Origin of the sequence: Pararhodobacter marinus (assembly GCF_003122215.1) — a bacterium.
GTDB classification, from domain to species: Bacteria; Pseudomonadota; Alphaproteobacteria; order Rhodobacterales; family Rhodobacteraceae; genus Pararhodobacter; species Pararhodobacter marinus.
This window is the reverse complement of record NZ_QEYD01000015.1, coordinates 1-55,357: the sequence shown is the minus strand read 5'-3', so window position 1 is coordinate 55,357 and position 55,357 is coordinate 1. Positions and strand designations below refer to the sequence as shown.

General features: G+C 68.0%; 52 protein-coding genes (1 of these 52 cut by a window edge). 31 read left to right on the top strand and 21 right to left on the bottom strand.

Annotated features, from left to right (window positions below):
- Window positions 1-620, bottom strand: the 5' portion of a protein-coding gene (locus C4N9_RS19940; RefSeq protein ID WP_109535100.1) for an outer membrane protein. Its footprint begins 82 nt before the window's first position; only the first 620 of its 702 coding nucleotides appear in the window; the start codon lies at window positions 618-620; its stop codon lies off the left edge, out of view.
- Between the two features lie 320 nt (window positions 621-940).
- Here C4N9_RS19940 and C4N9_RS19935 point away from each other — a divergent pair, with 320 nt between their 5' ends.
- Entirely contained in the window at window positions 941-2,092 is a 1,152-nt protein-coding gene (locus C4N9_RS19935; protein ID WP_109535099.1) for a Ppx/GppA phosphatase family protein, read from the top strand.
- A 34-nt stretch (window positions 2,093-2,126) separates the two neighbouring features.
- A complete protein-coding gene (locus tag C4N9_RS19930) occupies window positions 2,127-2,915 on the top strand; it encodes an RlmE family RNA methyltransferase (protein WP_109535098.1) in 789 nt (262 codons plus the stop codon).
- A 256-nt stretch (window positions 2,916-3,171) separates the two neighbouring features.
- Here the strand turns inward: C4N9_RS19930 and C4N9_RS19925 are convergent, their stop codons facing one another.
- Window positions 3,172-3,894, bottom strand: coding sequence for a response regulator (locus C4N9_RS19925; RefSeq protein ID WP_109535097.1), 723 nt, complete (start codon window positions 3,892-3,894; stop codon window positions 3,172-3,174).
- A 142-nt stretch (window positions 3,895-4,036) separates the two neighbouring features.
- On the opposite strand from C4N9_RS19925, the gene mce reads away from it, so the two are divergent.
- The gene (mce, locus tag C4N9_RS19920) at window positions 4,037-4,441 is read left to right on the top strand and encodes a methylmalonyl-CoA epimerase (RefSeq protein WP_109535121.1); all 405 of its coding nucleotides are present in this window, start codon (window positions 4,037-4,039) and stop codon (window positions 4,439-4,441) included.
- Window positions 4,438-4,719 carry a DUF1467 family protein gene (locus C4N9_RS19915; RefSeq protein WP_342748832.1) on the top strand — a complete coding sequence of 94 codons (282 nt, stop codon included), beginning with the start codon at window positions 4,438-4,440 and terminating at the stop codon, window positions 4,717-4,719. The genes mce and C4N9_RS19915 overlap by 4 nt, the downstream gene beginning before the upstream one ends.
- 19 nt (window positions 4,720-4,738) lie before the next feature.
- On the opposite strand, the gene C4N9_RS19910 is transcribed toward C4N9_RS19915, so the two are convergent.
- Both C4N9_RS19910 and C4N9_RS19905 read right to left on the bottom strand, forming a co-directional pair.
- On the bottom strand, window positions 4,739-5,425 hold the full coding sequence (locus C4N9_RS19910) for an EI24 domain-containing protein (RefSeq protein WP_425440808.1): 687 nt from the start codon (window positions 5,423-5,425) through the stop codon (window positions 4,739-4,741).
- The gene (locus C4N9_RS19905) at window positions 5,425-6,000 is read right to left on the bottom strand and encodes a nitroreductase family protein (RefSeq protein WP_109535095.1); all 576 of its coding nucleotides are present in this window, start codon (window positions 5,998-6,000) and stop codon (window positions 5,425-5,427) included. Before C4N9_RS19905 ends, C4N9_RS19910 begins: the two co-directional genes overlap by 1 nt.
- A gap of 137 nt (window positions 6,001-6,137) precedes the next feature.
- Here C4N9_RS19905 and pcaD point away from each other — a divergent pair, with 137 nt between their 5' ends.
- From pcaD to C4N9_RS19870, 7 genes are all read left to right on the top strand, one after another.
- Entirely contained in the window at window positions 6,138-6,941 is an 804-nt protein-coding gene (gene pcaD, locus C4N9_RS19900; protein ID WP_109535094.1) for a 3-oxoadipate enol-lactonase, read from the top strand.
- A 70-nt stretch (window positions 6,942-7,011) separates the two neighbouring features.
- Window positions 7,012-8,214, top strand: a complete 1,203-nt coding sequence (locus tag C4N9_RS19895) for a TCR/Tet family MFS transporter (protein WP_109535093.1) — start codon at window positions 7,012-7,014, stop codon at window positions 8,212-8,214.
- Window positions 8,215-8,230: 16 nt separating this feature from the next.
- The gene (locus C4N9_RS19890; protein WP_109535092.1) at window positions 8,231-9,535 is read left to right on the top strand and encodes an NAD(P)H-dependent oxidoreductase; all 1,305 of its coding nucleotides are present in this window, start codon (window positions 8,231-8,233) and stop codon (window positions 9,533-9,535) included.
- A gap of 257 nt (window positions 9,536-9,792) precedes the next feature.
- On the top strand, window positions 9,793-10,881 hold the full coding sequence (locus tag C4N9_RS19885; protein WP_109535119.1) for a polyamine ABC transporter substrate-binding protein: 1,089 nt from the start codon (window positions 9,793-9,795) through the stop codon (window positions 10,879-10,881).
- 125 nt (window positions 10,882-11,006) lie between these two features.
- Window positions 11,007-12,143 (top strand): ABC transporter ATP-binding protein, encoded by a 1,137-nt coding sequence (locus C4N9_RS19880; protein ID WP_109535091.1) that lies wholly within the window; start codon window positions 11,007-11,009, stop codon window positions 12,141-12,143.
- A 221-nt stretch (window positions 12,144-12,364) separates the two neighbouring features.
- Window positions 12,365-13,210, top strand: coding sequence for an ABC transporter permease subunit (locus C4N9_RS19875; RefSeq protein WP_245902644.1), 846 nt, complete (start codon window positions 12,365-12,367; stop codon window positions 13,208-13,210).
- The gene (locus C4N9_RS19870; protein WP_109535090.1) at window positions 13,207-14,010 is read left to right on the top strand and encodes an ABC transporter permease subunit; all 804 of its coding nucleotides are present in this window, start codon (window positions 13,207-13,209) and stop codon (window positions 14,008-14,010) included. Before C4N9_RS19875 ends, C4N9_RS19870 begins: the two co-directional genes overlap by 4 nt.
- A gap of 252 nt (window positions 14,011-14,262) precedes the next feature.
- On the opposite strand, the gene mbfA is transcribed toward C4N9_RS19870, so the two are convergent.
- Together mbfA and C4N9_RS19860 are read right to left on the bottom strand one after the other, a co-directional pair.
- Entirely contained in the window at window positions 14,263-15,240 is a 978-nt protein-coding gene (gene mbfA, locus C4N9_RS19865) for an iron exporter MbfA (RefSeq protein ID WP_109535089.1), read from the bottom strand.
- A gap of 66 nt (window positions 15,241-15,306) precedes the next feature.
- Entirely contained in the window at window positions 15,307-16,032 is a 726-nt protein-coding gene (locus C4N9_RS19860; RefSeq protein ID WP_109535088.1) for an RDD family protein, read from the bottom strand.
- 187 nt (window positions 16,033-16,219) lie between these two features.
- Here C4N9_RS19860 and C4N9_RS19855 point away from each other — a divergent pair, with 187 nt between their 5' ends.
- Entirely contained in the window at window positions 16,220-17,248 is a 1,029-nt protein-coding gene (locus C4N9_RS19855; protein ID WP_168192299.1) for an alpha/beta hydrolase, read from the top strand.
- A 12-nt stretch (window positions 17,249-17,260) separates the two neighbouring features.
- Here C4N9_RS19855 and C4N9_RS19850 read toward each other — a convergent pair whose 3' ends face one another.
- Window positions 17,261-17,728, bottom strand: a complete 468-nt coding sequence (locus C4N9_RS19850) for a DUF2269 family protein (protein WP_109535086.1) — start codon at window positions 17,726-17,728, stop codon at window positions 17,261-17,263.
- Window positions 17,725-19,020, bottom strand: coding sequence for an SDR family oxidoreductase (locus tag C4N9_RS19845; protein ID WP_109535085.1), 1,296 nt, complete (start codon window positions 19,018-19,020; stop codon window positions 17,725-17,727). Before C4N9_RS19845 ends, C4N9_RS19850 begins: the two co-directional genes overlap by 4 nt.
- Before the next feature lie 170 nt (window positions 19,021-19,190).
- On the opposite strand from C4N9_RS19845, the gene guaB reads away from it, so the two are divergent.
- Window positions 19,191-20,642: an IMP dehydrogenase gene (guaB, locus tag C4N9_RS19840; protein WP_109535084.1), complete on the top strand. Its 1,452-nt coding sequence runs from the start codon at window positions 19,191-19,193 to the stop codon at window positions 20,640-20,642.
- 27 nt (window positions 20,643-20,669) lie between these two features.
- On the opposite strand, the gene C4N9_RS19835 is transcribed toward guaB, so the two are convergent.
- Window positions 20,670-20,873 (bottom strand): hypothetical protein, encoded by a 204-nt coding sequence (locus C4N9_RS19835; protein WP_109535083.1) that lies wholly within the window; start codon window positions 20,871-20,873, stop codon window positions 20,670-20,672.
- Window positions 20,874-20,987: 114 nt separating this feature from the next.
- On the opposite strand from C4N9_RS19835, the gene C4N9_RS19830 reads away from it, so the two are divergent.
- Window positions 20,988-21,302 (top strand): DUF4389 domain-containing protein, encoded by a 315-nt coding sequence (locus C4N9_RS19830; RefSeq protein WP_168192298.1) that lies wholly within the window; start codon window positions 20,988-20,990, stop codon window positions 21,300-21,302.
- Between the two features lie 339 nt (window positions 21,303-21,641).
- Here C4N9_RS19830 and ychF read toward each other — a convergent pair whose 3' ends face one another.
- Entirely contained in the window at window positions 21,642-22,739 is a 1,098-nt protein-coding gene (gene ychF / locus C4N9_RS19825) for a redox-regulated ATPase YchF (RefSeq protein WP_109535081.1), read from the bottom strand.
- Window positions 22,740-22,813: 74 nt separating this feature from the next.
- Window positions 22,814-23,224, bottom strand: coding sequence for a CopD family protein (locus C4N9_RS19820; RefSeq protein ID WP_109535080.1), 411 nt, complete (start codon window positions 23,222-23,224; stop codon window positions 22,814-22,816).
- Between the two features lie 113 nt (window positions 23,225-23,337).
- Here C4N9_RS19820 and trpA point away from each other — a divergent pair, with 113 nt between their 5' ends.
- The 3 genes from trpA to C4N9_RS19805 all read left to right on the top strand — a co-directional run bounded on the left by trpA (window position 23,338) and on the right by C4N9_RS19805 (window position 29,026).
- Window positions 23,338-24,129: a tryptophan synthase subunit alpha gene (trpA, locus tag C4N9_RS19815; protein WP_109535079.1), complete on the top strand. Its 792-nt coding sequence runs from the start codon at window positions 23,338-23,340 to the stop codon at window positions 24,127-24,129.
- Window positions 24,130-24,259: 130 nt separating this feature from the next.
- Window positions 24,260-26,329, top strand: a complete 2,070-nt coding sequence (locus C4N9_RS19810) for a methyl-accepting chemotaxis protein (RefSeq protein WP_109535078.1) — start codon at window positions 24,260-24,262, stop codon at window positions 26,327-26,329.
- Window positions 26,330-27,679: 1,350 nt separating this feature from the next.
- A complete protein-coding gene (locus C4N9_RS19805; protein WP_109535077.1) occupies window positions 27,680-29,026 on the top strand; it encodes a dicarboxylate/amino acid:cation symporter in 1,347 nt (448 codons plus the stop codon).
- 49 nt (window positions 29,027-29,075) lie between these two features.
- On the opposite strand, the gene C4N9_RS19800 is transcribed toward C4N9_RS19805, so the two are convergent.
- The gene (locus C4N9_RS19800; RefSeq protein ID WP_109535076.1) at window positions 29,076-30,506 is read right to left on the bottom strand and encodes a DUF2252 domain-containing protein; all 1,431 of its coding nucleotides are present in this window, start codon (window positions 30,504-30,506) and stop codon (window positions 29,076-29,078) included.
- Window positions 30,507-30,679: 173 nt separating this feature from the next.
- Here C4N9_RS19800 and C4N9_RS19795 point away from each other — a divergent pair, with 173 nt between their 5' ends.
- Complete coding sequence (locus C4N9_RS19795) at window positions 30,680-32,566, top strand: PhoX family protein (protein ID WP_109535075.1); 1,887 nt, start codon at window positions 30,680-30,682, stop codon at window positions 32,564-32,566.
- Between the two features lie 179 nt (window positions 32,567-32,745).
- Here the strand turns inward: C4N9_RS19795 and argC are convergent, their stop codons facing one another.
- Window positions 32,746-33,663 (bottom strand): N-acetyl-gamma-glutamyl-phosphate reductase, encoded by a 918-nt coding sequence (argC, locus tag C4N9_RS19790; protein WP_109535074.1) that lies wholly within the window; start codon window positions 33,661-33,663, stop codon window positions 32,746-32,748.
- A gap of 185 nt (window positions 33,664-33,848) precedes the next feature.
- Here argC and C4N9_RS19785 point away from each other — a divergent pair, with 185 nt between their 5' ends.
- Both C4N9_RS19785 and C4N9_RS19780 read left to right on the top strand, forming a co-directional pair.
- The gene (locus C4N9_RS19785; protein ID WP_109535073.1) at window positions 33,849-35,018 is read left to right on the top strand and encodes an alpha-hydroxy acid oxidase; all 1,170 of its coding nucleotides are present in this window, start codon (window positions 33,849-33,851) and stop codon (window positions 35,016-35,018) included.
- 225 nt (window positions 35,019-35,243) lie between these two features.
- On the top strand, window positions 35,244-35,672 hold the full coding sequence (locus C4N9_RS19780; RefSeq protein WP_109535072.1) for an FKBP-type peptidyl-prolyl cis-trans isomerase: 429 nt from the start codon (window positions 35,244-35,246) through the stop codon (window positions 35,670-35,672).
- A gap of 6 nt (window positions 35,673-35,678) precedes the next feature.
- Here C4N9_RS19780 and C4N9_RS19775 read toward each other — a convergent pair whose 3' ends face one another.
- Window positions 35,679-36,302: a LysE family translocator gene (locus tag C4N9_RS19775; protein WP_109535071.1), complete on the bottom strand. Its 624-nt coding sequence runs from the start codon at window positions 36,300-36,302 to the stop codon at window positions 35,679-35,681.
- A gap of 112 nt (window positions 36,303-36,414) precedes the next feature.
- Here C4N9_RS19775 and C4N9_RS19770 point away from each other — a divergent pair, with 112 nt between their 5' ends.
- Entirely contained in the window at window positions 36,415-36,993 is a 579-nt protein-coding gene (locus C4N9_RS19770) for a thymidine kinase (protein WP_109535070.1), read from the top strand.
- Window positions 36,994-37,115: 122 nt separating this feature from the next.
- Here C4N9_RS19770 and purS read toward each other — a convergent pair whose 3' ends face one another.
- Both purS and purC read right to left on the bottom strand, forming a co-directional pair.
- A complete protein-coding gene (gene purS / locus C4N9_RS19765; RefSeq protein ID WP_109535069.1) occupies window positions 37,116-37,355 on the bottom strand; it encodes a phosphoribosylformylglycinamidine synthase subunit PurS in 240 nt (79 codons plus the stop codon).
- Between the two features lie 12 nt (window positions 37,356-37,367).
- A complete protein-coding gene (gene purC, locus C4N9_RS19760; protein WP_109535068.1) occupies window positions 37,368-38,129 on the bottom strand; it encodes a phosphoribosylaminoimidazolesuccinocarboxamide synthase in 762 nt (253 codons plus the stop codon).
- 220 nt (window positions 38,130-38,349) lie between these two features.
- On the opposite strand from purC, the gene C4N9_RS19755 reads away from it, so the two are divergent.
- From C4N9_RS19755 to C4N9_RS19740, 4 genes are all read left to right on the top strand, one after another.
- A complete protein-coding gene (locus tag C4N9_RS19755) occupies window positions 38,350-38,664 on the top strand; it encodes a DUF1476 domain-containing protein (protein WP_109535067.1) in 315 nt (104 codons plus the stop codon).
- 176 nt (window positions 38,665-38,840) lie between these two features.
- A complete protein-coding gene (bmt, locus tag C4N9_RS19750; RefSeq protein WP_109535066.1) occupies window positions 38,841-39,887 on the top strand; it encodes a betaine--homocysteine S-methyltransferase in 1,047 nt (348 codons plus the stop codon).
- 130 nt (window positions 39,888-40,017) lie between these two features.
- Window positions 40,018-41,853, top strand: coding sequence for a M3 family oligoendopeptidase (locus C4N9_RS19745; RefSeq protein WP_109535065.1), 1,836 nt, complete (start codon window positions 40,018-40,020; stop codon window positions 41,851-41,853).
- A 9-nt stretch (window positions 41,854-41,862) separates the two neighbouring features.
- Window positions 41,863-42,600 carry a sulfotransferase gene (locus tag C4N9_RS19740; protein ID WP_109535064.1) on the top strand — a complete coding sequence of 246 codons (738 nt, stop codon included), beginning with the start codon at window positions 41,863-41,865 and terminating at the stop codon, window positions 42,598-42,600.
- Window positions 42,601-42,773: 173 nt separating this feature from the next.
- Here C4N9_RS19740 and C4N9_RS19735 read toward each other — a convergent pair whose 3' ends face one another.
- Window positions 42,774-44,150, bottom strand: coding sequence for an FAD-binding oxidoreductase (locus tag C4N9_RS19735; RefSeq protein ID WP_109535063.1), 1,377 nt, complete (start codon window positions 44,148-44,150; stop codon window positions 42,774-42,776).
- A 169-nt stretch (window positions 44,151-44,319) separates the two neighbouring features.
- Between C4N9_RS19735 and C4N9_RS19730 the strand changes: the two genes are divergently transcribed.
- On the top strand, window positions 44,320-45,984 hold the full coding sequence (locus C4N9_RS19730) for a chloride channel protein (protein WP_109535062.1): 1,665 nt from the start codon (window positions 44,320-44,322) through the stop codon (window positions 45,982-45,984).
- An 89-nt stretch (window positions 45,985-46,073) separates the two neighbouring features.
- Here C4N9_RS19730 and C4N9_RS19725 read toward each other — a convergent pair whose 3' ends face one another.
- The 3 genes from C4N9_RS19725 to C4N9_RS22010 are packed head-to-tail and all read right to left on the bottom strand — an operon-like array spanning window position 46,074 to window position 49,033.
- Entirely contained in the window at window positions 46,074-47,039 is a 966-nt protein-coding gene (locus C4N9_RS19725; protein ID WP_109535061.1) for a site-specific tyrosine recombinase XerD, read from the bottom strand.
- Window positions 47,039-48,862, bottom strand: coding sequence for a hypothetical protein (locus C4N9_RS19720; protein ID WP_109535060.1), 1,824 nt, complete (start codon window positions 48,860-48,862; stop codon window positions 47,039-47,041). Before C4N9_RS19720 ends, C4N9_RS19725 begins: the two co-directional genes overlap by 1 nt.
- A gap of 6 nt (window positions 48,863-48,868) precedes the next feature.
- The gene (locus C4N9_RS22010; protein ID WP_168192297.1) at window positions 48,869-49,033 is read right to left on the bottom strand and encodes a hypothetical protein; all 165 of its coding nucleotides are present in this window, start codon (window positions 49,031-49,033) and stop codon (window positions 48,869-48,871) included.
- A gap of 198 nt (window positions 49,034-49,231) precedes the next feature.
- Between C4N9_RS22010 and C4N9_RS19715 the strand changes: the two genes are divergently transcribed.
- The 5 genes from C4N9_RS19715 (at window position 49,232) to preA (ending at window position 54,321) form a co-directional block, all read left to right on the top strand.
- The gene (locus C4N9_RS19715) at window positions 49,232-49,807 is read left to right on the top strand and encodes a shikimate kinase (RefSeq protein WP_109535059.1); all 576 of its coding nucleotides are present in this window, start codon (window positions 49,232-49,234) and stop codon (window positions 49,805-49,807) included.
- Between the two features lie 10 nt (window positions 49,808-49,817).
- Window positions 49,818-50,954 (top strand): 3-dehydroquinate synthase, encoded by a 1,137-nt coding sequence (gene aroB / locus C4N9_RS19710; protein WP_109535058.1) that lies wholly within the window; start codon window positions 49,818-49,820, stop codon window positions 50,952-50,954.
- Between the two features lie 260 nt (window positions 50,955-51,214).
- Window positions 51,215-52,522: an NAD(P)-dependent oxidoreductase gene (locus C4N9_RS19705; RefSeq protein ID WP_370206136.1), complete on the top strand. Its 1,308-nt coding sequence runs from the start codon at window positions 51,215-51,217 to the stop codon at window positions 52,520-52,522.
- The gene (locus tag C4N9_RS19700) at window positions 52,519-53,013 is read left to right on the top strand and encodes a GFA family protein (protein WP_109535056.1); all 495 of its coding nucleotides are present in this window, start codon (window positions 52,519-52,521) and stop codon (window positions 53,011-53,013) included. The genes C4N9_RS19705 and C4N9_RS19700 overlap by 4 nt, the downstream gene beginning before the upstream one ends.
- A gap of 3 nt (window positions 53,014-53,016) precedes the next feature.
- Window positions 53,017-54,321, top strand: a complete 1,305-nt coding sequence (gene preA / locus C4N9_RS19695; protein ID WP_109535055.1) for an NAD-dependent dihydropyrimidine dehydrogenase subunit PreA — start codon at window positions 53,017-53,019, stop codon at window positions 54,319-54,321.
- 71 nt (window positions 54,322-54,392) lie between these two features.
- On the opposite strand, the gene C4N9_RS19690 is transcribed toward preA, so the two are convergent.
- On the bottom strand, window positions 54,393-54,860 hold the full coding sequence (locus tag C4N9_RS19690) for a hypothetical protein (protein WP_109535054.1): 468 nt from the start codon (window positions 54,858-54,860) through the stop codon (window positions 54,393-54,395).
- Between the last annotated feature and the right edge of the window lie 497 nt (window positions 54,861-55,357).

Below are 55,357 nucleotides of genomic sequence, written 5' to 3'. Positions count from 1 at the left end.
TCCAGCCGGCCCAGATCCGTATAGAGATATTCCAGATTGACCGAGAAATTGTCGCTCAGCGCGTGCTCGACGCCCAGACCCGCCGTCCAGCCGATCAGCCGGTCCGATCCGTTGGTCACGACGGCCTGCCCGCGCGCCTCGCCGCTGGCAAGACCTGCTGTGGCGTAGAACAGCGTCCGGTCCATCGCGACGCCAACGCGGCCTCGGATCGCCAACTGGTTGTCGACCCGCGTCTCGCAGGTGCCGCCGGCGCAGCCGAAGCCCGCATTGCCGGTCGAGCCCGCGATCAACTCGCCGCCGGTATAATCGATGGCCGCGCCATAGACCAAACCGCCGCTTTGCAGGTCATAGCCCGCGCTCAGGCCGAACGGCGTGCCGTCCCAGTCGCCCGGCGTGCTGGCCAGGCCGAGCCCGCGCTCACCCCAGAAATTCTCGCCAAAGGATGCCCCGACGCGCAACCCGATAGAGCCGCCGGACCAGTCATAGGCGCGGGCCATGGGCGGGCTGACGATCTCGGCGGGCGTTTCATAGACCGTGACCGGACCCGTCGCTTGCGCGGCCGTCAAAGGCAGCCCTGCGAACAGGGCCGTGGCGATCAGGGGAGCGATATGATGGCGCATGGGACCTCCGGCAAAGAGCGGATGACGAAGAAGCAGGCGAGGTGTGCCGCGCAGGGCCACGGCGTTTGACCTGAATATAGCGCGGTGCCGGGCCCCGACAAACAGCTGCCCGCGCACGCGCACGCGATTGTGCAATCCCAGCGTGTTTCCGGTCCTCGGTATCGCCTTTCCGAAGGCGTTGACGCCACGGAAAAAGCCGTCAGTTCCATGGGGATACAGGGCGATTCCGGGGGCATCCGGGGCGTCGTTGCGGATGCAAGCCGCTTGCGCCGGAGGGCTGTGCGCAATAAGGTCGGATCAACACGAAATGGAGGGCGGCCATGACGCCCGAGCGTCCCGCAGGCGCGGCGGCGCATCCGAGAACGTCGAGACCGCCAAAGCGTGCGCGGTTTCCGGGCGGACAAGAGCCGAAGCGCCAAACAGGGTCCGGCGAGAAGGGGTTGTACGCGGCCCTCGATCTGGGGACCAATTCCTGTCGCATGCTCATTGCGCGGCCCAAAGGCGCGCAATTCGAAGTGGTGGACAGTTTCTCGCGTGCGGTCGAGCTGGGCACGGGGCTGGAAAGCACCGGGCGGCTGGGTCACGGGCCGATGGCGCGCACCGTGCAGGCGCTCAGGATCTGCCGCCGCAAGCTCGACGATCATTCGGTGTCGAACATGCGGCTGGTGGCGACCGAAGCCTGCCGGCGGGCGCGCAACTCGGCCGAGTTCATCCGCAAGATCCAGCGCGAGACCGGCCTGAGGCTGGAAATCATCCCGGCCGAGGAAGAGGCGCGGCTCGCCGTCATCTCCTGCGCGCCGCTGGTCGCCTCGGAGACCGAGCAATTGCTGGTCATCGATATCGGCGGCGGCTCGACCGAGCTTGTGTGGATCGACCTCGCCGACGTGCCGCATGAAGACCGCCGCCGGGCGATCCTGGCGGTGAAGCTGGGCCTGCGGTCCGAGACCTTGAACCCGCGCGCCAAGGGCGCCGCGCGGGTCGTCGACTGGATCAGCGTGCCGCTGGGCGTGGCGACGCTGCGCGAGCAATTCACCGATGTCGAGGACGACGCCGCCCGCTTCGCGCTGATGTCCTGGCATTTCGAGGAACAGCTCCACGATTTTTCGCCCTATCAGAACCCCGCGCCGCGCGACGGGTTCCAGATCATCGGCACATCGGGGACGGTGACGACGGTGGCGGCCTCGTATCTGGGCCTGCGCCGCTATGACCGCAACAAGGTCGACGGGCTGCGGATGACCTCGGCGCAGATCGACAAGGTGATCCGCGATTACCTGGCGCTGGGCCCCGAAGGGCGGCGCAGCGATCCGCGCATCGGGCGCGAGCGTCACGGGCTGATCATGTCGGGCGCGGCCATTCTGCAGGCGCTGATGCGGGTCTGGCCCACCGATGTGATGTCGGTGGCCGATCGCGGGTTGCGCGAGGGGCTGCTCTACGCGCAGATGACGCGCGACGGCGTGCTGACGCGCCTGTGACACGGGACCCTCTGGGATCGGGAAAGGACGGGCCATGGCGAAACCCCCATCGAAGGGCGGCACGAAGAACACCTCGGGGCGCGGGCAGCGCGACCTGAAGGTCAAGGTGAAGACCGCCAAGGGACGGCGGCTCAGCTCGACCCGCTGGCTGGAGCGGCAGCTCAACGATCCCTATGTCGCCCGCGCGCGGCGCGAGGGCTATCGCGGCCGCGCGGCCTTCAAGCTTCTGGAACTCGACGACAAGTTCCGCTTCCTCGTCCCCGGCGCGCGGGTCGTCGATCTGGGCTGCGCGCCCGGCGGCTGGCTGCAGGTCGCGGTGGTGCGCGTCAACGCGCTGGGCGAGAAGAAGGGCAAGCGCGTGGGCACGGTGCTGGGCGTCGACCTGCAAGAGGTCGAGCCGCTCGCCGGGGCCGAGGCTTATGTGCTCGATTTCCTCGAGGATGGCGCGGACGACAAGGTGAAGGGCTGGCTTGCGGGGCAGGCGGACGTGGTGATGTCGGACATGGCGGCCTCGGCCTCGGGGCACAAGCAGACCGACCACCTGCGCATCATGGCGTTGTGCGAACACGCGGCGCATTTCGCCTTCGACGTGCTGTCCGAGGGCGGCACCTTCGTGGCCAAGGTGCTCGCCGGCGGGGCCGAGGGCGAGCTGCAGCAGCTTCTCAAGCAGAACTTCACCAAGGTGCACAACGTCAAACCGCCCGCCAGCCGTGCCGACAGCTCCGAGAAATACGTGGTCGCGCTGGGCTTCCGCGGCCGGCCGGACCAAGCGGACGACGATCCACGCAGCGACCCGCTGCCCGATCCGCAGGACGAGGAATAAAGGCGACGGGCAGGGGCGCCGAACCGGGGCGTGTCTGTCGGTCGGTGCCCGCGACTATCGCCTTTGGCTTTTTCCCGCCCGGTCCGCCGGTTCTGCAGGCGACCGAGCCGGGCCGTGACGCCATTGCACAGCGCCGCGCCCCCCGTTAGCGCGCCTGTCGGCGCATCGTCCGTCCCAGAAGATCCCGGAATATCCGCCTCGCGCCTCGGTCCCGTCTTTCCGGCGGGGACCCCGCGACGCCCCGCAGATCACCCCGTCAGAACGCGGCGCTCTCGCCTTCGGTCCGGGTCACCAGCGCGCGGATCCGCGCGCTGTCGCCGTCGCGCGATGCGGACAGGGCGGCGTGGGCCAGCCCGCGATCGGGCAATGCCTGCGCGACCGAGGCCAGGAATTGTCCCGCGTAACGCAGCCTCGCCGGATCCGCGCCCTCGGCCAGAAGGTCGCGCACCCGGCGCAGATCGTCGCGCAGCGCCAGCGGATCGGCGCCGGCATTGCGCGTGGGCAGGCCGTCCTCCTCGACCCCGTCCTGCGCCGCCAGCCGCGGCGCAAGCTCGCCGGTCATCGCCGCCAGATGCTGCGCCACGCTCACCGGCTTGAGCAGGAACGCATCCGCGCCCGCCGCCATGACCGGCCCTTCCATCGCCGCGTCCCCGCTGACACCGACCAGCCGCGAGGGCCGCATCCGCGCCGAGGCCAGCCGCGCGATCAGGTCCAGCCCCGACCCGTCGGGCAGGCCCGGATCGACCAGCACGATATCGGGCCGGTAGACGCGCAGATGCATCGCCGCGTGGGCCAGCGATTCGGCGCGGCGCAGGCGGATGCCGATGCGACGGCAGATCAGGCGCACCGCCTCGGCGGCGACGCGGCTGTCCTCGACCAGAAGCATCAGCCGAGGGGGGCAGGCAAACCCGGGCGCGGGGCGGGTCAGCCCGGTCAGCGGCGGCAAAGCGGGGGCATCGGGAAGGCGGGGTTCGGGCATCGGGCACCTGCTGTCTGTGGCTCCGTCATGCCCCCATTCTGCGCCTCTTTGGTTCACGAAGGCTTAAGCGCCTGCGGCCTCGCGTCGCTTGCTTTCTGCGCGCCGGGGGGCCATGAAACGCGCAAGCACCAAGGGGGAAGCCATGATCGGACGCCTGAACCACGTCGCCATCGCCGTGCCGGATCTTCAAGCCGCGGCGGCGCAATACGCCAACACGCTGGGCGCCGATGTCGGCGCGCCGCAGGACGAACCCGATCACGGCGTGACGGTCGTCTTCATCACCCTGCCCAATACCAAGATCGAATTGCTGTATCCGCTGGGCGAGAACAGCCCGATCCAGGGGTTTCTGGACAAGAACCCGGCGGGCGGCATTCACCATATCTGCTACGAGGTCGAGGATATCCTCGCCGCGCGCGACAAGCTGAAGGCCGAGGGCGCGCGCGTTCTGGGCACGGGCGAGCCGAAGATCGGCGCCCATGGCAAGCCGGTGCTGTTCCTGCACCCCAAGGATTTCAACGGCTGCCTCGTGGAACTGGAGCAGGTATGATGATCAACCCCGTCTCGGCCTTCGTTCTCTACGCCTTCATCTGGTTCCTGACGCTGCTGGTCGTCCTGCCGCTGCGGCTGAAAACACAGGGAGAGGCCGGCGCGGTGGTCGCAGGCACGCCCGAATCCGCGCCCGCCAACCTGAATATCGGTCGCAAGTTCCTGATGGCGACGATTTTCGGCTCGATCGTCTGGGTCGTCGTGGCCGGGATCATCGTCTCAGGCTGGATCACGATCGAGGATGTCGACGTGTTCCACCGCTGGATGATGGGCGTCTGACGTCCCTTGGATCGCCGTTTCACCGCATCGCGATGCGGTGAAACAGGTGGGTGAAGGCCGCCACGCCGAAGACCGGCACGAACAGGTTCAGGACCGGCACGCTCAGCGGGATCGCGAACAGTATCCCCGCGAGCCACAGCGTGCCGAAATTCGCCCGCCGCATCCGGTGCGCGTCCTCGGCCGACATCCGACGCAGGGCGACCATGGTGAAGTATTCGCGCGACAGCAGGAACCCGTTGATCGCCCAGAATACCAGGAAGCCCAGCCCCGCAGTGAAGATCACGATGATCAGACCGACGAGGTTCAGCGCGACCAACAGCCCGAAATAGCGCAGCGAATCCACAAGGGTCTCCCAGATCCCGGCCTCGCTGGCCGGGGGCAGGCCGGGATAGTGCCGCGCCTCGACCGCATCGGCCACGGTATCAAGAAAGATGCCGGTAAAGGCCGAGGCCACGGGCACCATCAGGAACACCGACAGGATCAGCATCAGCGGGACCGAGGCCAGCGACAGCACCGTGTCCACGCCGCCGATCTCGCCGATCCAGGGCAGGCTGAACGTGTCGGGCACGAAAAACTGGATCAGCGTTACCAGCGCGGCATAGAGCGCCACCAGTAATAGAAGGGTCAGGCCCAGCCCCAGGAGGACAACGCGGCGGAAGCGCGGGTCGTCGAACTGACCCAGCGCCTTGAAGATTGCCCCGAAAATCATGCGCCGACCCGCGAGACGATGGCCGACAGGTCGGGGCGCGGCCGTTCGGCGGGGGCCGTGTCGCAGGTGCCCAGATGCACGAATCCCGCGATCTGTTCGTGCGGTTCAAGCGCCAGCCCCTGTTCCACGAATACCCGGTCGAAGGCCGCCCAGCCGGTGATCCACGCGGCCCCCCAGCCCGAGGCGAGCGCGGCGTTCACAAGGCTCACGCAGACCGCGCCGGCCGACAGAAGCTGCTCGAGCTCCGGCGCCTTCTCGGACGGGACGGGCGAGGCCACGACGGCCACGATCAGCGGCGCGTTTTCCCAGCTTGCCGCCGATTTCTCGATCTTGGCGGGGTCGATGCCCAGGACCGGCCCGCGTTCACGGACCAGTGCCGCCAGCCGCAGGCGCGCGGGCGCTTCCAGGACCATCAGCCGCCACGGCACCAGCGCGCCGTGATCGGGCACGCGGGTCGCGGCGGTCAGCAACGTGTTGAGCGCCGGGCCTTCGGGCGCGGGGGCCTTCAGGGCGCCCGCGGGGCGCGAACGGCGGGTGAGCAGGAAATCCATCACCGGGTTGGAATGCGTCATCGGGGAACCTTCCGGGCTGTCATGTTGCGCTGAATGTGCGATTTCCGGGGCCGGATGCAACCCGTAACGGCAGGGTTTTCCGGCCCTTGCCGCGTCGCGCGAAAGCGTCGACACTGGCGCCGGACAGGGAGGTGCCGATGCTCATGGCCGATCTGGGCGATCTTCGCCTGCATTATCAGCTGGACGGTGACCCCGGGGGCGCGCCCGTGGTGCTGATCCACGCGCTGGGCACGGACCTGCGGCTTTGGGACGCTCTGGTGCCACTCTTGCCGAAGGGGCTGCGGATCCTGCGCTATTCGCTGCGGGGCCATGGCCTGTCGGATGCACCGCCCGCGCCTTATTCCATGGGAGCGCTCGTGCGCGACGCCGAGCGGCTTATGGCGCATGTGGGGATGCGCGACGCGCTGGTCGTGGGGCTCTCCATCGGCGGGCTGGTGGCGCAGGGGCTGGCGGTGAAGCGTCTGGATCTGGTGCGCGCGCTGGTCGTGTCGAACACCGCGGCCAAGATCGGCAACCCCGATGTCTGGGCGCAGCGCATCGCGCAATTGCACGAAACCGGGATCGAGGGGCTGGCCGATGCCACGCTGGAGCGCTGGTTCGCCAAGGCGTACCGGCAATCGGACGCTGCGCGGGGCTGGCGCAACATGGTGACGCGCACGCCCTTCGAGGGGTATCTCGGCTGCTGCCACGCGATTTCGGGGACGGATTTCTACACGCCCACATCGGGGCTGCGGCTGCCGCTGCTGGCCATCGCGGGATCCGAGGACGGATCGACGCCGCCCGACCTGGTCCGCGAGACCGCCGAGCTTGTGCCGGGGGCAAGGTTCGAACTGATCCGGGGCGCGGGGCATCTGCCCTGCGTGGATCAGCCCGACGCCTATGCCGCGCTTCTGTCCCGGTTCATCAAGGAAACCGGACATCTGGAGGTAAATGTTGAATAAGTGTCAGTATGAACGGAAGAAAGCGGCGGATTGCCCCTGTCTGACGTTTGATAACTTCTAAGTCAGACGAATGCGGCCCGCGCTGCCCGTCGTCTTCATCCTGATCACGCTGACGCTGGACGCGATTGGCTTCGGGTTGATCATGCCGGTGATGCCCGACCTCCTGCGCGAGGTCACGGGCGAGGACCTGGCCCATGCCGCGCTCTGGGGCGGGATGATGACCGGCGGTTTCGCGGTCATGCAATTCCTGTTCGGCCCGGTGCTGGGCAATCTCAGCGACCGTTTCGGGCGCAAGCCGGTGCTGTTGATTTCGCTTTCCATGCTGGCCGCCGATTACCTGGTGCTGGCGCTGGCAGGCACCATCTGGCTGTTGTTTTTCGCGCGGCTTTTCAATGGCATGACCTCGGCCACCTATTCCACGGCCACCGCCTTCATCGCCGATATCTCGACGCCGCAGCAAAAGGCGCAGCGCTTCGGGCTGGTCGGTGCGGCCTATGGCATGGGCTTCGTTCTGGGCCCGGCAATCGGCGGGATGCTGGCCGAATACGGCACCCGCGCGCCGTTCCTGGCCGCGGCGGCCGTGACGCTGGTCAATCTGGGCTTCGGCGCGCTGGTGATGCGCGAATCCCTGCGCCCCGAGCATCGCCGCCCCTTCGACTGGCGCCGCGCCAATCCATTCGGCACGTTCCGCGCGCTGGGCAAATTGCCCGGGTTGGGGCGCGATCTGGCGATCTACACCGCGTTCGAATTCGCCTTTATCGTCTACCCCGTCGTCTGGGCCTATTTCGTCACCGCCCGCTTCGGCTGGTCGCCCGGGATGACCGGCCTGTCGCTGGCCTATTACGGCGCCTGCGCCGTGCTGGTGCAGGGGGCGCTGATCCGCCCCGCCATCGCCCGGCTGGGTCGGACCCGGACCATGACACTGGGCATGGTCGCGGGTGCCGTGTCGTTCAGCGGGCTGGTGGTGATCGACAGCGGCGCGCTGACGCTGGCGCTGATCCCGGTCTCGGCGATGACCGGGCTGGTCATGCCCGCGCTCAGGGCCGAGATGTCGGACCGGGCCGAGGCCAGCCAGCAGGGCGAATTGCAGGGCGCGCTGTCTTCGCTCCATGCCGTGGGAATGATCGCCGGGCCGGTGATCTACACGCAGGTCTTCGCGCGCTTCGCCGGCGACGGGGCCATCCTGGACCTGCCGGGCATGGTCTTCGTGATCCCCGCCATGCTCAACCTGGCCGCGCTCTGGCTGTTGCACCGGCGCCCGGCGCGCGCCTGATCAGAAGGAGGAACGCATGAACCTGTCATCACGGGCCGCCGCGCGCGCCGATGCCGGAAAACCCGTCCGCGCCGGCCTGATCGGCGCGGGGAAATTCGGCTCGATGTTCCTGGCGCAGGTGCCGCATATCGCGGGGCTCAGCGTGACCCATATCGCCGATCTGGACCCCGACCGCGCCCGCGCTGCCTGCCGCACCGTGGGGTGGAGCGCCGAACGCATCGCCGCCACCGTTTTCACCGATGACGGGCTGGACCTTGTTCGCCAGCCGCTCGACGTGGTGATCGAGGCCACCGGCGCGCCCGAACCGGGCCTGAACCACGCCCGCGCCGCGCTCGATGCCGGGCGGCATGTGGTGATGGTCAATGTCGAGGCCGATGTGCTGGCCGGTCCCGTTCTGGCCGAACAGGCGCGCAAGGCGGGGCTCGTCTATTCCATGGCCTATGGCGATCAGCCCGCCTTGGTAAGCGAACTGGTCGACTGGGCGCGCGCCACGGGGTTCGAGGTCACGGCGGCGGGGAAGGGGACGAAATACCTGCCGCTTTACCACCATGTCACGCCCGACGATGTCTGGACGCATTACGGCCTCACCCCCGCCGAGGCCGCCGCGGCGGGGATGAACCCGCAGATGTTCAACAGCTTTCTCGACGGCACGAAATCCGCCATCGAAATGTCGGCCATCGCCAATGCCTGCTTGCTGGACGTACCGGCCGGGGGCCTGGCGTTCCCGCCCTGCGGCGTCGACGATCTGGCCCGCATCCTGCGTCCGCGCAGCGTCGGGGGGCAGCTGGAACGCGCGGGTCTGGCCGAGGTCGTGTCGTCGCTCGAACGCGACGGGCGGCCGGTGTTTCGGGACCTGCGCTGGGGCGTCTACGTGGTGATGAGGGCGCAGAACGATTACGCGGCCGCCTGTTTTCGCCAATACGGCCTGCCTACCGACGAGACGGGGCAATACGCGGCGATGTACAAGCCCTTCCACCTGATCGGCATGGAACTGTCGGTCAGCGTCCTGTCCGCCGCGCTGAGGGGCGAGGCCACGGGCCAGACCCGCGCGTGGCGTGGGGACGCGGTGGCCGTGGCCAAGCGCGACCTTAAGGCGGGCGAGATCCTGGACGGGGAAGGGGGCTACACTGTCTGGGGCCGCGCCTGTCCCGCCGAGGTCTCGGCGGCGCGGCAGCTTCTGCCCATCGGGCTGGCGCACCGGGTGCCGGTGACGCGCGACCTGGCGCGCGGAGAGGTGCTGGGCATGGCGGATGTCGCGCTGGACGAATCGATGACCGGCGTGCGGCTGCGGCGCCAGATGATCGCCGAACGCACGGGCTGAGACGGGCATCGCAGAACTGCCCGCCGATCAGGCAGGGCCGCCGCTGGCCCGCCTGCGGCAGCGGCGCCCGGGCTGCGTCTGGCATTCGGGCTTGAGTTTTGATCAAATCCCGTCAGGGTGATGGAAACACGCATCAACAGGCGCTCTGGACGCAACGCTCTGCCCGTGTCTAGACTGACCGAAACGGGGGGCGGTCTTGTGATCGTGGCGCCTCGTTCACAAGACGGCCCCAAATGGCCAAGAACAGGGAGACTATGATGAAACGCTCGATCCTCGCTGCGGCGGCACTCGGCATGACCGTTCCGGCGGTGGCCCAGGCCGAAGGCAGCCTGAACCTGTATATCTGGTCGGATTACATCACCGACGCGGCCATCGAACGCTTTGCCGAGGAATACGATGTCGACGTCACCGTCGATGTCTACGATTCGAACGAAACGCTGGAAGCCCGCCTGATGGCCGGTGCCACGGGGTACGATATCGTCGTGCCCACCGCCGATTTCATGGCCCGCCAGATCGCCGCAGGCGTCTATCAGCCGCTGAATTACGACCTGCTGCCCAACGCGTCCAACATGGATGCGGACCTGATGGCCGAAGCGGCCTCGTTCGATCCCGAGAACGAACATGCCGTGATCTACATGTGGGGCACCACCGGCATCGGCTACAATATCGACATGATCGCCGAGCGTCTGGGCGAGGATTACGAGGTCGACAGCTGGTCGCTGGTCTTCGATCCCGAAATCGCCGCGCAGGTCGCTGATTGCGGTATCAGCTTCCTCGACGCCCCGACCGAGATGTTCCCCGCCGCGCTGGCCTATCTGGGCCGCGACCCGCAATCGCGCGAGACCGAGGATCTGGAAGCCGCCGCCGAGTTGCTGGGCTCGGTGCGCGAATACGTCCGGTATTTCCACTCGTCGCAATACATCTCGGACCTCGCCAACGGTGAAACCTGCGTCTCGGTGGGCTGGTCGGGCGACGTGTTCCAGGCCGCTGACCGCGCGGCCGAGGCCGATCGCGGCGTGAACGTGTGGTACGCGATCCCGAAAGAGGGCGCGCTCGTCTGGTTCGACATGCTGGCCGTCCCCGAGGACGCGCCCAATGTCGAAAACGCCCATGCCTTCATCAACTACCTGATGGAGCCCGACGTCATCGCCGAGATCACCAACTATGTCTGGTACGCCAATGCCAACGAGGCGTCGGTGCCGATGGTGGACGAGGAGATCACTTCGGATCCCGCGATTTTCCCGACCGACGAAGTGATGGACCGCCTGTTCACCGCCGTGACCTATGGCTCGCGCGTGGACCGCGTGATCTCGCGGCTCTGGACCGGCGTGCGCACGGGCCAGTAAGGCCGCGGGCCGTTGCCGGAACCGGCCCCGTCCGCCAAGGCGGGCGGGGCGCTCCTCCGGATCTGCCGCCCGATCCTTCGACCGTCCCGTATTTTACCCTGTTTCCCTGCGCGGAGCCTCGTCCGATGACCAGCAATCCGGCGCTTGCCGTGAATACCCGCCCCTGGACCGACCCGGACGCCAAGCCGTTCATCTCGATCCGGAACATCACCAAGCGCTTCGGCGATTTCACCGCCGTCAACGATGTCAGTCTGGATATCTATCGATCCGAACTGTTCTGCCTGCTGGGCGGCTCGGGCTGCGGGAAATCGACGCTGCTGCGGATGCTGTCGGGGTTCGAGACACCGACCTCGGGCAAGATCCTGATCGACGGGCAGGACATGGCCGGCGTGCCCGCCGACCGCCGACCCACCAACATGATGTTCCAGTCCTACGCGCTGTTCCCGCATATGTCGGTCGAGAAGAACGTGGCCTATGGCCTTCTGCGCGAAGGAAAATCCAAGGCCGAGGCCGCCGAGCGCGCGGCCGAGATGCTGAAGCTCGTCAAGCTGGAAAGCTTCGCGCGCCGCAAGCCGCACCAATTGTCGGGCGGTCAGCGTCAGCGCGTGGCGCTGGCCCGCGCGCTGGCCAAGCAGCCCAAGGTGCTGCTGCTCGACGAGCCTCTGGGCGCGCTGGACAAGAAGCTGCGCGAAGAGACCCAGTTCGAGCTGATCAACATTCAGGAAACGCTGGGCGTGACCTTCATCGTCGTGACCCACGATCAGGACGAGGCGATGACGCTCGCCACCCGGATCGGCGTGATGACCGAAGGGGTCATCACCCAGGTGGGTGAGCCGCGCGAGATCTACGAGACGCCGAAATCGCGCTTCGTCGCCGATTTCATCGGCTCGGTGAACCTGTTCGAGGGCCGCGTCGGCCCTTCCGCGCCCGACCTCATGCGCGTCGAGACCGAGGATCTGGGTCCGGTCTCGGTCCCGCCGGTGCCGGGGCTCACGCAGGGCCAGACCGTGTGGCTGGCGATGCGGCCCGAACGCGTCTGGCTCACGCGCGAGCCGAAAGAGGGCGCCGTCAACACCGTGCCCGGTATCGTCCGCGACATGGGCTATGTCGGGCATATGTCGTCGTATTTGGTGCGGCTGGCCAATGGACGGCAGGTGCGCGTCACGCAGGCCAATGAATCGCGCCGCGACAACCCGATCAGCTGGGACGAAAGCGTGCATCTCAGCTTCGAGCCCGCCGATTTCCGGGTGCTGACGCAATGAGCGGGGCGTCCGCCACCCCTGGCCGCGGAAGGCTCGCCCTGCCGCCGGCCATGATCGCCGCCCCGCTGGTGGTGATCGCGCTGATGCTGGGCCGGCACTGGCTGTTCCTGCCCGAGGATCTGGTCCTGCTGATCGGCGCGGCCTTGCTCTTCGCGTTCGGCGGCTTCGTGCTGGGCCGGTTGGTCGGGCTGCCCGACCGCTGGATCGTCATCGCCGTGCCGATGCTGTGGCTCGTCGTTTTCTTCCTGGTGCCGTTCTTCGTGCTGGGCCGCATTTCGCTGGCCGAGACGATGATCGCCCGGCCGCCCTATTCCCCGCTTTGGGAGAGGGGCGACGACGGCGGGATCGAGATCATCGCGAGCCTCGAGAATTACCGCTTCCTTCTGTCGGATGCGCTTTACGTCAACGCCTATCTGTCCTCGCTGAAGATCGCCGCGATCTCGACGCTGTTTGCGCTGCTCATCGGCTATCCCATCGCCTATTACATCGCCCGCTCGCCCGAGCCGCGCCGCTCGATCCTGCTGCTTCTGGTGATCTTGCCGTTCTGGACCTCGTTCCTGCTGCGGGTCTATGCGTGGATCGGCTTCCTGCGGCGCGACGGGGTGATCAACAACCTGCTGACATGGGCCGGGATCATCGACGAGCCGCTGGTGATGATGCAGACCGATTTCGCGGTCTATATCGGCATCGTCTATACCTACCTGCCCTTCATGATCCTGCCGCTTTACGCCAATCTGGTGAAACTGGACGGCGCGCTTCTGGAAGCGGCGAGCGATCTGGGGGCCTCGCCCGTCACCACCTTCCTGACGGTGACGCTGCCCTTGTCCGTGCCGGGCATCGTCGCCGGCTCGATGCTGGTCTTCATCCCCGCCATCGGCGAATACGTGATCCCCGCGCTTCTGGGCGGGCCTGACACGCTGATGATCGGGCGGACGTTGTGGGACGAGTTCTTCTCGGCCCGCGACTGGCCGGTGGCCTCGGCGGTGGCGATTGTCATGCTGGTGCTGGTCGTGCTGCCGATCATGTGGCTGCAATCGGTGCAGAACCGGCAGGAGGCGCAGGAATGAGACGCGGCTGGTTCCTGCCCCTGTTCGCCACGCTGGGCTTCGGCTTTCTTTACGCGCCGATCGTCTCGCTCATCGTGTTCTCGTTCAACGAAAGCCGTCTGGTCACGGTCTGGGGCGGGTTTTCGACCCGCTGGTATGGCGAGTTGATCAGCGACGGGCAGCTTCTGGAGGCGGCCTGGGTCAGCCTGAAGATCGCCACGATCAGCGCCTCGCTGGCGGTGGTGATCGGCACGCTCGCGGCCTTCGTGCTCACACGGTTCGGCAAGTTCCACGGCAAGCTGATGCTCACGGGCATGGTCACCGCGCCGCTGGTGATGCCCGAGGTGATCATCGGCCTGTCGCTGCTGCTGTTGTTCGTGGCGATGGAGGGGATGCTGGGCTGGCCCGCCGGCCGCGGCATGACCACCGTCATCATCGCCCATTCGACCTTCTGCGCGGCCTATGTCGCGGTGATCGCGCAGTCGCGGCTGAGGGACATGGACGAGAGCCTCGAGGAAGCGGCGCGCGATCTGGGCGCGGGGCCGGTGCGCGTGTTCTTCGACATCACCTTGCCGGTGATCGCGCCGGCGCTGGTGTCGGGCTGGCTTCTGGCCTTCACGCTGTCGCTCGACGATCTCGTGATCGCGAGCTTCGTGTCGGGGCCGGGGGCCTCGACCCTGCCGATGGTGATCTTTTCCAAGGTCCGGCTGGGCGTGAGCCCGGATGTGAACGCGCTGGCCACGATCATCATCGGCATCGTCGCTCTGGCGGTGACGGTGGCAGGGGTGTTGCTGATGCGCCAGTCGAAGCGGGCGCGCTGAGGCGACGGTCCCAGAGGTTCGGCCCTGCCGCTTGTCGCAGGCCCGGGGGGGCTGCCGCGCGCCGTTTTTCACGAAGAACCGGGGGGCTGCCGCCCCGCCGTTTTTCAGGAAGAACCGGGGGGCTGCCGCCCCCCGGGGCCCCCCGGTTCAAGGAGGGTTTTCCACCCTCCTTGAAAATCCTCCCGCCCCCTTCAAGGAGGGTTTTCCACCCTCCTTGAAAATCCTCCCGAGAGTATTTTCGGCAAAGTGAAATCAGCCGCCGCCGATGATGGCGCCTGCCGCGAAGACCAGGGCGCCGCCCAGCACCACCTGGAACGTCGCGCGCAGGAACGGGGTCTGCATGTAGCGGTTCTGGATCCAGACGATGGCCCAGAGTTCCACGAAGACCACGATCATGGCGATGATCGTCGCGGTCCAGAAATGCGGGATGAGATAGGGCAGCGCATGGCCCAGCCCGCCCAGCGTGGTCATCACCCCGGCGGCGATGCCGCGCTTGAGCGGCGAGCCGCGCCCCGAGAGCTGGCCGTCATCCGAGGCGGCCTCGGTGAAACCCATCGAGATGCCCGCGCCGACCGAGGCGGCGAGGCCCACGAGGAAGGTCGTGTGCGTGTTCTGCGTGGCGAAGGCGGTGGCGAAGATCGGCGCGAGCGTCGAGACCGAGCCGTCCATCAGCCCCGCAAGCCCCGGCTGCACCCAGGTCAGCAGGAACTGGCGATGCGCGGTATCGTCCTCGGCGCTGCGGGCTTCGCCGCCCAGATGCTTGTCTTCAAGCGCATGGGCCGCGTTTTCATGCCCCATCTCGGCCGCCGCCAGATCGCCCAGAAGCCGGCGCGTTTCGGCGTCCTGCGTGCGCTGCGCGGCGAGCTGGTAGAAGCTGGCCGCCTGACGCTCCATCGCCTCGGCCTCGCCGCGGATCTGTTCGAGCGTCATCGTCTCCATCAGCCAGACGGGTTTGCGGGCATAGAAACCCGCCACATGCTCGCGCCGGATCAGCGGGATGACATCGCCGAAGCGGATCCGGTGCAGCGCGATCAGGCGCTGGCGGTGGCGGTCTTCTTCCTCGGCCATGCCGTCGAAGACCGCCGCCGAGGCCGGGTAATCGGCGCGCAGGCGCTCGGCATAGCTGCGATAGATGCGCGAATCGTCCTCTTCCGAGGAAATCGCGAGCGCGAGCACTTCCTGATCGCTGAGATCGCGAAACTGGCGGCGGCTGCCGAGTATGGAAAACATCACGGGCCCGTCTGATTGTTTAGAACGTTTCTAAACTGCGATGACGGCGACGGCAAGCCATCCGGCTCAGCCGGTGACGAAAAACCGCGCGTGCCGGTCGTGGCGGGACTGGCCCGACCAATGCGCGAAGGGCCACAGATAATACCAGATCAACAGGATCGCGCCCAGCGCCACCGCGGCGATCACGCCCAGAGGCCCGATCGCGGCGGCGGGCAGGCCGCCGGTGAGCGCGGGCAGGGCGGCGAGGATCACGAGCGGCCCCAACCGCAGGGTCTCGCGCCAGACGGGAAGGGCGCGCGCCCCGTTCGCCGGTACGATCCGCAGCCGCGCCAGGGCCTTGCCGGGACTGCGCCAGCCCAACCGGGTCGCCAGCGCGCTCAGCGCCATCAGGATCGCCAGGATCAGCACGCCGCCGGGATGGCGGGGATCGACCGGTTCCAGCGCGGCATTGACCGGGATGACCAGACGGCGGCTGGTGGTGTCGGGGGTCGCGGCGCCCAGCACCACGCGCAGCTCGTTGCCGTCGGGCAGGCCGTAGAGCCGGCGCTCGCAGAGCCTGAGCGAATAGGGGCCGGGGGCGCCCAGAAGCTCGGTCAGCCAGCCGGGCGCGGTCTCGACATCGCTGCAGTCGGTGCTGCGCATCGTCAGGGGGGCCGCGGGCAGGCGGAGACCGTCGCCTGTGAAGGGCACCATCGCCACGGTGACGAGCGCGAAGACCAGCGCCAGATCCACCGCGAGGGCGAGGAGGCGGCGCGCGAGGAAGGGGCGGGGCAGGGCGGAAGGCTGTGGCACGGGGGCTACGGAGCGGTCGTCAGGAAAGGGAGCCCCGGTGGTGGCACGGATGGAGGGCGCTGGCAATGCGGCGCGCGGTCCGTGCAGGACGGAGGGGCCTGTCGGCGGCGAAACCCTGCGTTCTGCCGGCGCCGCCCTCTTGATCCCGGCGCCGTTCTGGTGCCCTCTGGGGCAAAAGGGGAGTGGGATGAACAAATTCGCGATGCTGCTGAACCTGGCTGTGGCACGGGCGCCCGAATCCGTGGCGGCTCTGTGGTTCACCGGGCGGCGCAAGGTGGTGGACGGGCGGCGGATCGACGCCAAGGCGCAGGCGCTGGGCGAGCTCTTCAACGCGATCCGGGTTCCCGGCGTGATCCCCACCATCGCCGAGAGCCGCGCCTCGCTCAGGATCCTTGCCGACAAGTTCGACACGCCCTCACCCGCCTCGGTCACGAAGCGCGACGTGACGATCGCGGGCGGCGAGGGCGAGCGGCCCGCGCGGATCTACGACACACGGCCCGACGACACATCGCGCCCGACGCTGGTCTATATCCATGGCGGCGGCTGGGTACAGGGCGGGCTTGATACGCATGACGGGTTGTGCGGGCAGATCGCGCTGGAGGCGGGGATCCGCGTCATCGCGCTGGATTACCGGCTGGCGCCCGAGCATGTCTGGCCCGCAGGACCCGACGATGTACTGGCGGCGTGGCTGGCGCTGATGGCGGCGCCCGACGCCTGGGGCATCGATCCGGCGCGGATGGCGGTGGGGGGCGACAGTGCGGGCGGCAACCTGACCGCCGTGCTGATGCATGATTTGCAGGTGCGGGGCGTGGTGCTGCCGAAGCTGCAGGTGTTGATCTACCCGGCGGTGGACAGCCGGGGCGAGACGCGCTCGATGGAGGTTCTGAAGAACGCCTATGTGCTGCCGCGCGACCGGATCGACTGGTACATGGACCAATACGTTCCCGCGGGCATCGACCGGCGGGATCCGCGGATCTCGCCGATTTTCTCACCGCACCTGGCGGGCCAGCCCGAGGCGCTGATCCTGAATGCGGGGCATGATCCGCTCTGGGATGACGGCAACAATTACCACGCAGCGCTGCGCGAGGCGGGCGTGGCGTCGCGGCTGCATTCCTTCCCCGGGCAGGTCCATGCCTTCGTCTCGGCGCGCCGCGCGATCCCGCAAGGGGCCGAGGCGACCTCGGTCGTCAGCGCGTGGCTGCGCGAGAAGCTCTGACGCCGGGCGGTCTCAGCCCAAGGCGGGTGTCGTGAGCATCAGCCAGATGATCGCCAGCATCGCCGCGAAAGCGGGGAAGCCGAAGGCGAACCACAGCCGGTAGAGCCGGTGATAGGCCGGGGGCAGGGGAGTACCCTCGCGCGCGGCCTGTCGCGCGAGGTCGCGCAGGCGGATCTGCATCCAGACGACCGGCAGCCAGAACGCGCCCACGACGAGATAGAGCGCGACGGAGAGCAGGATCCACGGCTCGGACAGCGGCCAGCCGCGATCCAGCGCCAGGAGAATGCCGGTCACCGGCTGCGCCAGCGCGGCGGTGGCGGTGAAGAGCGTGTCGGCGATGACGACGATCCCGGCGGTATGGGCGATCAGCGCGGGGTCCCGGCTGCGCTGAGCCATGACCATGAAAAAGGCGATACCCGCGCCCGTGCCCATCAGCACCATGGCGCCAAGCACATGGAGATAGAGCAAGAGGGCGCTCATCGCGGTTCGATCAGGCTGGCCACGATCAGCGCGAGCGGCAGCGTGGGCAGGACCTTGACCATCGGGCCCATCGGGTCCAGCCACAGATCGGGCGTGAAGGCGAGACTGCCGAACAGGTAGCTGCCCGCCACCGCGATCATGCCCAGCGCCGCCGCGCGCGCCCAGCGGCGCCACAGGATGGCGAGACCCAGCGCGACATCGGCGACCCCGCCCGCCAGCGCGATGGCCATGGCGAGGCCGGGCGCGGTGCCGCGCAGGATCAGCACGTCGGCGGAGCGCTGCGGCTGGGCCAGCGCGATCAGGCCCGACGCCGTCCAGAACAGCGCCAGCACGCCGATGGCGAGCGGAAGCAGCAGGTACATCCGCGCGAACCAGCGGTCCTGCGGCGTTGCGGGCATGGCGCTCAGCGTCTCGTCCAGCGCACGGCAGGGCGCGCCGCCCGCCGTCTCCCAGGCCGAGGGATCGCCGGTGATGCCCGCCTGCAGGCTGACCAGCGCGTTGGTTCTGAGCGGCGAGCGCCAGCCCAGCCGTCCCAGCCCGTCGGCGATCCGCCCGGTCAGGCGCGGCAGAGGCCGGGGCAGGGTCAGCGACAGGCGCCAGTCCGGCAGGCCCAGCCACGCCCGCATCCGCGTGGTGGTGGCGGCGAAAGAGCGGGACCCGGCTTCCGTGAGGTCATAGACCCGGCGTCGGGGGATCCCGCCCCGTGCTGCCGTCACGACCGCCTGCGCCAGGTCGGACAGCGCCACGGTCTGCACGGGGGCGTCGGGGAAGACCTGCAGATGCACGAGCGGCGTGGCCGCCTGTGCGCGCAGGAGCGCGGTGCCGCCATAGGCCGCCGGCGCCAGCACCAGTGTCGGCCGCAGGATCACCCAGTCGAGCGCCGAGGCCATCAGCCGCGCATCGCCCCGGGCTTTCGAGCGGAAGAACTCGGTCGGGGCGTCGGGCGAGACCCCGGCGGCCGAGATCTGCACGACGCGCGTCGCGCTTCCGTCCAGCGCGTCGATCAGCGCCGCCAGCGCGCGGTCATGCACCCCGTCGAGATCGTCGCGCGGCCCGTCCTGCAGCGCACCCGCCGCGTTGACCACGACATCCGCGCCCGCCAGATCCGCGCGCCATGTCGCGGCGTCGGTCTGCACCAGATCGCGATATAGCCAGTCGACCGCGAGCCCGCTTTGCGCCGCCGCCGCTCGCGATCGTCCCACCGCCGTCACGTCGAAACCCGCGCACGCAAGCGCCCGGCAGCATTCCGCGCCGATCAACCCGTAGCCGCCCAGAACGAATGCGCGGGGCATCGCCGTCTCCTGCTTCTGGCCCTTGTTCCGGACAGGGTTCCACGCGCGGGGCGGCTTGGCAACCGCGCAGGCTATCGCAGGCTGCGCAGCGGGCCGTCGGGCCTTTCCTTTCCCCCGATCCCGTGCAATAGGGCGGTGCCAAGCGATGCCATCCCCCACAGGAGCACCCCATGCAGATTCGCGAGGCCCTCACCTTCGACGACGTCCTTCTGGTTCCCGCAGCCTCTTCGGTGCTGCCCTCGACCGCCGATGTCTCGACCCATGTGACCAAGTCCATCCGGCTGAACATCCCGCTCCTGTCCTCGGCCATGGATACCGTGACCGAGGCGCGCATGGCGATCGCCATGGCGCAGGCGGGCGGCATGGGGGTGATCCACCGCAACCTGGACCTGGAGAAACAGGCCGACGAGGTGCGCCGCGTCAAGCGCTTCGAATCGGGCATCGTCTATAACCCGATCACCCTGACCGCGAATGCCACGCTGGCCGATGCGCAGGCCCTGGCCGAGCGCTACAATGTCACGGGCTTCCCGGTCGTGGACGAGAACAACCATGTCGTGGGCATCGTCACCAACCGCGACATGCGCTTTGCCGACGATCCCCGGACGCCGGTCCACGTGATGATGACGGCCGACAACCTCGCCATCCTGCGCGAGCCCGCCGACCGGGCCGAGGCGCGCAGCCTGATGCATGCCCGCCGGATCGAGAAACTCCTGGTCGTGGACGAGGAAGGCCGCCTGACGGGCCTTCTGACGCTGAAGGATACCGAAAAGGCGGTGCTGCACCCGATGGCCTGCAAGGACGATCTGGGCCGGCTGCGGGTCGCGGCGGCCTCGACCGTGGGCGATGCCGGCTTCGAGCGGTCCGCTGCGCTGATCGAGGCGGGGGTCGACCTTCTGGTCATCGACACCGCGCATGGCCATTCGGCCTCGGTCGCGGAGGCGGTCGAGCGCGTCAAGGCGCTGTCGAACGAGGTGCAGGTGGTCGCGGGCAATGTCGCCACCGCCGAAGCCACGAAAGCGCTGATCGATGCGGGCGCGGACGCGGTCAAGGTGGGGATCGGGCCGGGCTCGATCTGCACGACGCGGATCGTCGCGGGCGTGGGCGTGCCGCAGCTGACGGCGATCATGGATGCGTCCTCGGCCGCGGGCGACGTGCCGGTGATTGCCGACGGGGGCATCAAGTTCTCGGGCGATTTCGCCAAGGCGATCGCGGCGGGGGCCTCCTGCGCCATGGTCGGATCGGCCATCGCCGGCACCGACGAGGCGCCGGGCGAGGTGATCCTGTACCAGGGCCGGTCCTACAAGTCCTATCGCGGCATGGGTTCGCTCGGCGCGATGGCGCGCGGCTCGGCCGACCGCTACTTCCAGAAGGACGCGGCCTCGGACAAGCTGGTGCCCGAAGGGATCGAGGGGCAGGTGCCCTATAAAGGGCCGGCGGGCACGGTCATTCACCAGCTGGTGGGCGGGTTGCGCGCGGCGATGGGCTATACCGGCAACGCGACGGTCGCCGACATGCGCCGGGGCTGCAATTTCGTGAAGATTACCGGCGCGGGGCTGAGCGAAAGCCATGTGCACGACGTCCAGATCACCCGCGAAAGCCCGAATTACCGGCTGGGCTCGTAAGCGCGGGTCGACGGGTCGAGCCCGGGGTCACAGAATCCCGGACCCGATGGCCAGCGCCCCCAGCGCAATTACCGCACAGAAGGCGGCAGCCATCAGCAACATCTCGCGGCGCGCCTCCCGCGGCGTCGCGGGCGGCGGCGGCCGGAAATCCGGGTCCTGTTTGCGCAGACGCTTGCGCAGCGCGCGGCGGGCCTCGCCGCGCATCGGGTTCCCGAGACGATGTCTGGCCATGAGGGCGCTCCTTCGTTCCCCCGACCTCATCAGAGCATCACTTGCGCTGCAAGCCCGGGCCTTGCCGCGCGGGCGGGCTTGCGCCAAGCTCGGGCCAAAGGAAAGGGTCCCGACATGACCGAACGCGAGCGCCAGCATCCGCATCTGCACGACGAAGACGACGAAGGCCCGGTCGAGCTGAGCTTTCCCCAGCTGGTGCCGCGCCTGCTGTGGATCATCGTCATCACCATGCTGATCAGCGTGGCGCAATCAATCCTGTTCGCGGTGGCGATGCTGCAGATGCTGATCATGGTGGTCAATCGCGGGCGCCCGAACGACGAGCTGGGCGATTTCGGTTCGATGGTCGGCGCCTGGGTCGCCAAGGCGGCGCGCTATCAATCGGCCGCGAGCGAGCAGAAGCCCTGGCCCTGGACGCCGATGGGGTCGTAAGCGGCAGGCCAAGGCGGCCGAAGCGCGCTCCCACCCGCCCACCCCGCGCGCTTCGGCCGCCTGCGCCTTTGACGGACCGGCGGGAATGCGGGGCGGGTTGTTTGAGTATTTATGGCAAAGTGAAACGGCATAGGGCGCAGACATGCCCTAAGGCGGCAGGGCGCCAGGCCGGGCCCCCGTCCTCTTTGTTCCACAAATATCCCGGGGGGTGAGCGCGTCAGCGCGAGGGGGCGAGCAGCCCCCTGTCTTGTGCCGAGCGAAGCGAGGCACCCTGGTCGCGTGAGACCTGCAGGGCGCAGCCCTGCCGGGCGAGGGCGAAACCCCTCACCCGTTCTTCGCTCAGGCGTTGAAGAGGAAATGCAGGACGTCGCCGTCCTTGACTTCGTAGGTCTTGCCTTCGACGCGGAACTTGCCCGCTTCCTTGGCGCCTGCTTCGCCCTTGCCGGCGACGTAATCGTCATAGGCCACAGTCTCGGCGCGGATGAAGCCCTTTTCGAAATCGCCGTGGATCACGCCGGCCGCCTGCGGGGCCAGCATACCCTTGCGGATCGTCCAGGCGCGGGCCTCCTTGGGGCCCACGGTGAAATAGGTCTGCAGGCCCAGAAGGTCATAGCCCGCGCGGATCAGCCGGTCGAGGCCGGCTTCCTCAAGCCCCATCTCGTCGAGGAACATCTCGGCTTCCTCGCCTTCGAGCTGGCTGATCTCTTCCTCGATCCGGGCCGAGATCACGACCGTGCCCGCGCCCTGACGCGCCGCCATTTCCGCCACACGGTCGGACTGGCTGTTGCCCTTCGCGGCCGAGGCTTCCTCGACATTGCAGACATAGAGCACGGGTTTCGAGGTCAGCAGCTGCAGCATCCGCCAGGCTTTCTCGTCGTCCTCGGACACCTCGACGCTGCGCGCGGGCTTGCCGTCTTCCAGCGCCTTCTGCGCGACGGCGAGCAGGCGGTCCTGTTCAGCCGCCTCCTTGTCGTTGCCCTTCAGCTTGCGCGCCAGGTTCGCGCGGCGCCGTTCGATCGATTCGAGATCGGCGAGCATCAGCTCGGTCTCGATCGTCTCGGCATCCGCCACCGGGTCGATCCGGCCCTCGACATGGGTGATGTCGCCGTCCTCGAAGCAGCGCAGCACATGGGCGATGGCGTCGCATTCGCGGATATTGGCCAGGAACTGGTTGCCCAGGCCCTCGCCCTTCGAGGCGCCCCGCACCAGGCCGGCGATATCGACGAAGGTCATCCGCGTGGGGATGATCTGTTTCGAACCGGCAATCCCGGCCAGCGTTTCCAGCCGCGCGTCGGGCACCGCCACGTCGCCCACATTGGGTTCGATCGTGCAGAAGGGGAAATTCGCGGCCTGCGCCGCGGCGGTTTTCGTGAGCGCGTTGAACAGGGTCGACTTGCCGACATTCGGCAGACCCACGATGCCCATCTTGAAGCCCATCTGATACCCTCCGGCGCCTGTTTCGCGCCGCTTCTAGGGCCTTGTGCCCAGCACGGCAAGGGCCGGAACGGGTCTCAGAAGGGTTTGACCACCACGACCCACAGGATCGCGATCACGCCCAGCACGCTGATCTCGTTGAAGAGGCGCAGGAACAGGTCGCTTTCGCGGAACTCGCCGCGGCGCGCACGCCCGACCATGAGCCCGGTATAGACGTAATGCGCGGCCAGCAGCGCCACGAGCGCGATCTTCGCATGCGTCCAGGGCGCGAAGCTCCAGACCGACCAGGCCAGCCACAGCCCGGTCAGCGCCGCGATGACACCAAGCCCCGCCGAGAAGCGATAGAGCCGGAAGGTCAGCTCGCCCAGCTGCGTGGCGTCCCCCCCCGCAGCGGCCCGCTTCCAGTAGATCAGCGCGCGCGGCACGGCAAAGATCGAGGTCATCCACCCCATGACGCAAAGAATATGTATGATCAGGATCCAGCTCATGCGCCCTCAATGCCCCCGTGCGGGGCAGGGCGCAAGAGCCTCGCGCGGCCAAGGCTCTTGATTTCCGCCCCGCGCCCGTGCAAGGCCTGTGGCCGAGATTGACGGGGGCCTCCATGACACGGATCGACGATACTTTTGCCCGCCTGCGCGCCGAGGGGCGCAAGGCCTTCGTGGCTTACATGATGGGCGGCGATCCCGACGAGGCGACCTCGCTCGAGGTGATGCGCGGTCTGCCCGGCGCGGGCGTCGATATCATCGAACTGGGCCTGCCCTTTACCGATCCCATGGCCGACGGCCCGACCATCCAGCGCGCCGGCCAGCGCGCGCTCGATGGCGGCATGACGATGGACAAGGTGCTGGGCATGGTCCGCGCGTTCCGGGAGACGGACACGACCACGCCGATCGTGCTGATGGGCTATTACAACCCGATCTATGCCCGCGGTGTCGATCGCTTCCTCGCCGACGCCAGCGCCGCCGGGATCGACGGGCTGATCATCGTCGACCTGCCGCCGGAAGAGGACAGCGAGCTGTGCCTGCCCGCGCAGAAGGCGGGGCTGAATTTCATCCGGCTTGCCACGCCCACGACCGACGACAAGCGCCTGCCCACCGTGCTGCAGAACACCTCGGGCTTCGTCTATTACGTCTCGATCACCGGGATCACCGGCGCCGCGGCGGCGGAGGCCGGCGATGTCGCCCCCGAGGTCGCGCGGATCAAGGCACAGACCGACCTGCCGGTGATCGTGGGCTTCGGCATCACCACGCCCGACGCGGCGCAGGCCATCGCCTCGGTGGCGGATGGCTGCGTCGTGGGATCGGCCATCGTCAAGCTGATCGGCGAGGGCAAACCGGTCGCCGAGGTGCTCGATTTCGTCGCCGGACTGGCCGAGGGCGCGCATAAGGGCTGACGCGGCCCGCTCGCCCGGAAAGACCCCAGGAAAAACCTGCGGAAAGACCCGTTCGAACGTGCGGGATGACATACATCATTGATTCAGCTTTCGCGGCTAGGCAGGGGTTTTCTGTCCGTGGAGCGTGTCGATGACGTTGCGAAACCTGGTCCTTGCCCTGGCGGCGATTCCCCTGTTCGCGCTGATCCTTGTTAGCGGGTTCCTCGGCTACGAACGGTGGCAGGGGTATCGCGGCGCGGTGCTGACGCAGCATCAGGCTGCCGCGAATGCCACGCTGACGACGCTGATTCACCGCCTGCAGGTCGAACGCGGGCAAAGCGCGGGGTTCATCGCATCGCGGGGTGTGAACTTCGCCTCCGACCTGCCCGAGGCGCGCAGCCTCACCGACCAGGCGATCGGTGCCGCGCAGGATAGCCTGCCCGACGGCATCGCGCAGGCTTTGGGCGAGGTGGCGCAACTGCGCGGACAGATCGACGACCTGGCGGTGAACGGGTCGCAATCGGGTCTGGTCTATACCGGCATCATCCGCAGCCTGCTTCACCATCTCGAAGGCCATGTGACGGATCAGCACGATGCGGAAATCACGGCCCTTTTCGCTGGCTTGATGGCGCTGGCCGAAAGCAAGGAAGCGGCGGGGTTGCAGCGGGCGGCCGGGGCGGGGGGACTTGGCAGCGATGTTTTCCCGCCCGAACTCTATCGCACCTTTGTCGAGCGGGGGGCAGCCGAACAGGTCATGCTCTCGCTCGCGCGGGCCGAGCTGCGCGCGGTCCCCGCCATGCCCGACCTTGACGACGCGCTGGCGCAGACCGGCCTTGGCGCCATGCGCGAGGCGATCCTGTCCGCCGGGCCGGGCGGTCGTGTCGCGGGCCTGACGGCGCCGGAATGGTTTGCGGCGGCCACCGACTGGATCGACCGACTGGCGGAGATCGAAAGCCGGATCACCGGGGAAATCGCCCGCCTCGCGCGCGACCATGCAAGCACGGCGCTGCAATCCTTCCTGCTGGTCGCCGGGCTTGCCTTGCTTGCCGTCGTGGCAAGCGCGGGGACCGGCCTTTACGTCCTTCTGGTCGTGCGCCGCAATATCGGCGCCATCGGCGCGGCGCTGGAAAGCCTGGGCAACCGAGACTACGCCGCGATTGTCCGTCCGGATGGACTTGCGGTCGAGGTGGGGCGCCTGTTCGACGCCGTGGAAAACGCGGGCGACACGCTGGCCGATGCCGATAGGCGGATCGAGGCGGCGTCGGTCGCGGCGCGCTCGCAGGTGACCGACCATCTGGACGCGGCCTTCGGCCGGCTGGCCGATGGCGACCTGCTGTGTCGCATCGAAACGCCCTTCCCGGCCGAGTTCGAAACGCTGCGTCAGCGGTTCAACGATGCGGTCGAGCGGCTGCGGGACACGATGAGCGGGGTGTCGGGTGCGGTGGCGACATTCCGGGAATCCGGCGACGAGATGACCCGCGCCACGGATGAGATGTCGCGCCGGACCAGCTCGCAGGCGGCCTCGCTCGAGGAAACGACTGCCGCGCTGACGCAGCTGTCGGACATGGTTTCGGGCACGGCGCGGGCCTCGAAAGAAGCGGGCGATGCAGCGGTGGGCCTGCGCCAGAGCGCGATCGAGGGACGCGGCCGGGTCGACGAGGCGATCGCGGTCATGCGCCGCATCGCCAAATCCTCGGAAGAAATGACGCGGATGGTCTCGCTCATCGACGACATCGCCTTTCAGACCAACCTGCTTGCGCTCAATGCCGGGGTGGAGGCCGCGCGCGCGGGCGAGGCAGGACGCGGTTTCGCCGTCGTCGCCTCGGAGGTGCGCGCGCTGGCCGTCCGCTCGGCCGAGACCACGACCGAAATCCGCAACCTGATCAAGGGCTCGATCGGGGTCGTGCAGGAAGGCGTGGCGCTGGTCGAGCTCGCGGCGCAGACCTTTCACCGGATCGGCGAGGGCGTCGAGGGAGCCACCGACGCGATGCAAAAGATCGCGAGCGAAGCCGTTTCGCAGGCCTCCAGCATCGCCGAGATCAACGCGGCCATGCTGTCGCTCGATCAGGTGACCCAGCAGAACGCGGCGATGGTCCAGGACAATTCCGACCTGATCGGCGCGCTCAACCGGAAATCGGGCGAGTTGCGGGCCCTCGTCGCCGCCTTCCGGATCGACACCGACAGCGAGGCGCCCTTCACCCGCCACGCCCACGCCGCGTGACGCTCCGGGCGCCGCTTCCGGCGCATCGCCCTGCTCGGTGGAGCCGGGCTCTCGCGGACGCGGCGCCAAGCCCGAGACGGGTTTCGGATGGGCCGCGCTCAGGCGCCGGGGGGCCGAGGGCCGGCGCGACGCCTCGTAACCGCAGCAATGCATGACATCGCACGCAGTGGGCTTGCAAGAACGCGCAGGCAGGCGGCGCAATCGTGATCCCGGTCCCGCTTCAGACTGGATGCCACGAAATCTGCGTTCATGCCCTGTGCCTCGTCACGATGCATCGCCCCGACCGGTGGAACGCTGCGAACCTTGTCGCGGGCGCGGCGCCGCCCCGCCAAGCCCGAAAAGGGTTCCGGATGGGCCGTGCGCGAGCAAAGGGTGGGCCGAGGGGCGCGGCGCTGCATTGTAACCAACGCAATGCGTGACATTGTGCGCGACGCGCAATCGCGATCCCGCTTCAGACCGGGTGCCGCGAGAACTGCACTCATGGTCCGAGCCTCGTCACCCGGATTGCGTCTCCCGATGCACGGCGCCCCGCCGCGTTTCCACAAGGCTATCAGCAAATTCCCCCAGTAGCGTGGCGATGATCTCCCGGAATGGCGCCCGTCCGGTGATCCCGCCCCCATCCTGTTCCATCAGGACCAAGCCATCGCCGCCCTGCGCTTCCGGTTCGCCGGGCAGGGCTCGTGTCGTGGCGCGACCGGAGCGATGCAGGTCCCGGATGTCTCTTACCGTCCGGAGACCCTCCCTTGAGGCTTCATCGCTGTGACATCTCGCCTCAGCGGAGTCGTCCCAATCGTCGCCTGTACACCCGGTCCGTCGGGCAACGGACGCCCGGATAAAGATGCCACACGCAGGATGCATGACTTCCAGGCGGTCTCGGAATGATCCGAGGCGGCGCTTCCTTGCCTTGCCACGACGCAACTGTTGCCATGGCCGTCCGGCCGGCCAGGCCTGCCCCGGCAAGACCCTTGTCTCCGCACAGCGCAGGTCCCGGCGATCCGGCTCTCTCAGCTTCGCAGGCCGGGGCGCCCGCCGGAACGGCCAGAACAAGCGGTGTCACGGCGATGGTCCGCCGCGCGCCAGCCTTTCAAGCAGGCCGCGCTTCGCCTTGCCGGTTCGTAGCGACCCCAACCCTGCGGCTGCACGCCCGGCCGAGGCAGCAGGGCGCGATGGCTTTTCCCCGACGCTTTCCCTCCGCCGTGCGGGCCGCGCTTCGGACAGGACACGACGCCTGGCCGTCCGCTCCCTGAGGGGCAATCCGGGACTGACGCGCGGATCCCCCGAACTCGGAGGTCGACTTTTGCGCGCGTTCCGTGACACTGGGCCCGACAGATCATCCAGAAGGAGACCTCGATGAGTCCCAGAATCGCGCGACCGCGCCTGTCCCTGACCACGCAGGTTCTGATCGGCATGGGCGCGGGCCTTGTGCTGGGGGTGGTGCTGAACCTCCTGCAGATCGAATTCATCAACACCCATATCATCGGCGGGCTGTTCGGCATGATCGGCCGGATGTTCGTCAATGCGCTGTCGATGCTGGTCGTGCCGCTGGTCTTCTTTTCGCTGATCTGCGGCGTGGCCGGGATCGGCGATATCCGCATCCTGGGCCGCGTCGGCGGCAAGGCGTTCGGGCTTTACCTGCTGACAACCGCGACGGCGATCGCGATCGCGATCCTGATCGCGCTGGCGGTCGGGCCGGGGCAGGGCTTCGTGATGGACGGGATCGACACGTCGGGCGTCACCGGACGCGAGGCCCCCTCGGTCTGGGATACGCTGGCCGCCATCGTGCCGCGCAACCCGGTCGCGGCCTTTGCCGGCGGCGAGATGCTGCAGATCATCTTCTACACGATCATCCTGGGCCTGGCCGCGCTGATGCTGGGCGACCGCTCGAAGGGCTTCGTCGAGGTCTGCGAATACATGAACGAGCTGATGATGAAGGTCGTGCAGATCGTCATGGCCTTCGCGCCGATCGGGGTCTTCTGCCTGATCGCCAAGACCTTCACCGAGCAGGGGATCGGCCTGTTCGTGCCGGTCCTGACCTATGTGCTGGTGCTGGTGGGCGCGCTGCTGTTGCACCTGTTCGGCACGCTGATGCTGTTTCTCAAGGCGTTGTCGGGCCTCAGCCCCCTGGTCTTCCTGCGAAAGATCCGCCCGGCGCAGATCTTTGCCTTCTCGACCGCGTCGTCCAACGCGACGATTCCCGTCACGCTGCGCTGCGTGACCGAACGGATGGGCGCCAACAACTCGGTCGCGTCCTTCACCGTGCCCTTCGGCGCGACGATCAACATGGACGGCACGGCGATCATGCAGGGCGTGGCGACGGTGTTCCTGGCCAATGTCTACGGCATCGATCTGGGCGTGGGCGGCTACCTGACGGTGATCGCCATGGCGGTGCTGGCCTCGATCGGGACGGCGGGCGTGCCGGGCGTGGGGCTGGTCATGCTGACCATGGTGCTGGGCCAGGTGGGGTTGCCCATCGAAGGCATCGCGCTGATCCTCGGGGTCGACCGGCTGATGGACATGATCCGCACAGTCGTGAACATCACCGGCGACGCGGTGGTGTCGACCATCGTTGCGAAGTCCGAGGGCAAGATCGACATGGCGGTCTGGAACGACCCCGAGGCCGGGCTGATCGACGGCGAGTCGCTGGACATCGATCCGGTGGCCGAGGCGCATCTGGCCGAAGCCGCGCGCCGGCACTGAAAACAGGCCCGGAAAACAGCGAAACCCGCCCCCTGGGGCCGGGTTTCGCTCAACGGTAGCGCTTCTGCGTCCGGTCGAAGGCGCCGCGCTTCAAATCCCGGCAATAGCCGGCATGGTCACCCTTCAGCCGGTCGAGCGCTTCGCTGCCGAAGACGATCAGATCCTCGGCGAACAGCGCGAAGGGCTCCGTCGCGTCCAGGATGCGCGGCTCGATCCGGTAATCCAGTGCCCCGGCATCGTCCGACCGCGCATGCGCCTGCGCCAGTGCCATGCCGCAGGCATGGGCGTAATGGCGCCAGCTTTTCTTGGACAGGTCGTCCAGGTCGATATCGTCGCGGAACGGCGCCCGCTCGCGCGACATGTAGCTCTGGCCGTCGATCTCGACCGCGCCGTAGAACACATCGCCATGCGCCAGATGCACGGACTGCCCGTGCGCGATCCGGTCGCCCTTGTCGCCCGCGTGGAAATCGCTTTCGGGGGCCAGCCCTTCCAGCGCCGAGCGCCGCGCCTGCTTGAACTCGACGATCAGATCGTCGGTCGCGTCGGCGCTCGGTCCCTCGATGAGGCAGTAATAGCGTGGCAGGCCCAGCGAGGCCGTCCCCTGCCCATGGCGCAGGCAGACATCCTTGACCCTGAGCTCGCCCGCCCGCGCGCCCGGTTCGATCCCGTTCTGGCGCGCGACGGCGTTGATATGCTCCTGAAACACGTCGCGCTGGCTGGAGATCGGCGTCAGTTCGTCATTGGCGCGAAAGCCGCGGCCCTTTTCATCCAGGTAGCGGTCCCACAGCCAGCTTTCGCGGCTCTTGCGGGCTTTCCTGAACATCCGGCGGATGACCTTGGGCGAATTGTCGGAGCGCATCTGCTCGCTCGCCTTGCGGCCATGGCGGGCATAGATCCGCATCCCGTCGCGATACCCCCGCACGAAGCGGCGCGCGATCTTCTCGCGCGTCTTGCGGCCATGCCCGCCGATCTCGTCCGCGGCCAGAAGAAACCCGGTGACGCCGCGCTTCAGATCCCACGTGAAGGGCGCATACAGCACGTCGTCGAAATCGTTGACGCCGAAGATGGGCACGTTGTCGGCATTGGGCATGATGCCGAAATTCAGCGGATGCACGTCCCCCAGCGCCAGCACCGTGGGCATCCGTTCGTCGTCGCCCAGCATGTCGCGGTGAAACAGCAGGGAGGTCCCGCGAAAGAAGGAATAGAGCGAGCCCGCGAGTTTCTCGAACTTCGCCCGCGCGCCCTCGGCGCCCTGGTCGATGCGCAATGCGTGGTCTTCGAGAATCGTGTCCCGCACATGCTGGCGTCGCCGCAGCCCCGTCAGGTCGCAGGGCCGCATGATGCAGGGCGAGCGGACGAAGGCGCGGGTCAGCGCGCGATAGGCCTCGACCCGGCTTTCCAGCCGCGCGACCGGCGCGGGGGCGTCTTTCGACGCCGATTCGGTTGGCGGCTTGCGGGGCGATGAGGTCGTCTCGGCCATGAAGGTCTCCTTGCGCGGGCGGGCGGGGGGATCGGGAACAACGTCCGGCCCGCGCGCGCTGTTCCCTTCCGGCCTGTCATCAAATCGTCGCGGAACTGTCGCGCGGCTTTTGCGATAGCCCGCCTATGGTCCGCCGCGAGTAGACGCTCGCAACCATGAACACAGGTAGCCAGATGACCGACAAAACCAAGCTCAGCGCTGACGAGTGGGACGAACTGAACTTCCCGCGCCCCGAAGAGAACGATTTCGACCGCGTCGTGGACCGCGCGCTGAACCGCCGTGGCTTCCTGTCGGGCGTGCTGGCCTTCGGTTCGGGCGCGGCGGTGATGGGCACCGGCCTGCTGTCGACCCGCGCCGCGCTGGCGCAGACCACCTCGCGCTTCCCCTTCACCCCGATCGCCGCGCAGACCGACCACGCCGTCCACGTGCCCGAGGGCTACAAGGTGCAGGTTCTGGCCAGCTGGGGCGACGCGCTGTTCGCCGATGCCGAGGGCTACGACATCGCCGAGGGCGGCCCGGTCGCCAAGTCGGATCGCATCTTCGGCGAGAATACCGACGGGATGGAGACCTTCAGCTATATGGGTCACCAGCTGATCGCGGTGAACCACGAATACACCAACAACGACATCAACCTGCCCGCCTCGCAGGAAGGCGTCCCCGCATCGGCCGATGACGTGCTGAAACTGCAGAACCTGCAGGGCGTGACGGTGATGGAAGTGGCGCAGGGCATGGACGGCTGGTCGGTCGTCGTGGACAGCCCCTTCAACCGCCGCATCCACCACAACACGCCGATGCAGCTGGTCGGCCCGGCCGCCGGTCATCCGCTGCTGCAGACCGAGGCCGACGCCTCGGGCCGCCAGGCGCTGGGCACGCTGAACAATTGCGGCTCGGGCAAGACGCCGTGGGGCACCTACCTGACCTGCGAAGAGAACTTCAACGGCTATTTCGGCGCCACGGGCGAGATGCCCTCGGACGCGGTCATCGCCGCGGGTTACGAGCGCTACGGCATCGGTGCCGAGGGCTGGGGCTACGATTACCACAAGCATGACGCCCGCTTCGACGTCTCGGCCCATCCCAACGAGCCGCATCGCCACGGCTGGGTCGTGGAAATCGACCCGACCGATCCCGAAAGCACCCCGGTCAAGCATACCGGCCTGGGCCGCATCAAGCACGAGAATGCCGAGGTCACGCTGGCGCGCGACGGGCGTGTCGTGGTCTATATGGGCGACGACGAGCGCGGCGAATTCCTGTACAAGTTCGTCTCGAACGGCGTCTATACGCCGGGCGGCTCGACCGAGGGGCTGCTCGATGACGGCCAGCTCTATGTCGCGAAGTTCAACGACGACATGACCGGCGAATGGGTCGCGCTGACCCCCGAAGCGACCGGCATGTCGGCCGAGGAAATCCTGATCTTCTCGCGTCAGGCCGGTTCGGCGGTAGGCGCGACGACGATGGACCGTCCGGAATGGATCTCGGTCAATCCCTACGCGATCGAGGGCTATTGCTGCCTGACCAACAATACCCGTCGCGGCACCCGCACCAATGCGGGCGGCGACGAGACCCCGGTCGGCGGCCCCAACCCGCGCGAGGCCAACCAGTACGGCCAGATCGTCCGCTGGTTCCCCAATGACGACGACCACGCGGCGCAGGGCTTTGCCTGGGATCTCTATGTCATGGCGGGCAACCCCGAGGTCCATTCGGACGCCTATGGCGGTTCGGACAACGTCACGGCGGGCAACATGTTCAACTCGCCCGACGGCATGGCCTTCGACCAGACCGGCCTGCTGTGGATCCAGACCGACGGCGACGATTCGAACGAGGGCGACTTCGCCGGTCAGGGCAACAACCAGATGCTGGCGGGCGACCCGGTTTCGGGCGAGATCGCGCGCTTCCTGACGGGGCCCAACGGCTCGGAAGTCACCGGCCTGTGCTGGTCGGAAGACCGCCGCACGATGTTCGTGGGCATCCAGCATCCGGGCGGCAGCTGGCCGATGGAAACCGGCCTGCCGCGTTCGTCGCTGATCGCGGTCAGCCGCGATGACGGCGCGATGGTCGGCTGAGACCGCAACCAGCGCTGAACAGGCCGGGCATCCCGCAAGGGGTGCCCGGTTTTTCCATGGGCGCATGGTGCGTGCGAAGCACGCACCCTACAGCGCCGCGCGCGGATGATGCGCGCAACGTCAAAGGGCGGCCCGCGCCGGGGCCGCCCTTGTCAGAACACGGGAGCGGGCAGGGGAGATTACAGCCCCGTCGCTTCGTCCACGCCCAGCATCAGGTTGAGGTTCTGCACCGCCGCGCCCGAGGCGCCCTTGCCCAGATTGTCGAGCACGGCGACCAGCGTCGCGGCGCCAGACGCGGCATTGCCATGCACCGACAGTTCCAGCCGGTTGGTGCCGTTCAGCCGCTCGGGCCAGACGCGCGGTTCGTGCACCGACGCCTCGACCACGGCCACGAACCGCTCGCCCTCGTAGGCCGCACGCAGCGCGTCCTCGGCAGCGCGGAACCCGCTTTCGCCCAGATTGGGCAGGTGCACGGCCACCGCCATGCCCTGCGCATACTGCCCGACCGAGGGGACGAAGACCGGCGCGGCGGACAGGCCGCCATGCAGCGTCATCTCGGGCAGGTGCTTGTGGCCCTGCGCGACACCATAGAGGAACGAGCCCGATACCTCGCCCTTTTCGAATTCGGCGATCATCGACTTGCCGCCGCCGGTATAGCCCGACACGCCTGACACGGCCGGCGGCGAGGCGGGGTCGATCAGACCGGCTTCGACCAGCGGACGGATCAGCGCGATGGCGCATGTCGACCAGCAGCCGGGATTGGAGACGCGCGTGGCATTGGCCACCTGCTCGCGCTGGCCCGGCGCCATTTCGGGAAAACCGAAGACCCAGCCCGCCGCCACCCGATGGGCGGTCGAGGCGTCGATCAGCCGGGTGCCATAGGGCTCGGCCAGCGCCGCCGCTTCGCGCGCGGCATCGTCGGGCAGGCAAAGGATGGCGACATCCGCCTCGGCCAGCGCCTCGCGCCGCGCGGCCGGGTCTTTTCGCAGCTCGACGGGAACCTGCACAAGGGTGATGTCGTCACGGGTCTGCAGCCGCTCGCGGATCTGCAGGCCGGTGGTGCCGACTTCGCCATCGATGAAGACCTTGTGTGCCATGGGAACCCCCGTTGCGATACGCTTCACGACCTACGATAAAGCGCAGGACCCCGCAAGCGCGCAGCCCGGACTATGCCCCGTCTGCGCGCCGTTGGAGCCTGATGACCGGCCCGCAACCGGGCGCGGTCATCTTGCACAGGTGCAGTGTCGCTGGTAAGAATTTCTGACCAATTCGGGAGGGACCCATGGCCGTCTACACCACGATCGAGGACATGCGCCGCGTCTACAAGCGCCGCGTCCCGAAAATGTTCTACGATTACTGCGAATCCGGCAGCTGGACGGAGCAGACCTTCACCGAGAACAAGACGGATTTCCAGAAAATTCACCTGCGCCAGCGGGTCGCGGTGAACATGGCCAATCGCAGCACGCGCAGCGAGATGATCGGCCAGGACGTGGCGATGCCGGTGGCTTTGGCCCCGGTCGGGCTGACGGGGATGCAGCATGCCGATGGCGAGATCGCGGCGGCGCGCGCGGCGGGGAAATTCGGCGTGCCCTTCACCCTGTCGACGATGTCGATCTGCTCTATCGAGGACGTGGCCGAACACACCGAAAAGCCCTTCTGGTTCCAGCTCTACGTGATGAAGGACTGGGATTTCGTCGCCCGGATCCTGCAGCGTGCCAAGGACGCCAAATGCTCGGCCCTGGTGCTGACGCTGGATCTGCAACTGATGGGTCAGCGCCACAAGGACATCAAGAACGGCCTGAGCGCCCCGCCCAAACTGACCCCCGCGGTGATCGCCGATCTGGCGACCAAGTGGCGCTGGGGGATGGGGATGCTGGGCACGAAGCGGCGGTTCTTCGGCAATATCGTGGGTCATGCCAAGGGCGTGACCGATGCCGCCGCCTTGGGCGCCTGGACGGCCGAGCAGTTCGATCTGGAACTCGACTGGGCGAAGATCGAGCGTTTGCGCGATATGTGGGGCGGCAAGCTGATCCTCAAGGGAATCAACGACCCCGAGGACGCGGTCATGGCTTCGAAGATCGGCGCCGATGCGATCACCGTGTCGAACCACGGCGGGCGCCAGCTCGACGGGGCGATGTCCTCGATCCGCATGCTGCCCTCGATCATGGACGCGGTCGGCGACGATATCGAGGTCCATCTCGACAGCGGGATCCGCACCGGGCAGGACGTGCTGAAGGCGCTGGCGCTGGGGGCCAAGGGCACGATGATCGGCCGCGCCTTCGTCTACGGGCTGGGCGCGGGCGGCGAGGCGGGGGTGTCCAAGGCCCTGGAAATCCTGCATGCCGAGCTGGACAAGACCATGGCCCTGTGCGGCGAGCGCGACGTGAAGGCTTTGGGCCGCCACAACCTGATCGTGCCGCAAGGGTTCGAGGATCCGACCGTATCGATCTGAGGCTAGGGCGGGCAAGGGGGGCTGTCTGCCCCCCTCTTTGCCTGGCGGCAAATTCACCCCCCGAGGATATTTGCCGCGCAAAGATGCGCCGGTTCGGGCGGGATCCGGGCGCGCAAAGGGGGGTGGGTTTTCCTTTCTGGGCAGGTTTGTTAGGCTTTGGGTTCATCGGAGCCACGCGCAAGGGCGCCCTCCGCAATCCACTCCTCCCCGAAAACAGGATTTCCCATGACCCAGGCCAAGGCGGGCGACACCGTCCATTTCCACTATACCGGCACTCTGTCCGACGGCACCGTGTTCGATACCTCCGAAGGGCGCGATCCGCTGTCCTTCACGCTGGGATCGGGCCAGATCATTCCCGGTCTGGACGCGGCGATCGACGGCATGGCGGTGGGTGAGCAGAAGACCGTGACCATCCCCTGCGCCGAAGCCTATGGCGAGCACGATGCCCGCGCCCGTCAGGCTGTCCCGCGTGAGCAGATCCCAGACACGATCCCGGTCGATCCCGGCACCCAGTTGCAGATGAAATCGCCCGAGGGTCAGGTGATCCCGGTCGTCGTGATCGAGGCCAATGACGAGCATGTCGTGCTGGACGCCAATCACCCGCTGGCGGGCAAGGATCTGACCTTCGCGGTCGAGATCGTCTCAGTCGCCTGAGCGGCGTCAGGCGCGGCGCAGGGTGGCGGTCATCAGGCCCATGCCCACCAGCGCCGCGCCGCCCAGCCGGGTCAGCCCGGCAATGACGCGCGGCCGCGCCAGCCGCGCGCGCATCTGGCTGGCCGCCAGCGCCCAGACCAGCGCATTGATCCCCGCCAGCGTGACGAAGGTGGCGACCAGAAGCGCGAATTGCGGCATGACTGCCGCCTGCGGATCGACGAATTGCGGAACGAAGGCCACGAAGAAGGCGATGGATTTCGGGTTCAGCATCGTCACCATCAGCCCGTCGCGGAACACGCGCTTTCCGGGCCGGGCGGCGATATCGCCGGTCGCCTGGAGCGCGGCCCCGCCCGAGCGCCAGAGCTGAACGCCCAGATAGACGAGATAAAGCGCGCCCACGGTTTTCAGCACGGTGAACGCCGTGGCCGAGGCCGCGATCAGCGCGCCCAGACCGGCGAGCGAGGCGGTCATGGCCAGCCCGTCGCCCAGCGTGATCCCCGCCACCATCGCCAGCGCCCCGGCGCGGCCCTGACGCATCGCATGGCCGAGGATCAGGAAATTCGTCGGGCCGGGGATGAGCAGCAGCGCCACCGAGGCGAGAACGAAGGCAAGCCAGAGATGCGGGTCCATGGGTCAATCCTTGCAAGGGGCCGGGATTCCCAGCAAAGACATTGCGCGCGGGCGATGTCCAGTGCCGTCAACGGACTTCCACCCGGGGCCGGCGCGGGCTAAAGAGCGGCGCATGGCAAAGCTCTATTTCCACTACTCGACCATGAACGCGGGCAAGTCGACGATCCTGTTGCAGGCCGCGCATAATTACCGCGAGCGGGGGATGGAGCCCTATCTCATCACCGCGCAGTTCGACAACCGTGCGGGCGAGGGGCGGATCGGTTCGCGCATCGGCATCGGGGCGGCCTCGGATACCTTCGCCGAAGGCGAGGACCTGTTCGCCAAGATCGCCGCGCGGCTCGGGCGCGGCCCCTGTGCCTGCGTCTTCGTGGACGAGGCGCAGTTCCTCTCCGAGGATCAGGTCTGGCAACTGGCCCGCGCCGTCGATGACCTGCGCGTGCCCGTCATGTGCTACGGTCTGCGGGTGGATTTTCGCGGCAAGCTGTTCCCGGGCTCGGCCGCGCTGCTGGCGCTGGCCGACGAAATGCGCGAGGTGCGCACGATCTGCCATTGCGGCAAGAAGGCGACGATGGTGATCCGGCAGGGGCCCGACGGCCAGGCGCTGCGCGACGGCGCGCAGGTGCAGATCGGCGGGAACGAGACCTATGTCTCGCTCTGCCGCCGCCACTGGCGCGAAAAGATGGGCGTCTGAGCCCCGCGCCGCATCTTTGTTCCACAAATATCCCGGGGGGTGAGCGCATCAGCGCGAGGGGGCGAGCAGCCCCCTTTCTTCGGCGCCGATCCCGCGCGCGGCGCGGGACCCGTCTGGCCCTATCAGTCCAGCGCGATCTCGTAGCGCTCGATCACCGTGTTGGCGAGCAGCTTCTCGCACATCGCCTTGACCTCGGCCTCGGCCTTGGCGGGGTCGGTTTCGGCGAGGTCCAGCTCGATCACCTTGCCCTGACGCACCGCCTCGACCCCGTCGAAGCCCAAAGCGCCCAGCGCGTGGCGCACGGCCTCGCCCTGCGGGTCCAGAACGCCGGTCTTCAGCATGACATGAACGCGCGCTTTCATGGGGTCGTCCTTTTAGTTCATCAGTTTGGGCTTGGTGATCGGCGTCGCGTTCGAGGGCATCACGCCCAGCCGCCGCGCCACTTCGGTATAGGCTTCCGACAGGTTGCCCAGATCGCGGCGGAACACGTCCTTGTCCAGCTTCTGGCCGGTCTTGGCGTCCCACAGCCGGCAGCTGTCCGGGCTGATCTCGTCGGCCACGACAAGGCGCATGAAGTCGCCGTCATAGATGCGGCCGATCTCGATCTTGAAATCCACCAGCTTGATGCCGACGCCCATCATCACGCCTGACAGGAAGTCGTTGACGCGCAGGGCCAGCGCGACGATGTCGTCGAGATCCTGATGCGTGGCCCAGCCGAAGGCGAGGATATGCTCCTCGCTCACCAGCGGGTCGTGCAGGTCGTCGTTCTTGTAGTAGAATTCGACGATCGGGCGGGGCAGGGCGGTGCCCTCTTCGATGCCCAGCCGCTTCGAGATCGACCCTGCGGCAACGTTACGCACCACCACTTCCAGCGGGATGATCTCGACCGCGCGGATCAGCTGCTCGCGCATGTTGATGCGCTTGATGAAATGGGTGGGCACGCCGATCTCGTTCAGACCGGACATGAAATATTCCGACAGCCGGTTGTTCAGGACGCCCTTGCCTTCGATCTGGGCCTTCTTGGCCCCGTCGCCGGCGCTGGTATCGTCCTTGAAGTACTGGACATAGGTTCCGGGTTCAGGGCCTTCGTACAGGATCTTGGCCTTGCCCTCGTAAACCTTCGTGCGTCTCGCCATGTCCGGTGATTCCCCGATTGGCCCGCGGCATGGGCCCGGGCGGCTGCAGTCAGGCCCGGCTATACGCCATGCGGCCCCGACCCGCAAGCGGCGCCCCGGACGGCGCGGGCGAGCCGGGGAAGGCGCATTCCGCGGTGCAAACAAGTCTTGCAGCGCAGGCGCAATCCGCCCATATCAGGAACGGAAACGACCCAACGGCATGCGACGAGAGGCCCGAGACATGACCACCTTCGACGATCGCGAGAACGCATTCGAAGCGAAATACGCCCATGACGCCGAGATGGCCTTCAAGGCGGTGTCGCGCCGCAACAAGGCGCTGGGCCTGTGGGCCGCGGGCCTTCTGGGCAAGGACGGCGACGCCGCCGGGGCCTATGCGATGGAAGTGATCGCCGCCGATTTCGAGGAAGAGGGCGACGAGGACGTCGTGCGCAAGCTGGTCAAGGATCTGGACGGCAAGGCGACCGAGGCCGAGATCCGCGCCAAGATGGCCACGACGCTGCTCGAGATCAAAGAAAAGATGGTGCGCGAGGGCTGAAGCCCGGCTGCGCGGCGCGGGGGGCGGCTGTCCCCGGCGATGATGGCAGCCCGGCGAATTGCGGGCAATTGCATCATCTTCATGAGCGCGCTGCATTTGCCAGAACCGGCCGGATATGCGAAAACCCGGACGCGCCGCGACCTGCGGCGCGTTTTGCATTTCACCCGAGGTACCCGATGCCCGTCTCGCCCGATCCCCTGACCGCCCTTCTGGCCGAACGCGGCGTCCTGCTGGCCGATGGCGCCACGGGGACGAACCTGTTCAACATGGGGCTCAGTTCGGGCGATGCGCCCGAATTCTGGAACGTCGACCATCCCGACCGCATCCGCCGGCTCTATGCCTCGGCGGTCGAGGCGGGATCGGACCTGTTCCTGACCAACACCTTCGGCGGGAATGCCAGCCGCCTGAAACTGCACGAGGCGCAAGGCCGCGTGCGCGAGCTCAATCGCGTCGGCGCCGAGATCGGCCGCGAGGTGGCCGACAAGGCCGGGCGCAAGGTGCTGGTCGCGGGCTCGATGGGCCCCACGGGCGAGATCATGGCGCCGATGGGCAGCCTGACGCACGAGCTGGCGGTCGAGATGTTCCACGAACAGGCCGAGGGTCTGAAAGAGGGCGGCGCCGACATCCTGTGGGTCGAGACGATCTCGGCGCCCGAGGAATACAAGGCCGCCGCCGAAGCCTGCGGCAAGGCGGGCATGCCCTGGGCCGGGACGATGAGCTTCGACACCGCCGGGCGCACGATGATGGGCGTCACCTCGGCCGATTTCGTCAAGCTGGTGGGCAAGCTCGCCAACCCGCCCGCCGCCTTCGGCGCAAATTGCGGCACCGGCGCCTCGGACCTTCTGCGCACCGTGCTGGGCTTCATGGCGCAGGGTCCTGAACGGCCGGTCATCGCCAAGGGGAATGCGGGCATCCCGAAATATGTCGATGGCGAGATCAAGTATGACGGCACGCCCGCGCTGATGGCCGATTACGCCGAACTTGCGCGCAATGCGGGGGCGACGATCATCGGCGGCTGCTGCGGCACCATGCCCGAACACCTGCGCGCGATGCGTGAGGCGCTCGATACCCGGCCCCTGGGCGAGCGCCCGACACTCGAGCAGATCACCGCTGCGCTGGGCGCCTTCAGCTCGGCGCAGGACGGGACCGAGATCACCGGCTGCGGTGATCCCAGCCATGACCACGGCCCCCGCCGCGAGCGTCGCGGCCGCCGCCGCAGCTGATCGGCCCGAGACCTGACAGACCCCACGCCCGGCCCTGTTGGCCGGGCGTTTCGCTTGGTGCCGGGGCCCGGATGCTTGCGCCCGTGGCCCCGGCTGACTACATCTTTCCCAGCAAAGCGAAAGGTATCCCATGTTCCGACTTCCCGCCCTGACCGATCTTCGCCGTTTCGACGCCGACGCCTCGGGCAAGAGCCTTGGAAACCTGCCCGAATGGGACCTGAGCGATCTCTACACCGCGCCCGATGCGCCCGAGGTCGCGCGCGATTTCGACTGGCTCGACAAGGCCTGCGCCGATTTCGCCGCCAAGTATGAAGGCAAGCTCGACACGCTCGAGGCCGATGGCCTGCTGCAATGCATCCACGATTACGAGGCGATCGACATCACCGCCGGCCGGCTCATGAGCTATGCGGGTCTGCGCTATTACCAGTCCACGACTGACAGCGAGCGCGCCAAGTTCATGGCCGATGCGCAGGACCGGGTGACCGTCGCGACCACGCCGCTGGTCTTCCTGAACCTGGAACTCAACCGCATTGCCGATGACCGGATGGAGGCGCTGCTGTCAGCCAACGAGGCGCTGAACCGCTACCGCCCGGTGATCGAGCGCCTGCGCGCCATGCGCCCGCACCAGCTGTCCGACGAGCTGGAGAAATTCCTTCACGACCAGTCGACGGTCGGCGCGTCCGCCTGGAACCGGCTCTTCGACGAAACCATGGCGGGCCTTTCCTTCGAGGTCGAAGGCGAGGACGAGCCTCTGCCGCTGGAAGCCACGCTGAACCTGCTCACCGATCCCGCCCGCGCCAAGCGAGAAGCGGCGGCGCATGCACTGGCGGGCGTGTTCGAAAAGAACATCCGCCTCTTTACGCGCGTCCACAATACGCTGGCCAAGGAAAAGGAAATCTCCGACCGCTGGCGCAAGATGCCCACGCCGCAGCATGGCCGTCACCTGTCGAACCATGTCGAGCCCGAGGTGGTCGAGGCCCTGCGAGACGCCGTGGTCGCCAATTACCCGCGCCTGTCGCACCGCTATTACGCGCTCAAGGCCAAGTGGCTGGGGCTCGACCATCTCGAAGTCTGGGACCGCAACGCGCCGCTGCCCATCGAGGCCCCGCGCACCATCGGCTGGGACACGGCGCGCTCGATGGTCATGGACGCCTATGCCGATTTCGACCCCCGCATGGCCGATCTGGCCGAGCCCTTCTTCGACAAGGGCTGGATCGATGCGGGCGTGAAGATGGGCAAGGCGCCCGGCGCCTTCGCGCATCCGACCGTCACGACCGTGCATCCTTACGTGATGCTCAACTATCTGGGCAAACCGCGCGACGTGATGACGCTGGCGCATGAGCTGGGCCACGGCGTGCACCAGCGGCTCGCGGCGGGGCAGGGCGAGCTTCTGTCCTCGACGCCGCTGACACTGGCCGAAACCGCCTCGGTCTTCGGCGAGATGCTGACCTTCCAGAAGCTGCTCGCCGGTGCCAAGACGCAGGCCGAGCGCAAGACACTACTGGCGGGCAAGGTCGAGGACATGATCAACACCGTCGTGCGCCAGATCGCCTTCTACGACTTCGAATGCAAGCTGCACGCGGCGCGGCGCGAGGGCGAGCTGACCTCGGATGATATCAACGCGCTGTGGATGTCGGTTCAGGCCGAAAGCCTCGGTCCGGTCTTCCGCTTCATGGACGGCTACGAGACCTTCTGGTCCTATGTCCCCCATTTCGTCCACTCGCCGTTCTACGTCTATGCCTACGCGTTCGGCGACGGCCTCGTGAACGCGCTCTACGCCGCCTACAAGGACGCGCCCGAGGGCTTCCAGGACAGGTATTTCGACATGCTGAAAGCGGGCGGCTCGAAACACCACAAGGAGCTTCTCGCGCCCTTCGGCCTCGACGCCTCGGACCCGGCCTTCTGGAACAAGGGGCTCGACATGATCTCGGGCTTCATCGACGAGCTGGAAGCGATGGAGGAATAAGGCCCGGCGATGGACCCCTTCCTCATCCTCGGCCAGCCCCGCAGCGGCACGACCTATCTGCAGACGCTCATCAACGCCCATCCCGACGCGCATTGCCGGGGTGAGCTGTTCGATCCGTGGCAGATCGACGACGACGGCGAGAAGACGCAGGGCCTCGACGCGGTGATCGCCCGCGACGCGGATCCGGCGGGGTTTCTCGATGCCCGCCTGAAGGCGCCGCGCGGGCTGTTGCGGCGGGGGGCGCGCTGCATCGGCGCCAAGGTGCTGTTCCAGCACCACCCGGCGCTGTTCGCGCGCTACATCCCCGATCGGCCCGGGCTGCGCCTGATCCATGTCCGGCGCGAGAACAAGCTCGCGCAATTCGCCTCGATGCAGCAGGTGGCGAAAACCGGGCAGTGGACGGCCCCGGCGGGCGGCGGCGCGGCACCGAAGATCGACGCGGCCCCTTTCTGGGCGGCCTCCGAATGCAACCGGATGGAGAACGAGGATTTCCTGCTCGATGCCTGGCTCGCGACCCTGCCCAACCCGGTGCTGCGCGTGACCTATCGCGGCCTTTTCGCCCGGGATTTCGAAACCCGGCTGCAGGACTTTCTCGGGCTGACGGTCTCGGGCCCGCTCACCAGCAGCCTGAAGAAACAGGGCCAGAACACAATCCTCGACCGGTTCGCCAGTCCCGGCCCGATCGAGCGCTATTTCCGCGAGACGGGCCGCGCCGACTGGCTGGGTCCCGAACTGGCCGCCTCCTGAACCGACCGGTCCCGAGCGGATCTGACCTGCATCTTTGTTCCGGAAATATCCCGGGGGGAGCGCAGCGGGGAGCAGCGCCCCCCGTCCTGCCGAAGGCAGGCGCGGCGCGAGGGGGCTCGATGCCCCCGACGCGCCGCCCCCTTCACCCTCACTGACGCCTCACCTGACGGGCGTCAGTTTCCGGGCAGCAGCTTGCCCGGGTTCATCAGCCCCTCGGGGTCGATGGCCGCCTTGATCGCGCCCATCACGTCCCAGGCGTCGCCATGCTCGGCGCGCATGTATTTCGTCTTGCCCATGCCGATCCCGTGCTCGCCGCTGACCGTGCCCCCCAGCCGGAGCGCGCGCTCGGCCATGTTCGCGGCCAGTCGCATGGCGATCTCTTTCTGGCCTGCATCGCCCAGCTTCGGCAGCAGCAGGACGTGGAAGTTCCCGTCGCCGACATGGCCGACGATGGGACCGGGAATGCCCGAGGCCTCGATTTCGGCCGCGGTTTCTTCCACCGCCTGCGCCAGTTTCGAGATCGGCACGCAGATATCCGTGGTGATCGGATCGCAGCCGGGATTGGCGCGCATCATCACCGGATAGGCATTGTGGCGCATCGCCCAGAGCGCGTTGCGCTCTTCGGGCTTCTCGGCCCAGCGGAACCCCTTCGCGCCGAACTCGGTCGCGATCTCCTGGAACCGCTCCAGCTGCTCGGCCACGCCCGCCTCGGTCCCGTGGAATTCCAGCATCAGATGCGGTGCGTCCGGCCAGTCCGTGCCCGCCGCGCGGTTGAAGGATTCCGCCGCCACCGCGTCGACGAACTCGATCCGCGCCATCGGGATGCCCGACTGGATCGTCGTGATCACCGCATCGACCGCGCCGTCCATCGTTTCGAAGGCGCAGACGGCCGAGCGCACGGCCTCGGGCTGGCCATGCAGTTTCAGCGTGAGCTCCGTGATCAGCCCCAGCGTGCCCTCCGATCCCACGAACAGGGCCGTCAGATCGTAGCCGGTCGACGATTTCGGCGCCCGCGTGCCGGTGCGGATGATCCGCCCGTCGGGCAGCACCACTTCCAGCCCCAGCACATTGGCCTTCATCGTGCCGTAGCGCACCGCCGTCGTGCCCGAGGCCCGCGTCGAGGCCATCCCGCCGAGCGAGGCATTCGCGCCCGGATCGACGGGGAAAAACAGCCCCGTCGCGCGCAGTTCGGTGTTCAGCTCTTCACGCGTGATGCCGGGCTGGACCGAGACGACCATGTCTTCGGGCGCGACGTCCAGCACCTTGTTCATGCGGCTGAAATCGACCGTGACCCCGCCGCGCGGCGCCAGCGCGTGGCCTTCCAGCGACGTGCCCGCGCCCCAGCCGATCAGCGGCGTGCCCGAAGCGCGGCAGATCCGCACGATCTGCGCCACTTCTTCGGTGCTTTCGGGATAGGCCACCGCGTCGGGCGGCATGTCCTGGAAATGACCCTCCGAGCGGCCATGCAGGTCTCGGTCCGATTGCGAGCGGTTCAGCCGCTTGCCCAGCAGATCCGCCAGCGCGTCAAGGGCTGCCTCATGTGTCGACATAAAATCCTCCTCACTTCGCGCGCGACCCTAGCGCGCGCTCGGGGCAGATGCCAGACACCAAGCCCCGCACCTGCGCAGTCCAGGCGGCCCCGGCGCGCCCGCCCGCGCGCCTCGGGCGCCCTTGCAAAGCCGGTTGTTCTGCGCTTGCCTGCGCCGTAAGGGAAACGCCATGCAACAAGACCCCTCGCGCCTGAAAATCGTCCGTATCGCGGCCCTGGCCTGGCGCCGGTTGCGCCATCACGGCCCCGACGAGGCGCAGTTCTGGGTCATCGCCTTCTTTCTCGGCACCGCCGCCGGTCTGGCCGCTTTGCTGTTCCGGCTGGGCGTCGGGCAGCTCGAGCGGCTGCTCTACGGCGCCGAGGGCCACGCGGTGCTGGCGCGCGCCGCCGAGATGCCGTGGTGGCTGCTGATCGCGATTCCGGCCACGGGCGGGCTGATCGTCGGGCTGATCCTGCACCGCTTCACCCCCGACGGCCGCGTGCGCGCGGTGGCCGATGTCATCGAGGGCTCGGCGCTTGGGCGCGGGCGGGTCGAGATCCGCGAAGGGCTTGCCTCGGCGCTGGCTTCGATGATCACGCTGGGTTCGGGCGGCTCGGCCGGGCGCGAGGGGCCGGTCGTGCACCTTGCCGCCGTCATCTCGACCCGCGTCGCGGACCGGATCCGCGCCAATGGCATCACCGGGCGCGACCTTCTGGGCTGCGCGGTGGCGGCGGCGGTCTCGGCCTCGTTCAACGCGCCCATCGCCGGGGCGATCTTTGCGATGGAAGTGGTGCTGCGCCACTACGCGCTGCACGCTTTCGCGCCCATCGCCATCGCGTCCATCATGGGCACGCTGGTCAACCGGCTGGCTTTCGGCGATGTCGCCGAGTTCACCCTGCCGGTGCGCAACATGGTGGCGTTCTACTGGGAAATCCCCGCCTACCTGATCCTCGGGCTTGTCTGCGGGCTGGTCGCCGTGGCGCTGATGCGGTCGATCTTCTGGGCCGAGGACGCGGCCAGCGCGCTTCAGGCCCGCACCCATGCGCCGCGCTGGCTGAGACCCGCGGTGGCGGGCGCGATGGTCGGCGCGCTGGCGATCTTTGCGCCGCAGGTGATCGGCATCGGCTACGAGGTGACGACGCTGGCGCTGACCGGGCGCATCGACCTGACCGAAGCGATCCTGATCGCGCTGGCGAAAACGCTGGCGGTGGCGATCACGCTGGGCGGTCGGATGGGCGGGGGCGTCTTCTCGCCCGCGCTGGTGGTGGGGTCGCTGACCGGGCTGGCCTTCGGGCTGATCGCCACGGGACTGATCCCGGCCTATTCGGGCAGCGCCACGACCTATGCGCTGGCGGGAATGGGCGCGGTGGCGGCGGCGGTGCTGGGCGCGCCGGTCTCGACCACGCTGATCGTGTTCGAGCTGACCGGCGACTGGCAGACGGCCATCGCGGTGATGGCGGCGGTCTCGACCGCCTCGGCACTGGCCAGCCGCTTTGTCAAACGTTCGTTCTTCCTGACGCAGCTGGCGCGGCGCGACGTGCGCATCGCGCAGGGACCGCAGGAATACCTGCTGCAACTGGTGCCGGTCAGCACGGCGATGCGCAAACCCGGCGCGGGCGGCGCACCTGACGAGGCGGTCTTGGCCGCGCTTTTGGAAGAAGGACGCTCCATCGGGGTCGATTCGCGGTTGAAACCGGCCTTGCGGCTGTTCGAGCGTTCGGGCTGCACCCATCTGGCGGTGACCCAGCGCAATGCCGAGGGCCGCGTGCAGGTGGTGGGCAGCCTGAGCCATGTCGATGCGCTGAAGGCGTTCAACCAGGCGCTGGCGGCGACAGCGGCGGAAGAGCATTCCTGAATGCCCGGTCCGGTCGCATGGGTGGCGGGCGTTTCCTGAGTATTTGGGGCAAAGTGAAGGGGCGGGGCCGCGCGCTTGCCCCGGGGGATTCAGTCGCGGGCGAGCGGGTGGTGGTCCATCACCAACTGGCGCAGACGTTCGTCGAGGACATGGGTGTAGATCTCGGTCGTGCCCAGATCGGCATGGCCCAGAAGCGTCTGGATCACCCGCAGATCGGCGCCCCCCGCGAGCAGATGCGTGGCGAAGGCGTGGCGCAGAACGTGCGGGCTTACGCGGGTCGGATCGAGGCCCGCGCGCGCGGCGATCTCCTTGACCAGCGCGTGAAAGCGCACGCGGCTCAGATGCCCCTCGACCCCGCGCGCGGGAAACAGGAAGCGCGAGGGCGGGATGCCCTTGGCCCTGGCCGCGTCCTGCGCGGCGTCGCGATGGGCAAGCCAGATCGCCACGGCGGTGCGCGCGGGATCGGAGAGCGGCACGAGCCGATCCTTGCCGCCCTTGCCGCGCACCATCAGCATTTCGGGCGCGCCCCGAAGCGCGGCATCGGGCAGCGAGACAAGCTCGCTCACCCGCAGGCCGGTGGCATAGAGCAGCTCGAACAGGCAGGCATTGCGCGCGCGGGTCGCGGCATCGGGGCCGTGATCGCGCGCGGCGTCCAGAAGGCGCGAGACCTCGGCTTCGGACAGCGTGCCGGGCAGGCGCTGGCTGCGGCCCGGCCCGTCGATCTTCAGGACCGGGTTGTCGGCGCGGATCCCTTCGTCATAGGCGAAGCGGAAATATTGCTTGAGCGATGACAGCCGCCGTGCCCGGGTGGCGCGCGACAGCCCTTCGGCATCGAGCGAGACGAGGTAGTCCTCGATCACGTCGCGCCCGGCCGTATCGAGGCTTTCGCCCCGGTCGGCGAGCCAGTCGGCGGCGTGGCTCAGATCCCGGCCATAAGCGAGCAGCGTGTTGCGCGCGGCGCCGTTCTCGGCGGCGATGGCGTCGAGAAAGCCGGAAATGCGGTGCGCGCTGCTCGCAGGCCGGTCGGGCGCGGGCTCTGATGCGGGGGCAGGCATCAGCCGTTGCGCTCGAGCAGCAGGCTTTCGAGCGCGGTCCGCCGGGCGATGTCTTCGAGCCCCAGCGCGCGCAGCGCGGCCAGACCATTGGCCAGCACGCGCGGATCGCCCGGGCCGCCAAGATCGGCGAGGATGCGCAGGATCACCTCGCCCAGCCGTCCTTCGGCCAGCCGGTCGGCCATGTCCTCGGATACCGGGGGCTCGGGGCCGAAAGCCAGCGCCACGGCGGCCGCGAGCTGGCCGGGCATCCGCCCGCTCTCGGCCGGGTCCATGCCCCGCGCGATGGCGGCGAGGAAACGCTCTTCGGCGGTGGCACGCTCAGGATCGAGACCGAGCGCCACGGTTTCGTAATTCTCGGACAGCAGCCCAGCGCGGAAGGCCAGGCGCGCGGCCTGCGGCGTCAGATCGAGCTGTTGCAGCGGCTGGGCGAAGAGTGTCGCCATCGCCACTTCCAGCTCGCCCGCCTGAACGAGCGGCCACGCGGCCAGCAGAGCCTCCGACGCGGCCGCGCCGTCGCCGTCGCGCAGGGCGGCATCGAGGCGCTGAACCTCGCGCACGCGCTCCCAGATCCCGCCCGAGGCGGCGGCGCTGCGCTCGGTGTAAAGACCCAGCAGCCGGTTCGGCGCCATCGCGCCCGCGCGCGTCAGCCGCTCGGCGGCTTCGATCTGCGCGCGCCAGCCTTGCGTGCCGCGCAGATCCGCATGGGCATAGGCCACCGGCATCCCCAGCGAGGGCTGCGCGTCGCCCACCGCCTCGAGCACCCGCCATGTGAGCGGGTCGGGCGTGCCGGGAGGCGGCGGCAGGATCGTGGCCGCGCCGGGCAGGGTGGGGTCGTCGTGCAGGAACTTGTCGAGCAGGTCTGCCATGTAGGGCGTGAGCCGCCCGTCGGCGCGGGCCGCTTCGTGCAGCTCGGCAGCGGCCTGCCAGTCGCCGGCGCGCGCGCGGCAGAAGATCTCCGCCGCCGCGTCGCCGACCGGCGGCGGGGCCAGGATCGTCCGGCAGACCCGGTCTTCGTCGCCCAGAAGGAGCCCGATATCGAGCCGCCTGAGTCGCAGCACCGGCGCGTCCGAGCCCAGGGGGTCAAGCAGCGCCGCCGCCTGGTCGAGCGCGCCGAATTCCACCAGCTTGTCGATCCGCGCGAGCAGGAAATCGGGCGCGGCGTTCCGCGCGGTGCCGTCCGGGGTCTCCGCGACCGTTTCGACCGCGGGCTCGGCGTCCGAGGGCGCGGCTTCGGCGGGTTGGCTCGCGTTCAGCCGTACCGGCGCGGTCCGCGCGTTGCCGGGGTGGGGGGCGCGCGTGGTCTGGGCGTCGGGCAGGGGGGCCGCGAATTCAGCCAGCAAGAGCCGGTAGGACATGTCGCGCAAGGCAGGCAGCATGTCGGCGGGGAGCGCGGCGATAAGGTCGGCCAGTTGCGAGGCTGGGGTCGGGCCCCAGATGGTCTCGGGCAGACCGACCCGCGCGGCGGGGAACAGGCCCACCGCCTCGGGTCTGAGCGCATCGAGCGCGCGCACCGAGATCGACCCGGCGCTGCCACCCGACGGGGGCGTCACCGGATAGGCGCCGGGCAGGCGGCGCAGGTCGTCGCGCAGCCAGTCGATGGCCGAAAGAGGGTTCAGCGGCGCGGCGGCGCCTGCCTGAGCCTGCGCCAGATCCTGCGCCTGACCTTGAGCCTGACCCGGTGCGGCCGTCTGGGCCTGCGCCCAGGCCGCAACGCTCAGCGCGACGGCCAGCGTGGCAATGCCCAGGACATGCCCGGACACAGGCCCCGGCAGATGTCGGGGCGCGAGGGGCGTCACTTCGGCCTTCGGGGGGCGCGGATCCATGCCGGGTTAACCCAGTTGCAGATCGACGGGCAGGCTGCGCGGCTCGGGCGTGCGGCCCAGATCGCCGAAATAGGCGAAGGCGACGAAGCCCACACCGCCCACCAGCACCAGCACCACAATGAGCCGGAACAGGTAGCCAAAGAATCCGGGGCCATCGTTGTATCGGGGCATGGGGCTCGGTCCTCGTCTGACAGGTGCGCGCGCCTTGCGTCGCACGGGTTTTCGCGCTGCCGGCTGAATGCCGGTCTTTCATCTCGCGCCTTGCGGGCGATTTATAGCTGGAACTTGGCGTGAGTTCACGCCATTCAGGGCCCCATAGCGAAAAATCGCCGGCTTGTGATGTGGAGGACGGCCCGAGGGGCCCTGGCTATGGAACCGAGGCTGAAGAAAACGGTGGTCATGGTCGGCATGATGGGGGCCGGCAAGTCGGCCGTGGGCAAGGAGCTGGCGCAGATGCTGGGCGTGCCCTTCGTCGATTCGGATGCCGAGATCGAGCGCGCCGCGAATGCCTCGATCGCCGAGATCTTCGCGCGCGACGGCGAGCCGTTCTTTCGCGACAAGGAAGCGCAGGTCATCTCGCGGCTGCTCGATGGCACGCCCAGCGTGCTGTCGGTGGGCGGCGGCGCCTTTCTGCGCGCCGAGACCCGCAGGCGCATCTCGCAGGCCGGGATCTCGGTCTGGCTGAAGGCCGATCTCGACACGCTCTGGCAGCGCGTGAAACGCAAGGATACCCGCCCGCTTCTGCGTACGGCCAACCCGTACCAGACCCTCGCGGCGCTGATGGCCGACCGCGAACCTGCCTATGCCGAGGCCGATCTCGTCGTCCCGACCGAGGCGGGCTTTGCCATCGAAACCACCGCCGAGAAGGTGATCGAGGCGCTGACGCGCCGCCCGGACGTCCTGAGGACCGATCCCCACGACGACACCCTTTCCCCCGACCAATGAGGCCCGGCCCATGAGCCACGATCCGACCGCCGCCCCCGCAATCGACGATGTCCGCGTCTCGCTGGGCGCGCGGTCCTATACGGTGCGCGTGGGGCGTGGCCTGATCGCGCGGGCCGGGGCCGAGATCGCGCCGCTTCTGCGCCGCAACCGGGTCTGCGTGATCACCGAGGCGACGGTGGCCGAGCTGCAGCTCGACGGGCTTCGCACCGGGCTGGCCGAAGGCGGCGTGGCGATGGAGGCGCTGATCCTGCCCGCGGGCGAGGCGACGAAAAGCTGGCGCTATCTGGAGCAGGCGGTCGAATGGCTGATCGCGCAGAAGGTCGAGCGCGGCGATGTCGTGGTGGCGCTGGGGGGCGGCGTGATCGGCGACCTCGTGGGCTTTGCCGCGTCCATCCTGCGGCGGGGCGTCCGCTTCGTGCAGATCCCGACCTCGCTTTTGGCGCAGGTCGACAGCTCGGTCGGCGGCAAGACCGGGATCAATTCGCCCCTGGGCAAGAACCTGATCGGCGCGTTCCACCAGCCCTCGCTGGTCCTGGCCGATATCGATGCGCTCGATACGCTGCCCGCGCGCGATTTCCTCGCGGGCTACGGCGAGGTGGTGAAATACGGGCTTCTGGGCGATGCGGCGTTCTTCGACTGGCTTGACGCGAACGCGCCCGCCATGGCGGCGGGGGACAAGGCGCTCCGGCAGGAAGCGGTACGCCATTCGGTGCGGATGAAGGCCGATATCGTCGAGCGCGACGAGACCGAGCAGGGGGACCGCGCGCTGCTGAACCTGGGACACACGTTCGGCCATGCGCTGGAGGCCGCGACCGGCTATTCCGACCGGCTTTTGCACGGCGAAGGGGTGGCGATCGGCTGCCTGCTGGCCTTCGACCTGTCGGCGCGGCTGGGGCTCTGTTCGCAGGAGGCGCCCGAACGCGTGGCCGAGCATCTGGCGCGGATGGGCATGAAGCGGACACTGTCGGATATCGAGGGGGATCTGCCGGGGCGCGACGGGCTGATCGCGCTGATGGGGCAGGACAAGAAGGTGCAGGACGGCAGCCTGCGTTTCATCCTCGTCCGCGCGATCGGTGACAGCTTCGTCACCGCCGATGTTCCGCGCGCGGCCCTGGCAGACTTGCTGGACGAGGCGCTGGCCGGATAGGCCGGGCGCGCGGTTGTAGGGTGCGTGGTTTCCACGCACCATTCCCGGACCCTTCGCTCTGAAAGCGTGCGTGGAAACCACGCACCCTACAGCCTTGCACAAGGATTGGGCAGCCTCGTGCCTCATCTCGCCCGGAAAAATTTTACCCGTTGATAAAATTTCGATCCGTGGCACTCTGGGCGGCATAACAAGAACAGCACAAGCCAACCCGCCACCCAACCCGGAGGTAGCCCGTGACCCATAGCCCTCAGACCGACGGCATCGCAGCCGCGCGTCTGGACGACGCGACGCTTGCCGCGCATTTCGACGATCTGCATCCGATCCTCGACGATCACGAAGCCCGCGTCGCCGCCGACCGCTGTTACTTCTGCCACGATGCGCCCTGCATCACCGCCTGTCCGACCGGGATCGACATCCCGCTCTTCATCCGCCAGATCCAGGCGGGGATGCCCGACGCCGCCGCGCGGACGATCTTCCAGCAGAACATCCTTGGCGCGATGTGCGCGCGGGTCTGCCCGACCGAGACGCTGTGCGAAGGCGTCTGCGTGCGCAACGAGGCCGAAGGCAACCCGGTCGAGATCGGTCGCCTGCAGCGCTATGCGACCGACGGGCTTCTCGAAGCCAACGAGCATCCCTTCACCCGCGCCGCCCCCAGTGGCAAGCGCGTGGCGGTCGTTGGCGCCGGTCCTGCCGGTCTGGCCTGTGCGCACCGGCTCGCCATGCTGGGCCATGACGTGGTGATCCACGAGGCCCGGCCGAAGCCCGGCGGGCTCAACGAATACGGGATCGCTGCCTACAAGGCCGCCAACGGGATCGCGCAGGCCGAGGTCGACTGGCTGTTGCGGATCGGCGGCATCACCATCGAGACCGGCAGCGCGCTGGGCCGCGACATCACGCTCGACGGTCTGAAAGCCGAGTATGACGCCGTTTTCCTGGGCATGGGCCTTGCCGGGGTCAACGCCCTGCGGGCCGAGGGCGAGGATCTGGAGGGCGTACGCGACGCCGTCGATTTCATCGCCGAACTGCGTCAGGCCAAGGACAAGTCCGCCCTGCCCATCGGGCGCCATGTCGTGGTGATCGGCGGCGGCATGACGGCGGTCGATGCCGCCGTGCAGTCGCGTCTTCTGGGCGCCGAGCATGTCCATATGGTCTATCGCCGCGACCGGGACGCGATGGGCGCGTCCGAATACGAGCTCGACCATGCCGCGACCGAGGGCGTGACGATCCTGACCAACGCGATGCCTGTGAAGATCATCGGCAATGGCAAGGTCGAAGCGGTCGAATTCGCCTATACAAGATCGGGCCCCAAGGGGCTGGAACAGACCGGCGAGACCTTTACCCTGCGCGCCGACCAGGTCTTCAAGGCGATCGGCCAGACGCTGGAAGGCGCGCCCGACGCGCTCGATATCGACCGCGGCAAGATCGTCACCGATGCCACTGGCCGGACCTCGGTCGCTGGTGTCTGGGCGGGTGGCGATTGCGCGCAGGGCGGCGAAGATCTGACCGTCACCGGCGTCGCGCAGGGTCGCGATGCGGCGATGGATATCCACGCGGCATTGACGGCATGACCGGGGGCGCCTCTGACCGGCCCGTTCCACGGGCGCTGGCCCTGCCTGCCGATGGCGGCTGCCGCTGCGGTGCGCTGCGCTTTCGCGTCACGGAACAGCCGATCGCGAGCGCGGCCTGCCATTGCCGGGGCTGCCAGAAGATGTCGGGCAGCGCCTTTTCCACCACACTGATGGTGCCGGTAACGGGGTTCACGCTGCTGCAGGGCGCGGTGGTGCAGGGCGGCATGAAATCGCCCGATCTCATGCATATCCACTGCGCCGAATGCCTGGCTTGGGTCTTTACCCGCATCCCGGGCATGGAGTTCCTGAACCTGCGCCCGACCATGCTTGACGACCCGTCGGGCTTCGTGCCCCTGATGGAAACCTGCACCTCCGAGAAACTCCCCTGGGCGGAGACCCCCGCCCGGCACAAGTTCGAACACTTCCCGCCGCCCGAGGCTTTCGGCCCGCTGCTGGAAGAATATGCGACGCTGATCGCGTCCGAGGAGTGAGAAATGGCTGACCTGACTTCGAATTTCGTCGGTATCAAATCCCCCAACCCGTTCTGGCTGGCCTCGGCCCCGCCCACCGACAAGGAATACAATGTCCGCCGCGCCTTCGAGGCCGGATGGGGCGGCGTCGTGTGGAAAACGCTGGGCGAAGAGGGGCCGCCCGTCGTCAACGTGAACGGGCCGCGCTATGGCGCGATCTGGGGCGCGGATCGCCGCCTTCTGGGGCTCAACAATATCGAGCTGATCACCGACCGCCCGCTCGAGGTGAACCTGCGCGAGATGAAGATGGTCAAGCGCGACTATCCCGACCGCGCGCTCATCGCCTCGATCATGGTGCCTTGCGTCGAAGAGGCGTGGAAGGCGATCCTGCCCCTGGTCGAAGAGACCGGCGCGGACGGGATCGAGCTGAATTGCGGCTGCCCGCACGGCATGTCCGAGCGGGGCATGGGCGCGGCGGTGGGGCAGAATCCCGACCTGATCGAGCAGATCACCCGTTGGTGCAAGCAATATACCCGCATGCCGGTGATCGTGAAGCTGACGCCCAACATCACAGATGTGCGCAAACCCGCGCAGGCGGCAAAGCGCGGCGGGGCGGACGCGGTGTCGCTTATCAACACGATCAACTCGATCACCTCGGTCGATCTCGATGATTTCGCGCCCGCGCCCACGATCGACGGCAAGGGCACGCATGGCGGCTATTGTGGTCCCGCGGTGAAGCCCATCGCGCTGAACATGGTGGCCGAGATCGCGCGCGATCCCGAGACCGCCGACCTGCCCATCTCGGGCATTGGCGGGGTCAGCACCTGGCGCGACGCGGCCGAATTCCTGACCCTGGGCGCGGGCAATGTGCAGGTCTGCACGGCGGCCATGACCTATGGTTTCGGCATCATCAAGGAGATGACGGCGGGCCTGTCGCTGTGGATGGACAAGAAGGGTTTTACCTCGGTCGACCAGATCACCGGTCGCGCGGTGCCCAATGTCACCGACTGGCAGTATCTGAACCTCAACTACGTCACCAAGGCGGTGATCGATCAGGACAAGTGCATTTCCTGCGGGCGCTGCTATGCGGCCTGCGAAGACACGTCGCATCAGGCGATCCTGATGAAAGAGGGTCGGGTGTTCGAGGTCGATGACAGCGAATGCGTCGCCTGCAACCTGTGCGTCAATGTCTGCCCGGTCGAGGATTGCATCACCATGAAGCGCGTCGCCCCGGGGGCTCTGGACGAGCGCACCGGCCAGACCGTCCCCGCCGAGAAAGGCGACTGGACGACGCATCCCAACAACCCGATGGCCCGCGCGGCCGAGTGACCGCCTGAACGCGCGGGACGAGTCCCCTCCCGACCGGCGCGCCCTGCGTGGTGCGCCGGTTTTTTTGGGGGTCAGGTTTCCTGCATGAGGCGGATATGGCCGGCGCTGGACAACGTGCCATCGGGGCCGAAACAGACGTGAAGCGCGTCGATACCGTCGCCGATCCCGCTGCAGGCACCGAGCCGCCAGATATCGCAGTGTCGCAGCCGCCCGCCTTCGTTGATCGTGGCCTGTCCGTTGGGCGCGCCCAGAAGCGTGGCCACGCTTTCGCGGTTGAGCCCCGGCTGCGCCAGCGGGCCGGTGAGCAGGCTTTCCAGCATCACGCCGCGCCGGCATTCTCCGCGCCGCTGCGCGCAACTCTCCGGCTCCAGCCCGCTGCAGAGCCACGCCGCGTGCCATGCCTCCGGGGTGAAGTCCGCGCCGCGCAGGGCCGTGCCGCGCCACAGCCCGGGGCCGGCAATCGCCAGCGCGGTCAGTGCGATCAGGAATACGACGCCAAGACCGATCCCCACGCGGCGTGGAAAGGGGCGTTGTGCCATCGAAGGCTCCTGTCGTTACCCCGCGGGAGCCTAGCGTATCGGGGCCGGTGCGGAAATGGCCGGGAGGGGGCAAGGGCGGTTTTGGGGGCGCTGGCCGGTAGCACGCGCCCACGGGTTTCAGGGGAGCAGAGCGACGGCAGGCGCGGCCCGAGCCGTTTTCTGATCACGCGGGCGCCGGTAGCGCTTGCGGCCACGCGGGTAAGGGGGGGGCAGGGCCTGTTCCGAGCGCAGTTCTGAGGATTGCGCCGACACAGGCCAAGTCCGACGACGGCTCGGATGCGGCGGAGTCGCTGGTTTGAAACCCGCCAACTTTGCGGACTTGGCCTTGAGCTTAGGGCGTCGGTTTTGGCGCCTACGGCCTGGGCCTGGGCCTGGGCCTGGGCCAAAACTTGGCTTGTCTTGCGCCCAGCGCACATGCTCCCAGCACCAGCACCAGCACCAGCACCAGCACCAGCACCAGCACCAGCACCAGCACCAGCACCAGCACCAGCACCAGC

What these genes read in the sequence shown, in the direction of transcription:
- trpA (WP_109535079.1), top strand. Translation starts at nt 23,338, where the DNA reads ATGACACGGATCGACGATACTTTTGCCCGCCTGCGCGCCGAGGGGCGC.
- C4N9_RS19720 (WP_109535060.1), bottom strand. Translation starts at nt 48,862, where the DNA reads ATGGATCCGCGCCCCCCGAAGGCCGAAGTGACGCCCCTCGCGCCCCGA.
- C4N9_RS19785 (WP_109535073.1), top strand. Translation starts at nt 33,849, where the DNA reads ATGGCCGTCTACACCACGATCGAGGACATGCGCCGCGTCTACAAGCGC.
- ychF (WP_109535081.1), bottom strand. Translation starts at nt 22,739, where the DNA reads ATGGGCTTCAAGATGGGCATCGTGGGTCTGCCGAATGTCGGCAAGTCG.
- bmt (WP_109535066.1), top strand. Translation starts at nt 38,841, where the DNA reads ATGCCCGTCTCGCCCGATCCCCTGACCGCCCTTCTGGCCGAACGCGGC.
- C4N9_RS19725 (WP_109535061.1), bottom strand. Translation starts at nt 47,039, where the DNA reads ATGCCTGCCCCCGCATCAGAGCCCGCGCCCGACCGGCCTGCGAGCAGC.
- C4N9_RS19795 (WP_109535075.1), top strand. Translation starts at nt 30,680, where the DNA reads ATGACCGACAAAACCAAGCTCAGCGCTGACGAGTGGGACGAACTGAAC.
- aroB (WP_109535058.1), top strand. Translation starts at nt 49,818, where the DNA reads ATGAGCCACGATCCGACCGCCGCCCCCGCAATCGACGATGTCCGCGTC.
- C4N9_RS19810 (WP_109535078.1), top strand. Translation starts at nt 24,260, where the DNA reads ATGACGTTGCGAAACCTGGTCCTTGCCCTGGCGGCGATTCCCCTGTTC.
- C4N9_RS22010 (WP_168192297.1), bottom strand. Translation starts at nt 49,033, where the DNA reads ATGCCCCGATACAACGATGGCCCCGGATTCTTTGGCTACCTGTTCCGG.
- purS (WP_109535069.1), bottom strand. Translation starts at nt 37,355, where the DNA reads ATGAAAGCGCGCGTTCATGTCATGCTGAAGACCGGCGTTCTGGACCCG.
- C4N9_RS19870 (WP_109535090.1), top strand. Translation starts at nt 13,207, where the DNA reads ATGAGACGCGGCTGGTTCCTGCCCCTGTTCGCCACGCTGGGCTTCGGC.
- argC (WP_109535074.1), bottom strand. Translation starts at nt 33,663, where the DNA reads ATGGCACACAAGGTCTTCATCGATGGCGAAGTCGGCACCACCGGCCTG.
- pcaD (WP_109535094.1), top strand. Translation starts at nt 6,138, where the DNA reads ATGCTCATGGCCGATCTGGGCGATCTTCGCCTGCATTATCAGCTGGAC.
- C4N9_RS19755 (WP_109535067.1), top strand. Translation starts at nt 38,350, where the DNA reads ATGACCACCTTCGACGATCGCGAGAACGCATTCGAAGCGAAATACGCC.
- C4N9_RS19835 (WP_109535083.1), bottom strand. Translation starts at nt 20,873, where the DNA reads ATGGCCAGACATCGTCTCGGGAACCCGATGCGCGGCGAGGCCCGCCGC.
- C4N9_RS19855 (WP_168192299.1), top strand. Translation starts at nt 16,220, where the DNA reads ATGAACAAATTCGCGATGCTGCTGAACCTGGCTGTGGCACGGGCGCCC.
- C4N9_RS19930 (WP_109535098.1), top strand. Translation starts at nt 2,127, where the DNA reads ATGGCGAAACCCCCATCGAAGGGCGGCACGAAGAACACCTCGGGGCGC.
- C4N9_RS19800 (WP_109535076.1), bottom strand. Translation starts at nt 30,506, where the DNA reads ATGGCCGAGACGACCTCATCGCCCCGCAAGCCGCCAACCGAATCGGCG.
- C4N9_RS19745 (WP_109535065.1), top strand. Translation starts at nt 40,018, where the DNA reads ATGTTCCGACTTCCCGCCCTGACCGATCTTCGCCGTTTCGACGCCGAC.
- C4N9_RS19915 (WP_342748832.1), top strand. Translation starts at nt 4,438, where the DNA reads ATGATGATCAACCCCGTCTCGGCCTTCGTTCTCTACGCCTTCATCTGG.
- C4N9_RS19730 (WP_109535062.1), top strand. Translation starts at nt 44,320, where the DNA reads ATGCAACAAGACCCCTCGCGCCTGAAAATCGTCCGTATCGCGGCCCTG.
- C4N9_RS19830 (WP_168192298.1), top strand. Translation starts at nt 20,988, where the DNA reads ATGACCGAACGCGAGCGCCAGCATCCGCATCTGCACGACGAAGACGAC.
- C4N9_RS19690 (WP_109535054.1), bottom strand. Translation starts at nt 54,860, where the DNA reads ATGGCACAACGCCCCTTTCCACGCCGCGTGGGGATCGGTCTTGGCGTC.
- C4N9_RS19820 (WP_109535080.1), bottom strand. Translation starts at nt 23,224, where the DNA reads ATGAGCTGGATCCTGATCATACATATTCTTTGCGTCATGGGGTGGATG.
- C4N9_RS19845 (WP_109535085.1), bottom strand. Translation starts at nt 19,020, where the DNA reads ATGCCCCGCGCATTCGTTCTGGGCGGCTACGGGTTGATCGGCGCGGAA.
- C4N9_RS19885 (WP_109535119.1), top strand. Translation starts at nt 9,793, where the DNA reads ATGAAACGCTCGATCCTCGCTGCGGCGGCACTCGGCATGACCGTTCCG.
- C4N9_RS19935 (WP_109535099.1), top strand. Translation starts at nt 941, where the DNA reads ATGACGCCCGAGCGTCCCGCAGGCGCGGCGGCGCATCCGAGAACGTCG.
- C4N9_RS19780 (WP_109535072.1), top strand. Translation starts at nt 35,244, where the DNA reads ATGACCCAGGCCAAGGCGGGCGACACCGTCCATTTCCACTATACCGGC.
- C4N9_RS19700 (WP_109535056.1), top strand. Translation starts at nt 52,519, where the DNA reads ATGACCGGGGGCGCCTCTGACCGGCCCGTTCCACGGGCGCTGGCCCTG.
- C4N9_RS19905 (WP_109535095.1), bottom strand. Translation starts at nt 6,000, where the DNA reads ATGACGCATTCCAACCCGGTGATGGATTTCCTGCTCACCCGCCGTTCG.
- C4N9_RS19770 (WP_109535070.1), top strand. Translation starts at nt 36,415, where the DNA reads ATGGCAAAGCTCTATTTCCACTACTCGACCATGAACGCGGGCAAGTCG.
- C4N9_RS19805 (WP_109535077.1), top strand. Translation starts at nt 27,680, where the DNA reads ATGAGTCCCAGAATCGCGCGACCGCGCCTGTCCCTGACCACGCAGGTT.
- mce (WP_109535121.1), top strand. Translation starts at nt 4,037, where the DNA reads ATGATCGGACGCCTGAACCACGTCGCCATCGCCGTGCCGGATCTTCAA.
- purC (WP_109535068.1), bottom strand. Translation starts at nt 38,129, where the DNA reads ATGGCGAGACGCACGAAGGTTTACGAGGGCAAGGCCAAGATCCTGTAC.
- guaB (WP_109535084.1), top strand. Translation starts at nt 19,191, where the DNA reads ATGCAGATTCGCGAGGCCCTCACCTTCGACGACGTCCTTCTGGTTCCC.
- C4N9_RS19740 (WP_109535064.1), top strand. Translation starts at nt 41,863, where the DNA reads ATGGACCCCTTCCTCATCCTCGGCCAGCCCCGCAGCGGCACGACCTAT.
- C4N9_RS19715 (WP_109535059.1), top strand. Translation starts at nt 49,232, where the DNA reads ATGGAACCGAGGCTGAAGAAAACGGTGGTCATGGTCGGCATGATGGGG.
- C4N9_RS19925 (WP_109535097.1), bottom strand. Translation starts at nt 3,894, where the DNA reads ATGCCCGAACCCCGCCTTCCCGATGCCCCCGCTTTGCCGCCGCTGACC.
- mbfA (WP_109535089.1), bottom strand. Translation starts at nt 15,240, where the DNA reads ATGTTTTCCATACTCGGCAGCCGCCGCCAGTTTCGCGATCTCAGCGAT.
- C4N9_RS19890 (WP_109535092.1), top strand. Translation starts at nt 8,231, where the DNA reads ATGAACCTGTCATCACGGGCCGCCGCGCGCGCCGATGCCGGAAAACCC.
- C4N9_RS19895 (WP_109535093.1), top strand. Translation starts at nt 7,012, where the DNA reads ATGCGGCCCGCGCTGCCCGTCGTCTTCATCCTGATCACGCTGACGCTG.
- C4N9_RS19880 (WP_109535091.1), top strand. Translation starts at nt 11,007, where the DNA reads ATGACCAGCAATCCGGCGCTTGCCGTGAATACCCGCCCCTGGACCGAC.
- C4N9_RS19875 (WP_245902644.1), top strand. Translation starts at nt 12,365, where the DNA reads ATGCTGTGGCTCGTCGTTTTCTTCCTGGTGCCGTTCTTCGTGCTGGGC.
- C4N9_RS19775 (WP_109535071.1), bottom strand. Translation starts at nt 36,302, where the DNA reads ATGGACCCGCATCTCTGGCTTGCCTTCGTTCTCGCCTCGGTGGCGCTG.
- preA (WP_109535055.1), top strand. Translation starts at nt 53,017, where the DNA reads ATGGCTGACCTGACTTCGAATTTCGTCGGTATCAAATCCCCCAACCCG.
- C4N9_RS19735 (WP_109535063.1), bottom strand. Translation starts at nt 44,150, where the DNA reads ATGTCGACACATGAGGCAGCCCTTGACGCGCTGGCGGATCTGCTGGGC.
- C4N9_RS19850 (WP_109535086.1), bottom strand. Translation starts at nt 17,728, where the DNA reads ATGAGCGCCCTCTTGCTCTATCTCCATGTGCTTGGCGCCATGGTGCTG.